39 protein-coding genes, 1 other RNA gene and 1 pseudogene (1 of these 41 running past the window's edge) are annotated in these 57,671 nt (G+C 73.0%); 20 read left to right on the top strand and 21 right to left on the bottom strand.

Annotation, left to right across the window (positions count from 1 at the left end; translation table 11 throughout):
- Positions 1 to 886: the 5' portion of a LysR family transcriptional regulator gene (locus ACIP64_RS39290; protein WP_401597029.1), read on the bottom strand. 104 nt of this gene lie to the left of the window's left edge; the window shows 886 of its 990 coding nt (coding positions 1-886); it begins with the start codon at positions 884 to 886; its stop codon lies beyond the left edge, outside the window.
- A 114-nt stretch (positions 887 to 1,000) separates the two neighbouring features.
- Here ACIP64_RS39290 and ACIP64_RS39285 point away from each other — a divergent pair, with 114 nt between their 5' ends.
- Positions 1,001 to 2,179, top strand: a complete 1,179-nt coding sequence (locus ACIP64_RS39285; protein ID WP_401597026.1) for an MFS transporter — start codon at positions 1,001 to 1,003, stop codon at positions 2,177 to 2,179.
- Positions 2,180 to 2,252: 73 nt separating this feature from the next.
- Here the strand turns inward: ACIP64_RS39285 and ssrA are convergent.
- From ssrA to ftsE, 5 genes are all read right to left on the bottom strand, one after another.
- Positions 2,253 to 2,639: a transfer-messenger RNA gene (gene ssrA / locus ACIP64_RS39280) on the bottom strand.
- A gap of 160 nt (positions 2,640 to 2,799) precedes the next feature.
- Entirely contained in the window at positions 2,800 to 3,282 is a 483-nt protein-coding gene (smpB, locus tag ACIP64_RS39275) for an SsrA-binding protein SmpB (protein WP_360915317.1), read from the bottom strand.
- Positions 3,283 to 3,355: 73 nt separating this feature from the next.
- A complete protein-coding gene (locus ACIP64_RS39270) occupies positions 3,356 to 4,522 on the bottom strand; it encodes a S41 family peptidase (RefSeq protein WP_401597024.1) in 1,167 nt (388 codons plus the stop codon).
- Positions 4,523 to 4,589: 67 nt separating this feature from the next.
- Positions 4,590 to 5,507 (bottom strand): permease-like cell division protein FtsX, encoded by a 918-nt coding sequence (gene ftsX / locus ACIP64_RS39265; protein ID WP_360915323.1) that lies wholly within the window; start codon positions 5,505 to 5,507, stop codon positions 4,590 to 4,592.
- Between the two features lie 39 nt (positions 5,508 to 5,546).
- Positions 5,547 to 6,236 (bottom strand): cell division ATP-binding protein FtsE, encoded by a 690-nt coding sequence (gene ftsE, locus ACIP64_RS39260; protein WP_319664533.1) that lies wholly within the window; start codon positions 6,234 to 6,236, stop codon positions 5,547 to 5,549.
- 274 nt (positions 6,237 to 6,510) lie between these two features.
- Here ftsE and ACIP64_RS39255 point away from each other — a divergent pair, with 274 nt between their 5' ends.
- Positions 6,511 to 6,702 (top strand): hypothetical protein, encoded by a 192-nt coding sequence (locus tag ACIP64_RS39255; protein ID WP_360915328.1) that lies wholly within the window; start codon positions 6,511 to 6,513, stop codon positions 6,700 to 6,702.
- Positions 6,703 to 6,905: 203 nt separating this feature from the next.
- On the opposite strand, the gene prfB is transcribed toward ACIP64_RS39255, so the two are convergent.
- Together prfB and ACIP64_RS39245 are read right to left on the bottom strand one after the other, a co-directional pair.
- A complete protein-coding gene (gene prfB / locus ACIP64_RS39250) occupies positions 6,906 to 8,024 on the bottom strand; it encodes a peptide chain release factor 2 (RefSeq protein WP_401597020.1) in 1,119 nt (372 codons plus the stop codon).
- Between the two features lie 110 nt (positions 8,025 to 8,134).
- Positions 8,135 to 11,236, bottom strand: coding sequence for an FtsK/SpoIIIE domain-containing protein (locus tag ACIP64_RS39245; RefSeq protein ID WP_401597018.1), 3,102 nt, complete (start codon positions 11,234 to 11,236; stop codon positions 8,135 to 8,137).
- A 348-nt stretch (positions 11,237 to 11,584) separates the two neighbouring features.
- Here ACIP64_RS39245 and ACIP64_RS39240 point away from each other — a divergent pair, with 348 nt between their 5' ends.
- From ACIP64_RS39240 to ACIP64_RS39200, 9 genes and pseudogenes are all read left to right on the top strand, one after another.
- Positions 11,585 to 13,363: a protein kinase gene (locus tag ACIP64_RS39240; protein WP_401597016.1), complete on the top strand. Its 1,779-nt coding sequence runs from the start codon at positions 11,585 to 11,587 to the stop codon at positions 13,361 to 13,363.
- A 175-nt stretch (positions 13,364 to 13,538) separates the two neighbouring features.
- Positions 13,539 to 14,903 carry a glycoside hydrolase family 16 protein gene (locus tag ACIP64_RS39235; protein ID WP_401597013.1) on the top strand — a complete coding sequence of 455 codons (1,365 nt, stop codon included), beginning with the start codon at positions 13,539 to 13,541 and terminating at the stop codon, positions 14,901 to 14,903.
- A gap of 147 nt (positions 14,904 to 15,050) precedes the next feature.
- Positions 15,051 to 16,313: pseudogene (locus tag ACIP64_RS39230) on the top strand (serine/threonine-protein kinase); the annotation flags it as partial.
- 1,095 nt (positions 16,314 to 17,408) lie between these two features.
- A complete protein-coding gene (locus ACIP64_RS39225; protein ID WP_401597011.1) occupies positions 17,409 to 18,809 on the top strand; it encodes an ABC transporter substrate-binding protein in 1,401 nt (466 codons plus the stop codon).
- A 10-nt stretch (positions 18,810 to 18,819) separates the two neighbouring features.
- Positions 18,820 to 20,169, top strand: a complete 1,350-nt coding sequence (locus ACIP64_RS39220) for a carbohydrate ABC transporter permease (RefSeq protein ID WP_401597008.1) — start codon at positions 18,820 to 18,822, stop codon at positions 20,167 to 20,169.
- Entirely contained in the window at positions 20,166 to 21,104 is a 939-nt protein-coding gene (locus tag ACIP64_RS39215; protein ID WP_401597006.1) for a carbohydrate ABC transporter permease, read from the top strand. Before ACIP64_RS39220 ends, ACIP64_RS39215 begins: the two co-directional genes overlap by 4 nt.
- 116 nt (positions 21,105 to 21,220) lie before the next feature.
- The gene (locus tag ACIP64_RS39210; RefSeq protein ID WP_401597003.1) at positions 21,221 to 23,488 is read left to right on the top strand and encodes a CDP-glycerol glycerophosphotransferase family protein; all 2,268 of its coding nucleotides are present in this window, start codon (positions 21,221 to 21,223) and stop codon (positions 23,486 to 23,488) included.
- A 452-nt stretch (positions 23,489 to 23,940) separates the two neighbouring features.
- Positions 23,941 to 27,543, top strand: a complete 3,603-nt coding sequence (locus ACIP64_RS39205; RefSeq protein WP_401597000.1) for a CDP-glycerol glycerophosphotransferase family protein — start codon at positions 23,941 to 23,943, stop codon at positions 27,541 to 27,543.
- Positions 27,544 to 27,755: 212 nt separating this feature from the next.
- On the top strand, positions 27,756 to 29,282 hold the full coding sequence (locus ACIP64_RS39200) for a hypothetical protein (RefSeq protein ID WP_401596997.1): 1,527 nt from the start codon (positions 27,756 to 27,758) through the stop codon (positions 29,280 to 29,282).
- 82 nt (positions 29,283 to 29,364) lie between these two features.
- Here the strand turns inward: ACIP64_RS39200 and ACIP64_RS39195 are convergent, their stop codons facing one another.
- Positions 29,365 to 34,350, bottom strand: a complete 4,986-nt coding sequence (locus tag ACIP64_RS39195; protein WP_401596994.1) for an NAD-glutamate dehydrogenase — start codon at positions 34,348 to 34,350, stop codon at positions 29,365 to 29,367.
- Between the two features lie 250 nt (positions 34,351 to 34,600).
- On the opposite strand from ACIP64_RS39195, the gene ACIP64_RS39190 reads away from it, so the two are divergent.
- The gene (locus ACIP64_RS39190) at positions 34,601 to 35,167 is read left to right on the top strand and encodes a DJ-1/PfpI family protein (RefSeq protein WP_360915364.1); all 567 of its coding nucleotides are present in this window, start codon (positions 34,601 to 34,603) and stop codon (positions 35,165 to 35,167) included.
- Between the two features lie 40 nt (positions 35,168 to 35,207).
- Here ACIP64_RS39190 and ACIP64_RS39185 read toward each other — a convergent pair whose 3' ends face one another.
- Both ACIP64_RS39185 and ACIP64_RS39180 read right to left on the bottom strand, forming a co-directional pair.
- Positions 35,208 to 35,861, bottom strand: a complete 654-nt coding sequence (locus ACIP64_RS39185; RefSeq protein WP_360915367.1) for an HAD family hydrolase — start codon at positions 35,859 to 35,861, stop codon at positions 35,208 to 35,210.
- Between the two features lie 115 nt (positions 35,862 to 35,976).
- Positions 35,977 to 36,483, bottom strand: coding sequence for a DUF6912 family protein (locus ACIP64_RS39180; RefSeq protein WP_360915370.1), 507 nt, complete (start codon positions 36,481 to 36,483; stop codon positions 35,977 to 35,979).
- A 137-nt stretch (positions 36,484 to 36,620) separates the two neighbouring features.
- Here ACIP64_RS39180 and ACIP64_RS39175 point away from each other — a divergent pair, with 137 nt between their 5' ends.
- Positions 36,621 to 37,022: an Rv3235 family protein gene (locus tag ACIP64_RS39175; RefSeq protein WP_401596990.1), complete on the top strand. Its 402-nt coding sequence runs from the start codon at positions 36,621 to 36,623 to the stop codon at positions 37,020 to 37,022.
- A 79-nt stretch (positions 37,023 to 37,101) separates the two neighbouring features.
- Here the strand turns inward: ACIP64_RS39175 and secA are convergent, their stop codons facing one another.
- Entirely contained in the window at positions 37,102 to 39,903 is a 2,802-nt protein-coding gene (secA, locus tag ACIP64_RS39170; protein ID WP_401596987.1) for a preprotein translocase subunit SecA, read from the bottom strand.
- Between the two features lie 219 nt (positions 39,904 to 40,122).
- Here secA and ACIP64_RS39165 point away from each other — a divergent pair, with 219 nt between their 5' ends.
- Together ACIP64_RS39165 and ACIP64_RS39160 are read left to right on the top strand one after the other, a co-directional pair.
- The gene (locus ACIP64_RS39165; RefSeq protein ID WP_401596984.1) at positions 40,123 to 40,713 is read left to right on the top strand and encodes a GNAT family N-acetyltransferase; all 591 of its coding nucleotides are present in this window, start codon (positions 40,123 to 40,125) and stop codon (positions 40,711 to 40,713) included.
- A gap of 106 nt (positions 40,714 to 40,819) precedes the next feature.
- Entirely contained in the window at positions 40,820 to 41,980 is a 1,161-nt protein-coding gene (locus ACIP64_RS39160; RefSeq protein WP_401596981.1) for a winged helix-turn-helix domain-containing protein, read from the top strand.
- Positions 41,981 to 42,014: 34 nt separating this feature from the next.
- Here ACIP64_RS39160 and ACIP64_RS39155 read toward each other — a convergent pair whose 3' ends face one another.
- The 8 genes from ACIP64_RS39155 to mtnA all read right to left on the bottom strand — a co-directional run bounded on the left by ACIP64_RS39155 (position 42,015) and on the right by mtnA (position 51,970).
- Positions 42,015 to 42,785, bottom strand: coding sequence for a response regulator (locus tag ACIP64_RS39155; RefSeq protein WP_401596978.1), 771 nt, complete (start codon positions 42,783 to 42,785; stop codon positions 42,015 to 42,017).
- A 183-nt stretch (positions 42,786 to 42,968) separates the two neighbouring features.
- The gene (hpf, locus tag ACIP64_RS39150; protein WP_401596975.1) at positions 42,969 to 43,652 is read right to left on the bottom strand and encodes a ribosome hibernation-promoting factor, HPF/YfiA family; all 684 of its coding nucleotides are present in this window, start codon (positions 43,650 to 43,652) and stop codon (positions 42,969 to 42,971) included.
- Positions 43,653 to 44,155: 503 nt separating this feature from the next.
- Entirely contained in the window at positions 44,156 to 44,881 is a 726-nt protein-coding gene (locus ACIP64_RS39145) for a ComF family protein (protein ID WP_401596972.1), read from the bottom strand.
- A 174-nt stretch (positions 44,882 to 45,055) separates the two neighbouring features.
- Positions 45,056 to 46,876 (bottom strand): LpqB family beta-propeller domain-containing protein, encoded by a 1,821-nt coding sequence (locus tag ACIP64_RS39140; protein WP_401596969.1) that lies wholly within the window; start codon positions 46,874 to 46,876, stop codon positions 45,056 to 45,058.
- A complete protein-coding gene (gene mtrB / locus ACIP64_RS39135; RefSeq protein ID WP_401596966.1) occupies positions 46,876 to 48,873 on the bottom strand; it encodes an MtrAB system histidine kinase MtrB in 1,998 nt (665 codons plus the stop codon). Before mtrB ends, ACIP64_RS39140 begins: the two co-directional genes overlap by 1 nt.
- A gap of 1 nt (position 48,874) precedes the next feature.
- The gene (gene mtrA / locus ACIP64_RS39130; protein WP_078620260.1) at positions 48,875 to 49,564 is read right to left on the bottom strand and encodes a two-component system response regulator MtrA; all 690 of its coding nucleotides are present in this window, start codon (positions 49,562 to 49,564) and stop codon (positions 48,875 to 48,877) included.
- A gap of 278 nt (positions 49,565 to 49,842) precedes the next feature.
- Positions 49,843 to 50,607 (bottom strand): SDR family NAD(P)-dependent oxidoreductase, encoded by a 765-nt coding sequence (locus ACIP64_RS39125; protein WP_401596963.1) that lies wholly within the window; start codon positions 50,605 to 50,607, stop codon positions 49,843 to 49,845.
- 214 nt (positions 50,608 to 50,821) lie between these two features.
- Positions 50,822 to 51,970 carry an S-methyl-5-thioribose-1-phosphate isomerase gene (gene mtnA / locus ACIP64_RS39120; protein ID WP_401596961.1) on the bottom strand — a complete coding sequence of 383 codons (1,149 nt, stop codon included), beginning with the start codon at positions 51,968 to 51,970 and terminating at the stop codon, positions 50,822 to 50,824.
- Between the two features lie 143 nt (positions 51,971 to 52,113).
- Between mtnA and ACIP64_RS39115 the strand changes: the two genes are divergently transcribed.
- The 4 genes from ACIP64_RS39115 to ACIP64_RS39100 are packed head-to-tail and all read left to right on the top strand — an operon-like array spanning position 52,114 to position 56,205.
- Positions 52,114 to 53,358: a glycerophosphoryl diester phosphodiesterase membrane domain-containing protein gene (locus ACIP64_RS39115; protein ID WP_401596958.1), complete on the top strand. Its 1,245-nt coding sequence runs from the start codon at positions 52,114 to 52,116 to the stop codon at positions 53,356 to 53,358.
- Between the two features lie 5 nt (positions 53,359 to 53,363).
- Positions 53,364 to 54,020, top strand: a complete 657-nt coding sequence (locus ACIP64_RS39110; RefSeq protein ID WP_401596955.1) for a DUF4129 domain-containing protein — start codon at positions 53,364 to 53,366, stop codon at positions 54,018 to 54,020.
- Positions 54,017 to 55,240 (top strand): DUF4350 domain-containing protein, encoded by a 1,224-nt coding sequence (locus ACIP64_RS39105; protein ID WP_401596952.1) that lies wholly within the window; start codon positions 54,017 to 54,019, stop codon positions 55,238 to 55,240. The genes ACIP64_RS39110 and ACIP64_RS39105 overlap by 4 nt, the downstream gene beginning before the upstream one ends.
- A complete protein-coding gene (locus tag ACIP64_RS39100) occupies positions 55,237 to 56,205 on the top strand; it encodes an AAA family ATPase (protein WP_401596949.1) in 969 nt (322 codons plus the stop codon). Before ACIP64_RS39105 ends, ACIP64_RS39100 begins: the two co-directional genes overlap by 4 nt.
- Positions 56,206 to 56,224: 19 nt before the next feature.
- Here ACIP64_RS39100 and ACIP64_RS39095 read toward each other — a convergent pair whose 3' ends face one another.
- Entirely contained in the window at positions 56,225 to 56,380 is a 156-nt protein-coding gene (locus tag ACIP64_RS39095) for a hypothetical protein (RefSeq protein WP_401596946.1), read from the bottom strand.
- Between the two features lie 60 nt (positions 56,381 to 56,440).
- Here ACIP64_RS39095 and ACIP64_RS39090 point away from each other — a divergent pair, with 60 nt between their 5' ends.
- On the top strand, positions 56,441 to 57,532 hold the full coding sequence (locus ACIP64_RS39090) for a DUF58 domain-containing protein (RefSeq protein WP_401596943.1): 1,092 nt from the start codon (positions 56,441 to 56,443) through the stop codon (positions 57,530 to 57,532).
- Positions 57,533 to 57,671: the final 139 nt, after the last annotated feature.

Here is a 57,671-nt window from a genome sequence, read left to right as displayed (position 1 = left end):
CGCCCAGCCGGCGCGCGGCGGCGTGCAGCGCGTCCAGGCCGGGGTGGCGGAGCCCGCGCCGCCAGGCCATGGAGACGGGGGCGAGCGGGACGGGGGCGGTGAGCGGCCGCAGGACGAAGCCGGGCAGGTCGATGAACTCGGTGCTGGCCAGCACCGGCCAGCGGTGCTTGGTGACCAGCCGCGCGAACTCGTCCTTGCCGTCGATCTCCGGGAACGGCGCCACGAGGCCGATGCCGCGCCCCGCGAAGAGCCGTTCGGCGAGATCGGTCCACTCCGCGGTGTGCGGGTTGCCCGCGGCCGCGTACAGCGCCTCGCCCGCGAGAGCGGCGAGCGGCACCTCCGGCAGGGCGGCGAGGCGGTGGTCGCCGGGGAGGAGCACGGCCATGCGCTCGTAGCGGACCGGGAGGTGGTCCAGGCCGGAGAGCGCGGCCGGGGCCAGGCCCGCGACCCGGCCGAACGAGACGTCCAGGCGCCCGGCGAGGATCTCCGCGGCGGCGCCGGTGAGGCCGCTGTGGAAGCGGGCGGTGAGCTCCAGCTCGGGGGCGGCGGCGCGGGCCTGGTCGAGGACGCGCAGCGCGGTGCCGACCGGGGCGCCGATGTCGACCAGCAGCGGGCGGCCGGCGGGTGCGAAGGCGGCGGCGAGTTCGTCGTGGGCGGCGAGCACGCGCCGGGCGTGCGCCAGCAGCCGTTCGCCGTCGGCGGTCAGCCGCACGCTGCGGGTCGTGCGCGCGAACAGCTGCGTGCCGAGCGCCGCCTCCAGGCGCCCGATGTCCCGGCTGAGCGCCTGCTGGGCGAGATGGAGGCGGGCGGCGGCCCGGGTGAAGTGCAGTTCCTCCGCGACGGCGGTGAAGGCCCGCAGCAGACGGGGGTCGAGGTCGTGCGGCATCCGCTCATTCAACACGCGGCGCGGGCCGCGCCGGCGGCACTGACAACAAAAGTGCGTGAAAGGGCGCTGATCAGGTGTTGGACCACCGCGGGGGCGCCCGGCGAGGGTGGTGGGGTGATCAGCCGCCTTGCGCCCTACCGCCGGATCCTCGCGCCGCCCGGAGCCCTCGCCTTCACCGCGGGCAACCTCATGGCCCGCCTTCCCGCGGGCATGTTCGGGGTCAGCGCGGTCGTCATGATCTCGGCGGCCTACGGCTCCTACGCGCTGGCCGGGGCGGTCACCGCCACCGGCCTGGCCGCGACGGCGCTCGTGGGCCCCTGGACCGCCCGCATGACCGACCGGCACGGGCAGGGCCGCGTCGCCGTACCGGCGGCGGCGGTCGCCGCGCTGGGGTCGCTGGCCCTGGTGCTGTGCGTCCGCCTGCACGCGGCGCCCTGGACGCTCTTCGCCGCCTACGCGGCGACCGCGACGACCCCGAACACCGGCGGCATGTCCCGGGCCCGCTGGGCGTACCTGTTCCGGGACGACGAACGGGCCCTCCACGTCGCCCGGTCCTTCGAGCAGGCGGCGGACGAGGTCTGCTTCATGCTCGGCCCGGTACTGGCGGCGTTCCTGTGCACCGCGCTCTTCCCGGAGGCGGGCACGGTGGCCGGGGCGGTGCTGCTGTTCTGCGGGATCGTGCTGTTCGCGGCGCAGCGCGGGACGGAGCCGCCCCCGGTGCCCCGTCAGGGGGCGGGGGCCGCGGGGCGGGCGGCGGTGCCCCCGGTGCTGTTCACGTTCCTGGCGACAGGGGCCGTCTTCGGCGCGATGGAGGTCACCACCGTCGCCTTCGCCGCCGCTCAGGGCCACCGCGGGGCCGCCGGGGCGGTCCTGGGGCTCCAGGCGGCCGGCTCCTGCGCGGCGGGGCTGCTGTACGGGCTGCGGCCGCCCCGCGACCGTTTCCGGGCGAGTGTCGCCGCGATGGCCGCGCTGATGCTCCTCCCGCTGGTCGCGGCGCGGCTCGGCGGCCTGTGGCTGCTCGCCCCGGCGCTGCTGGTCGCGGGTATGGCGACCGCGCCCACCATGATCAACGGAATGGCGCACATCCAGCGGACGGTGCCGCCGGGGCGGCTGAACGAGGGGATGGCGCTCGCCGTCACCGCCCTGCTGGGCGGCATCGCGGCCGGGTCCTTCGCCGCGGGCGCGGTGACGGACAGCCGGGGCCCGGCCACCGCGTACGCCGTGCCGGTGGTGGCCTCGGCGGCCGCCGCGCTGATCGCGGCGGTGACTCTGCGGGCGGCACCGGCGCGGTGACAGGGCATGCCGGGGAACGACGAAAGGCGTCGCCCGCCCGCGCAGTGCGCGGGCGGGCGACGCCTCCCGAGGGATGTGGAGATGGCGGGAATCGAACCCGCGTCCTGTGGTGCGGAACCAGGGCTTCTCCGAGCGCAGTCCGCTGTGCTTTTCTCGGCCCCGGCAGTCACGCGGACAAGCCGCCGACGGGCCCAGCCACTGTTTGATTTCCCACTGAGTCCCGTGGCCGGGCCCAGTGGTTTAGTTCCCTAGCTGATGCCAGGATCCGGGTCGGGAACAGCCCCGGGCTGACACTCCGCGGAGTCTTCGCTAGCTGCTAATTAGGCAGCGAGAGCGAAGGCGGAGGAATCGCGCTTAGAATTGGCGATTATTGTTTTCGGCATATGGTTTACGAGATCATTGCCGCTTTCTCGGCTCGCTTCCCCTGCTTCGACATCCCCAGTCGAAACCGATCATCCCCATGTTGATTTTTCAAGCTGCACACCGGACGTCACCGCCCGGTGGTGCTGCCGCCATCGTACGTGAACAACACGCACCGGGGCCAGCGCATTTCCGGCGGGCCGGACAGCGCGGCCGGACGGGGCGTCAGGCCGGTGCGCCGGCCCCGCCGGACGGCGGGGTCAGCCCTCGCGCTGGCGGCGGCGCGCCGAGGAGATCGCCCGGTCGGTCTCGCGGCGGTCCTGCTTCTCGCGCAGGGTCTGCCGCTTGTCGTACTCCTTCTTGCCGCGGGCGAGCGCGATCTCGACCTTGGCCCGGCCGTCCTTGAAGTACAAGGCGAGCGGCACGATGGTGTGCCCGGTCTCCTGCGACTTCTGGACGAGCTTGTCGATCTCCGCCCGGTGCAGCAGCATCTTGCGCTTGCGCCGCGCCGAGTGGTTGGTCCACGTCCCCTGCGTGTATTCGGGGATGTGGACGTTGTGCAGCCACGCCTCGCCGTCGTCGAGCTGGCCGAAGCCGTCGACCAGGGAGGCACGCCCCTGGCGCAGCGACTTCACCTCGGTGCCGGTCAGCACCAGGCCGGCCTCGTACGTGTCGAGGATGTGGTAGTCATGCCGCGCCTTCTTGTTCTGCGCGATCAGTTTGCGACCCGTTTCCTTTGCCATAGCGCCGCCATTCTCGCACTCCGGGGCCGTCCGGGGTACCGGATTCCGCGCCGGGCCGCCACGGTGTGCGAGGTCAGCGCGCCGAGGTGCCGAGGCCGTCCAGGATCTCCAGGGCCTTGGCACCGGCATCGGTGCCTCCGGAGATCCTCAGGTCCGGCTCGACGCCCTGCCCGTCGACACTGCGGCCCGCGGGCAGCCGGTAGTGGCCGACGGTGAGCTCGGCGACGGAGCCGTCCGACAGGCGGCTGGGCATCTGGATGGAGCCCTTGCCGAAGGTGCGCGAGCCGATCACGACGGCGCGGCCCCGGTCCTGCAGCGCACCGGCCAGCAGTTCGGCGGCGCTCATGGTGCCGCCGTCGACGAGGACGACCAGCGGCGTGTCGGTGTCGCCGCCGTCGTCGGCGTACAGCGCCTGCTGCCGCCCGTGGACGTCGTACGTGGCGACCAGGCCGCCGTCGAGGAAGGCGGAGGCGACGCCGACGGCCTCGGTGACCAGGCCGCCGGAGTTGCCGCGCAGGTCCAGGAGTATGCCCTCGTTCGCGGTGCGGGCGGCCAGCGCCCGGCGGACCTGGGCTGCCGCGCCCCGGGTGAAGGCGTCGACCTTGACGGCGGTGATGCGGTGGGGCAGGTGCCGTACCCGTACGGACTCGGTCGGCAGCAGGGCCCGCCGGGGCACGGCCTCCCAGGAGCGGGCGGCGCGTTGCAGCCCGAGGGCGACGGTGGTCCCGGCGTCGCCCGCGCCGCGCAACCGGGAGACGACCTCCGTGACGGGGCGGCCGGTGACATCGGTGCCGTCGATGGTGCGCAGCCGGTCGCCGGCGCGGATACCGGCCCGGGCGGCGGGGCTGCCGGACTGGACGCGGTCGATCTCGATGCGGCCGTTCTCGATGCGCCGCACCCAGAGCCCGACCCCCACGTACCGGCCGTCGAGGGACTGCTGGAAGCCCTCGTACTCCTGCGCGGTGTAGAACGAGGACCAGCGGTCGCCGCTGCGGCTGACCAGCGCCTGCGCGGCCTGCGGGCCGACCTTGCCGTCGGCGATGGCCTCGGCGATCTCGTCGGTGTCGGCCACCGCGCCGGCCGGGACGGGGACGGAGCCCCGTGCCTGCCGGTCGCCGGCGCGGACGTCGCCGAAGGAACCGGTGGCCGCACCGGTGGCCAGGACCGCGCCGAACACCAAGGTCAGGGCAGCCGCGCTGCCGATGCGGCGCGGCTTCCCGGACAGACAGTGGCTCAGCACGTCGGGCAGTCTAGGCGAGAAGCGGGCGCTGTACGGAAAGTTGGCCGTACGGCGCCCTTTGCGCGAATCAGACCTTGAGGTACTTGCGCAGCGCGATCAGGGCGGCCACCGCGGGCATCAGCATGCCCACGACCAGCACCAGCGGCAGCACCTGCGCGACCTCGCCCCAGCCGAGGAAGTTGATCAGCGGGACCTTGGTCTGCAGCGACAGGCCGTGGTCGATCAGGAAGTAGCGGCCCACGAGCAGCATCAGGCACGCCAGACCGCCGCCGACGAGGCCGGCGAAGGCGGCCTCCATGATGAACGGCATCTGGATGTAGAAGCTGGACGCGCCGACCAGGCGCATGATCCCGGTCTCGCGGCGCCGGCTGAACGCCGACACGCGCACCGTGTTGACGATCAGCATCATCGCCACCGCGAGCATGAACGCCAGCACCACCAGGGCGGCGAGCGTCATGCCGTTGAGGAGCCCGAAGAGGTTGTCCAGCAGTGCCTTCTGGTCCTGCACCTCCTGGACGCCGGGGCGGCCCTGGAACGCGCTGGCGACCACCTGGAACTTGGTCGGGTCCTTGAGCTTGACGCGGAACGACTCCTGCATCTGATCAGGCGTCAGGGAATCGGCCAGCGGCGAGTCGGAGAACTGCTCCTTGTAGTGCTTGTACGCGTCCTCCGCGCTCTCGTGGAAGTACTTCTCCACGAGCGGCAGCGCCTTGAGCTGCTTCTCGATGTCCTGCTTCTGCTCCTCGGTGACGGCGCCCTTGGTGCAGTTGGGGTCGGTCTTGGCGTCGTTCTTGTTGCAGAGGAAGATCGACACCTGGACCTTGTCGTACCAGTAGCCCTTCATCGAGTCGACCTGCTCGCGGGCGAGCCACGAGCCGCCGGCGAGCGCGAGGGAGAGGGCGACGGAGACGATGACCGCGAAGGTCATGGTCAGGTTCCGGCGGAGGCCGACGCCGATCTCCGAGAGCACGAACTGGGCGCGCATGATGTCCTTTCAGCGGGCTTGCGATGTCCAGGGCCGGGGTTAGTGCTGATAGCCGTAGACGCCGCGCGACTGGTCGCGCACCAGCCGCCCCTTCTCGAGCTCGATGACGCGCTTGCGCATCTGGTCGACGATGTTCTGGTCATGGGTGGCCATGACCACCGTGGTCCCGGTGCGGTTGATGCGGTCCAGAAGACGCATGATGCCGACCGAGGTCTGCGGGTCGAGGTTTCCGGTCGGCTCGTCCGCGATGAGGAGCATCGGGCGGTTGACGAACGCGCGGGCGATCGCGACACGCTGCTGCTCACCACCGGACAGCTCGCCCGGCATGCGGTCCTCCTTGCCGCCGAGGCCGACCAGGTCGAGCACCTCGGGGACCGTCTTGCGGATGGTGCCGCGCGGCTTGCCGATCACCTCGAGAGCGAACGCGACGTTCTCCGCGACCGTCTTGTTCGGCAGCAGGCGGAAGTCCTGGAAGACCGTGCCGAGCTGGCGGCGCATGTGGGGCACCTTCCAGTTCGACAGCCGGGCCAGGTCCTTGCCGAGGACGTGCACCGTGCCGGTGTCCGTGCGCTCCTCGCGCAGGAGCAGGCGCAGGAAGGTGGACTTCCCGGAGCCCGAGGAGCCCACCAGGAAGACGAACTCGCCCTTCTCGATTTCCAGCGAAACGTCCCGAAGTGCAGGACGGTTCTGCTTGGGGTAGGTCTTGGAGACGTTGTCGAATCGGATCACGGTCGCACTCCGGATACAGGGGATCGGAGGCGACCTTACGCGAACGCCGAGGGGCCGCGCAGTTCGCGGTCCGGGTTGGTGCGTTTATTCACCAGCCAAAGCAGACAAAGCGGGCATTGGCCACGCGGGTCACTCTTCGGAGTCGCAGGAATGACGCGGGACGCGCCTGACGCAGCGGAAACTGGCACAGTGGTGGAGGGACCGGGAACGGACCGTCCCCGACGCGCGTTGTTCATGGAGCGGCCGTGGGGCCGCAATGGGAGGAGGCGACCGCATGACAGTCGACCGACTGGTGTGCGCCAACTGCGCCGGCCCCGTCAGTGAAGGCCGCTGTGCGGTCTGCCGCGCTCACCGTGCACGCCTGCAGCAGGAGAACCCCTTCGCCGCCATCACGCCGGCGACCCTGATCGCCCTGCTCGTGGCGCTGCTCGCCGTGGCATGGGTGGTCCACGAGGCCACCGCGTAGCGGCACCGTTCGCAGCGGGAAGGGCCCGGGACGTCGATGACGTCCCGGGCCCTTCGCTGTACGTGAGTGCGCGGTGACGCCGCGTGCCGCCGGCGGGGGCTTCCCGATGACGGCACCGTCACCCTGAGTGACGAGGCCGCGGGCCACCGGACACACAGAACAACTGCCGCCCGAAGGACGGCAGTTGTGTCGACCGGCGTCCGTCAGACGGCCGCGGGGCGCTCCTGCTGCTTCCGCCAGCGGATGCCCGCCTCCAGGAAGCCGTCGATGTCGCCGTCCAGAACGCCCTGGGGGTTGCCGACCTCGAAGTCCGTCCGCAGGTCCTTGACCATCTGGTACGGGTGCAGCACGTAGGAACGCATCTGGTTGCCCCACGAGTTGCCGCCGTCGCCCTTGAGGGCGTCCATCTTGGCCTGCTCCTCCTGACGGCGCCGCTCCAGCAGCTTGGCCTGGAGCACGTTCATCGCGCTGGCCTTGTTCTGGATCTGGGAGCGCTCGTTCTGGCAGGAGACCACGATGCCGGTCGGGAGGTGGGTGATCCGCACCGCCGAGTCGGTCGTGTTGACGCCCTGGCCGCCGGGGCCGGAGGCGCGGTAGACGTCGATCCGCAGCTCGGTCTCGTCGATCTCGACGTGGTCGCTCTGCTCGACGACCGGCAGCACCTCGACGCCCGCGAAGGAGGTCTGGCGGCGGCCCTGGTTGTCGAAGGGCGAGATGCGCACCAGGCGGTGCGTGCCCTGCTCGACGGAGAGCGTGCCGTAGGCGTACGGCGCCTTCACCACGAAGGTCGTGGACTTGATGCCGGCCTCTTCCGCGAACGAGGTCTCGTAGATCTCGGTCGCGTAGCCGTGCCGCTCGGACCAGCGCAGATACATGCGCTGGAGCTGCTCCGCGAAGTCGGCGGCGTCGACACCGCCCGCCTCGGCACGGATGTTGACCAGCGCCTCACGCGCGTCGTACTCGCCGGACAGGAGGGTGCGGACCTCCATCTCGTCGAGCGCCTTGCGGACCGACTCCAGTTCGCTCTCGGCCTCGGCGCGGGTGTCCGCGTCGTCCTCGGCCTCGGCGAGCTCGAAGAGCACCGCAAGGTCGTCGATACGGCCGCGCAGCGCCTCGACCTTGCGGACCTCGGCCTGCAGGTGCGACAGCTTGCTGGTGATCTTCTGGGCCGCCTCCGGGTCGTCCCACAGCGACGGCGCCGCCGCCTGCTCCTCGAGCACGGCGATGTCGGCCCTCAGTTTGTCGAGGTCCAGAACGGCCTCGATCGACCCCATGGTGGAGGAGAGGGACTTGAGCTCTTCGGATACATCCAGGACTGCCACGTCCCCCAGCGTACCGGGTGGGCGGCGGAGCATCGGCGGACCCGCGTCCGCACCCCGTTCCCGCACCCGGCGGGCACGGTGGGGCGCGGACGCGGTGCCGGCGCTTCGGATCAGAGCAGCGGCGGCGCGGGATCCGCGGCGGCGGACTCCGCCGCCCGCTGCAACGCGCTGGCCAGAAGGGCCAGGTCGGTGGGGCCGTTGCCGAGCTCGCGGACCGGGCGGCGGGTCGGCGGGTCGCCCATGCGGTCCCACTCCAGGGGAACGACGGTGGGCCGCAGGGTCGCCGTCCGCGGGATGCGTCCGCTGACCCGGCCGGCCTGGAAGGCGGTCACGGCCCCGTCGGGGCGGCGCAGATAACCGCGGCCGGGCAGCGTGTCCTCCAGGGCCGCCGGTTCCTCGACGGCCACCAGCAGGGCCGCGGACTCCGGCTCCTCCGTGCGCAGCGCGATGCGCAGCCGGGCGGCGTCGTCCGCCTCGGTCCCGGCCGTGCGCTCCGGACGGCCGGTGGCGGCCACCAGGTGCACTCCGAGGCGCTCGCCGTCACGGGCCACGCTCTCCAGCGCCCGGACGACGGAACCGGCGGCGGGCCGGCCGGGGCTGCCCAGGGCGGGCGCGACAAGGGCGTCGAAGTCGTCGACCACGACGACGAGGCGGGGCAGCGGCTCCGCCGTGCGCGTCTGGACCCGGACCGCGCCCTGGGGCTGCGTCTCCCCCGCGGCGCCGGGCGTGCGGCCGGGTTCCGCCTGGCGCGGCACCACGGGCACGCGGTGGCGGTCGTGCCACTGCCGGAAGTCCAGCCCGTCCAGCAGCTCCTCGCGCCGCTTCAGCTCCGCGGCGAGGGCCTGCGCGAACTCGCGCATCCGCACCGGGTCGGACGCGCACAGGTACGTGGACACGTGCGGCAGGTCGGTGCAGACGCGCAGGCCCTCGCCGCGCTCGGTGCCCGCGCCGTCGACCAGGACCAGGGCCAGCCGGTCCGGGCGCTCCGCGGCGGCCAGGGCGGCGGCGACGGAGCGCAGCAGTTCGGTCTTGCCCGAGCCGGGCGCGCCGCCGACCAGCAGGTGGGGGCCCTCGGCCACCAGGTCCACCAGGACGCGGCCGCCGGGGCCGGCGCCGAGGACCGCAGCGGCGGCTCCGCCGGAGGGCGCGGGCGCGGCCCAGCGGGCGGCGATCTTGGCCGGGGTGGCGAGGGCGAGGTCCAGCTCGTCCAGGAGGCGGGCGGTGCGCGGCAGCGCGGAGCGGGTGAAGCGGGGCGCGGCGGCATCGCCCTCGCGCAGCGGTGCCAGGGCCCGGGCGAAGCGCTCGGCCCAGGCGGTGGAGACCGCCTCGACCGTCATCCGCTCCGGTCCGTGCGGCTCGATGCGCAAGGTGGTGGCCACGTCGCCCTCCAGGACGGCGACGGCGCCGCACTGGGCGGCCAGCCGTTCCTGGTTCTCGGCCAGGCACAACACGTGGACGCCGACGGACGGGCCGGTGGCGGCGATGCGGTCGACGGCCTCGCCCAGATAGGCCGAGCCGGGGTCGCCGTCCACCACGAGCAGGGTGTGCGGTCCCTCGCGGTCGGCGGCGGCCTCGGCGACCGCCTCGGGGGTCGCCGTCGCCCAGCCGGTCCCGAGCGGGCCCTCCTCGATGCGCCGGACCAGCTCGGCGACGCGCGCCTCGGCCTGCTCGCGGTCGGTCGCGGTGAGCAGGCGGCAGTCCTGGCCGCGGGCGGGCCGCAGATGCGGCAGCCAGTGCAGCCAGGCCCATTCCTCGGCGCGCTGTTCGGCGGGGCGGGAGCGGTCGGCGGCCAGGAGGGCGACCTCCAGCGCGCCGGGCGGGTGCAGGGCGCACAGCTGGGCGATCACGGCCCGGGCGAGCCCGGTGAGCCGGGGGCGGGGGCCGGCGAGGCCGAGCACCTGGGTGTGCGGGTCGCGCAGGTCGATTGTGAAGGGAACGGCGGGCAGGGTGCGGTAACCGTCCTCGGCGGGCAGGTCGGCGGTGCCCAGGCGGACCGTCAGGGTGTCCGGGTGACCGGGGGCACGCTCCCACAGCCGCGGGCCCGGCCCGAGGGCGGTCAGCAGCACCGCCGCGGGGTCCGGCCAGCGCTCGCGCAGCCCGGCCGCGTCGGTGACGGCGTGGCCCGGGCCCGCGCTTCCGTCCGGTCCCGTGCCGTCGGGAAGGTCGCGCCCCGTGGCCAGGCGCCTCGCCCAGCTTCCTATGGCACCGGCCATCCGGCTGCCGGCCTCGGCAGCACGCCCGGCGGACCGGCGGCCCTGTGCGGGCACGACCGCCCGCGCCTGCTCGGACAGTCCGCGCTGCGGGGTGTCGCGGCGGCCGCCCGCCCCGCCGGCGGGTGCCGGCGGCGCCTCGGGGGCCGCCGTCCCCGGGGCGCCGGGAGCCTCCGCCGGCCCGGTGTCGGCCGGGGCCTCGCCCGCGGTGGCGCCGGGCCCGTCGGAGCGGTCCGCGGGGCCCGACGGCCGGGCGGGGCGCCAGGTGGCCACGGCGTCGCCGTCGGGCCAGGAGGCGGGCGGGAGGGTGACGTGCAGATGGCCCTCGGCGTCCGGGACGGCGGGGATGGACGCCGGAGGGGGCGGGACCGTGGACCCGGGCGGGGTGGGTTCCAGCTGGAGGAGGGACTCGCCGATGCGCAGCAGCGCCCCGGGGTCGAACGGGACGCCGCGGGGCCCGACGGGCCGGCCGTCGAGCGTGGTGCCGTTGGTGGAGCCGAGGTCGTGGACGGTGACCCGGCCCGCGGCGTCCACGGTGATGGCGCAGTGCAGCCGGGAGACGTCGGGGTCGTCCAGCGGGACGTCCGCGTCGGCGGACCGCCCGACCCGGATCCGGCCGCCCTGCAGCAGATGGACCCCGCCGGCGTCGGGACCGCCTATGACGTGCAGCCGGGCGGCGGCGGAGGGGCGTTCCTCGTGGTGGCCGTCGGCGGGCGCGTGCAGGGAGAGCACGGCGCCGTCGAGCAGGGGCGGCACGCCGAGCACGGCGGTGGCCGGGTCCAGCCGTTCGGCGCCCGCGTACAGCGGTGGCAAAGACCGCAGGGACCCCAGGGACCCCAGCGACGCAGTGGAGCGCGCGGGCTGCCCGGAGCTGCCCGTGCCCGAGGTCAGGGCACCCGCCACGGCTCCCAGGAGAGTGCCCGCGGGCGCGGTGACGAGCACGTCGGAGGAGCGCGCCCCTCGGCCGCCGCGCGGCCCGAGAACGGTCAGCCGGATCTGCATCTCCGTCCACGGTCCCTTCTGCCCGGTCCGCCGGCGGGAAGGGGCCTTGCCCCGCCCGCCGTGCCCGGGCACATCGACACGTACAAGAGCGAACCGACCGGCTCCCGTTGCTCAGCGATCCGCGATCCGCGAGGGCATCCTCCCACTCGCCACTGACAGCCTGCCGCCGGTGCCCACCTTCACGATCTTGAATGATCAGCATTGGGCGAAAAAAGCAACCAAACGACCGTAGTCCGCGTCCTAATCCCACGCCCGCCGCGTGCGTGAACGAGCTCCGCTCCCATGTCGCGGCACTACAGTGGGCGCACACAGGCCACGGACCAGGCCAAGATCCAGGGAGTGCGAGACGTGCGGCCGGTAGGCAGCAAATACGAACTGGTGGAGCCGCTGGGACGCGGTGCCACGGGCACCGTGTGGCGCTCCCAGGTGCGGGACACCGGCGAGACCGTCGCGATCAAGGTGCTCAAGGAAGAGCTCGCGAGCGACCCCGATGTCGTCATGCGCTTCCTGCGGGAGCGCTCGGTGCTGCTGCGGCTGCGCCACCCGCACATCGTCCGGGTGCGCGACCTGGTCGTCGAGGGCGACCTGCTGGCCCTGGTGATGGACCTCATCGACGGCCCTGACCTGTACCGGCACCTGCGCGAGAACGGCCCCTTCTCCCCCGTGGGCGGCGCCCTGCTGACGGCCGCCGTCGCCGACGCGCTCGCCGCCAGCCACGCCGACGGCGTCGTGCACCGCGACCTGAAGCCCGCCAACGTACTGCTCGCCACCGTCACCGGCCCCGACGGCAGCCCCCAGATGCACCCGATGCTGACCGACTTCGGCATCGCGCGGCTGGCCGACTCGCCCGGCCTCACCCGGACCCACGAATTCGTGGGGACCCCCGCCTACATAGCGCCGGAATCCGCCCAGGGCCGGCCGCAGACCTCCGCGGTGGACATCTACGGCGCCGGCATCCTGCTGTACGAGCTCGTCACCGGCCGCCCGCCCTTCCACGGCGAGAGCGCCCTCGAAGTGCTGCAACGGCACCTGAGCGCGGAGCCGCGCCGCCCCACGACCGTCCCCGAGCCGCTGTGGACGGTCATCGAGCGCTGCCTGCGCAAGGAGCCCGCCGAGCGCCCCAGTGCCGAGAACCTGGCCCGTGCCCTGCGCGTGGTGGCCGCCGGCATCGGCGTCCACGCCTCCCCCGCGCAGGCCGAGGCCGCCATCGGCGTGGCCGCGCTGCTCGCGCCCGACCCGGCGCCCGCGACGGTCCCGGACACCCCGCTCGTCCCGCCGGGCACCGCCGACCCCACCCAGGTGCTGCCGAACCGCTCGCCGCTGGGCGGGTACGACCCGACGGCCGCCACCAGTGTGCTGCCCTCCTCCGCGGGACCCGAGGGCGGCGCCGACCGGACCCAGGTCATCCCCGGGGGTTCGCACCCCGCGGCCGGCGGCGACGGCACGCGGGTGATGCCCCCGGTGCCGGGCGGCCCGCCGAACGAGCCGCCGCAGGGCCCGCACCCGTGGGAGTCGCAGCTCAACCGGGCCCGGGCACGCGCCGAGCAGACCGAGATCCAGTACCTGGACCCGGAGCAGGACCCGCTGCGCCGCCGCCCGCGCCGCCAGCAGGGCCCGCAGCAGCCCCCGCAGTCCTACCAGCAGCAGCCCGGCGGCCAGGGGTACGCGCCACAGCAGCCGCCGCCCCATCACCAGCAGCAGCCCCCGCGTCCGCCGCAGCACCGCCAGCCGCAGCCGCAGCAGTACGCCCCGCCGCAGCCCCAGCCGCAGCAGTACGCGCCCCGGCCGCAGCACCAGCAGCCGGTACCGCCGCGCTACGAGCAGCCGCAGCCCCGGCGGTACGAGCCGCAGCGGGCGTCCGCGCCCGAGCCGCCCCCGGCCCGCGAACCACGCCGGGGCAGCGCCAACCCGATGCGCATCCCGGGCCTGGGCTGCCTCAAGGGCTGCTTCACGGTGATCGTCGTCCTGGTCGCCGTCTTCCTGCTGGCCTGGTACTTCGGGCCGTTGCAGGGCTGGTTCGACACCGGCAAGGGGCTGTGGGACACCGTCTCCACGTGGGCGAGCGACATCTGGAACGGGATCACGTCGCTGGGCGACTCCACCGGCGGCACGCCCTCCGCCCCGTAGGGGCCCGGGCGCGGCACCCTGTCGCGCCCGCGCGTTCAGAGGATGACGGCGGAGCATTTCTGAGAGCGTTTTCAAGCGCCACGTCTTGACGCTTCGTCAGCCCGGGCGGACAGTGAACTGCCCGGGCAACCCCCCTTCACGCGCTCCCCCGCCTCTCCCCACAGGAGGACTTGTCATGCGCGCGTCCAAATTGTTCGTCCGGGCCGGCGCGGCCGCACTGCTCGCGCTCGCCGCGGCCCTCCCCGGCCCGGCCTCGGCCAGCGTCCCCCCGCCCGGCACCGGATGGTCCCTGACCTGGAGCGACGACTTCACCGGCGGCGCCGGGTCGGCCCCCTCCAGCACGGACTGGATCACCGACACCGGCACCTCCTACCCCGGCGGCCCCGCCAACTGGGGCACCGGCGAGGTGCAGACGTACACCGCCAGCGGCACCAACCTCCAGCAGGACGGCAACGGCAACCTGCGCATCACCCCGGTCCGCGACGGCTCCGGCCGCTGGACCTCCGCCCGGATCGAGACCCGCCGCACCGACTTCCAGGCCGCCGCGGGTGGTCGGGCCCGCATCGAGGCGCGCATCCAGATGCCGAACGTGACCGGCGCCGCGGCGGCCGGCTACTGGCCCGCGTTCTGGACGCTCGGCGCCGACTACCGCGGCAACTACCAGAACTGGCCCGGCATCGGCGAGTTCGACATCATGGAGAATGTCAACGGGATCAACCAGGTCTGGGGCACGCTGCACTGCGGCGGCAACCCCGGCGGTCCCTGCAACGAGACCAACGGCCTGGGCGCCACCCACGTGTGCCCGGGCAGCGCCTGCCAGGGCGCGTTCCACACCTACACCTTCGAGTGGGACCGCAGCGTCAGCCCCGAGACGCTGCGCTGGTACGTGGACGGCGTGCAGTACCACTCCGTCAACGCCTCGCAGATGGACGCGACGACCTGGGCCAACGCCACCCACCACGGCCACTTCCTGCTGCTGAACGTGGCGATGGGCGGCGCCTTCCCCAACGGCGTGGCGGGCAGCGGCACTCCGACCGGTGCGACCGCCTCGGGCGTGCCGATGCTGGTCGACTACGTGGCCGTCTGGAACTCCGCCGGCAGCGGCGGGGGCGGCGGCGGAGGCGGAGGCACGGGCGCCTACGGCACCATCCAGGCCGAGTCGTACGCCGCCCAGTCCGGCACCGCCACCGAGACCACGACCGACACCGGGGGCGGCCAGGACGTCGGCTGGATCGCGGGCGGCGACTGGCTGCGCTACAACGCGGTCGCCTTCGGCTCCACCGCCGCCCACCAGTTCAAGGCCCGGGTCGCCTCCGGGGCCGCGGCCGGGGTGAGCGGGCTGGTCGAGGTGCGGCTGGACAGCCCCACCGCGACTCCCGTCGGCAGCTTCGCGGTAGGCAGCACCGGCGGCTGGCAGAACTGGACGACGGTCCCGGCCAACACCTCGGCGATCACCGGGACGCACGACGTCTATCTGACCTTCGCCAGCGGTCAGCCCGCCGACTTCGTCAACCTCAACTGGTTCACGTTCACCACCTGAGATTGCCCATGCTGGTGATTTGTCGACTTCTGGAGGGTGATTTCTTCCGCAGAAGCCGCACTCACCCCCGACGGGTTCCCCCAACCGGCTCGCATCCGCGTAGTTTTGTCGCCAACACGACGGCACGTCGGAGGAGTCGGAGCAGCCTTGGGACGCAAGATCGGCAGCCGGTACACCGCGCACCAGGTGCTGGGGCGCGGATCCGCCGGCACGGTGTGGCTGGGCGAGGGCCCCGAGGGCCCGGTCGCCATCAAGCTGCTGCGCGAGGACCTCGCCTCCGACCAGGACCTCGTCGGCCGCTTCGTCCAGGAGCGCACCGCCCTGCTCGCACTGCACCACCCGCACATCGTCGGCATCCGCGACCTGGTGGTCGACGGCTCCGACCTGGCACTGGTCATGGACCTGGTGCGCGGCACCGACCTGCGCTCCCGCCTGGAGCGGGAGCGCAGGCTCGCCCCGGAGGCCGCCGTCTCCGTCACCGCCGACGTCGCCGACGGCCTGGCCGCCGCGCACGCGGCGGGCGTCGTCCACCGCGACGTGAAGCCGGAGAACGTCCTGCTGGACTCCGCCGCGCCGCCCGGACCGGGCGGGGCGCCCCCGGCGCTGCTCACCGACTTCGGCATCGCCCGGCTGGTGGACTCGCCGCGCCGCACGCGGGCCACCCGCATCATCGGCACCCCGGACTACCTGGCCCCGGAGATCATCGAGGGCCTGCCGCCGCGGGCCTCCGTGGACATCTACGCGCTCGCCACCGTCCTGTACGAACTGCTGGCCGGCTTCACACCGTTCGGCGGCGGCCACCCCGGCGCGGTACTGCGCCGCCATGTCACCGAGTCGGTGGCGCCACTGCCCGATCTCCCGGACGAGCTGTGGCAGTTGCTCTCCCAGTGCCTGGCAAAGGCGCCCGCCTCGCGGCTGACGGCAGCCGAAGTGGGCGCGCGGCTGCGGGAGTTGCTGCCGGACCTGGCCGGGCTGCCGCCGCTGGAGGTGGACGCGCCCGGCGACCACCACCACGAGGACGCCGGCGGCTTCGGCGCGGAACCGGCGGGCGCCGGGGAGCCGTACGACCCGCCGGCCGGCCGCCGGCGCGGCGCGGTCCCGCTGGTCCGGGGCGCCGCGCCGGACTCCACCCGGGACACGCACACCAGCATCAAGCTGCCGACCGCCGAGGAGCTCGCCGCGGGCCGTACCGCGGGCGACGACCCGCGCTCCCGGACCCGCCACCGGCACCGCGCCGTCACGGAATCGCCGCAGCGCCGCCGGGCCAAGCTCGGGGCGGCCGCGGCGGCCGCCCTGGTGGCCGCCGGGCTCGGCGGCTGGGCCATCGCCGCCTCCGGCTCCGACGACGGCGGGTCCACCAGCCGGGAGGACCGGGAGCCGGGCGACTCCACGCCGCACGCGCCGACCCCCACCGCGCCCACCGGCGCCGCGGCCTCCCCGCAGGGCGCCGTCAGTTCCGCCGGCGCCGCCGAGGACGCCGCCGACGCGACCGGGGAGGCGTCGCTGCGCTGGACGGGGCTGACGGCGCTGCCGCCGCTCCCGGTGGCCGGCGTCGAGACCACCGGCCGCCCGCGGGCGGTCACGGGCGCCGGGGCGACGTATGTCTTCACCCGGGGCACCGACCGGAACCTGTGGTACCTGGTGGACGGCGGCTGGCACCGGCTCACCGGGATAAGCGTCGCCGACGACCCCTCCGCGGTCTCCTCGCGCGCCGGGCAGATCGACGTGTTCGCGCTCGGCACCGACCACAAGGTGTACCGGCGCACCCTGACCGACGGTGCGTGGGGCGGCTGGTACCAGGTCGACCAGCCCGCCACCTTCGACACCACCCCGGCCGCCGCGTCCTCCGCCCCCGGCCGGATCGACCTGGTCGCCCGCTCCAGCGGCGACCTGGTCACCTCCTCCTGGGTCGACGGCCGCTGGAACGCCTGGGCACTGGTGCCCACCGCCGGCCGCATCACCTCCGCGCCGGGCCTGGTCTCGCGCGCGCCCGGCACCCTGGACGCCTTCGTCGTGCGCAAGGCGGACGGGGCGGTGCTGCGCCTGCCGTACGTCAACGGCGCCTGGCGCCCGTCGGAAGCCGTCACGGGCCTGGAGGCGACCGGCCGCCCGGAGGCCGCCGTCTCCGGGGGGCGGCTGTACGTCGTGGCACCGTCCGGCGACAGCCGGCTGGCCGCCGCCGTGGGCGCCGGCGCCGACTGGGTGCCCGTCCCGGTGGGCACCACCAGCCGCACCGGCGCCGCGCTCACCGGATCCGCGAAAACCCTCACCCTCTACGTCCGCCGTCCCGACGGCTCCCTCGCGCGTACGACCGGCTCGCCGGTCACATGACGGTCACGATCCAACCGCCGCGTGCATGGGCGGTATTGCGGCGGTCATCCGAGCGGGCGTAACACTGAACGCGGAACAGCGGATGACGCGGGACGGTACGCCCGGCGCAGCTGCCCATGCCATCCGGCGGCTGCCACCGCGGCGCGGGTCCGCGCTGAGGGGATGGGCAGGCAGATGCGGACATCCAGCAGGCGCACGCGAGGTACGCGCAGGGCCGTCGTCGCCGCCGTGGCGGCGGCCGCCCTGGCACTGACGGCGGCCGGTTGCGGCGGCGGCAAGAGCGACGAGGGCGGCAACGGCGGTGCCTCGCCGAGCGGTTCGGGCGGCGGCAGCGGCGGCAGCGGCGGAGTGGCACTACCGGACCTCAAGGGGCAGAGCCTCGAGGTCGCGGCGGTGTGGACCGGCCCCGAGCAGAAGCACTTCCAGAAGGTCCTCGACGAGTTCGGCAAGCGCACCGGCGCCGAAGTGAAGTTCGTGCCGACCGGTGACAACGTCTCCACGTTCCTCGGCACCAAGATCGAGGGCGGGCAGCCGCCGGACGTGGCGTTCCTGCCGCAGGTCGGCGTGTTGCGGCAGTTCGCGCAGAAGGGCTGGCTGAAGCCGCTCGGCCCGGAGGCGCAGGCACAGCTGGACAAGAACTTCACGCAGGGCTGGAAGGATCTCGGCGCGTACGAGGGCACGCAGTACGGCGTCTACGCCAAGGCCGCCAACAAGTCGCTGGTCTGGTACAACACCACGGCCTTCGAGAACGCCGGCATCTCGCAACCCCCCACCACCTGGGACGACTTCCTCAAGACCGCGGAGACGGTCTTCGAGTCGGGCACGCCGCCGGTATCGGTGGGCGGCGGTGACGGCTGGACCCTCACCGACTGGTTCGAGAACATCTACCTCTCCCAGGCCGGGCCGGAGAAGTACGACCAGCTCGCCGCCCACAAGATCAAGTGGACCGATCCCTCGGTCAAGGAGGCCCTCACCACCCTCGGCGACCTCTTCGGCAAGAAGGACCTGATCGCCGGCGGCCAGAGCGGCGCCCTGCACACCGACTTCCCCACGTCGGTGACGCAGACCTTCACCGGCAACCCGCCGAAGGCCGCGATGGTCTACGAGGGCGACTTCGTCGGCGCGTTCATCGGCGACAACACCAAGGCGAAGGTCGGCGAGGACGCCAAGGTCTTCCCCTTCCCGGCGGTCGGCTCCGGCAAAGCGCCCGTGGTCAGCGGCGGTGACGTCGGCGTCGTGCTGAAGGACTCCAAGGGGGCGCAGGCGCTGGTGACCTTCCTCGCCTCCACGGACGCGGCCGGGGTGTGGGCGTCCTCCGGCGGCTTCGTGTCGCCGAACAAGTCCCTGGACCTGTCGGTCTACCCGGACGAGGTCTCGCGTTCCATCGCCCAGGGCCTGGTCGCGGCGGGCGACGACTTCCGCTTCGACATGTCCGACCAGGCCCCGGCGGCCTTCGGCGGCACCGCGGGCAAGGGCGAGTGGAAGGACCTCCAGGACTTCCTGAAGAACCCCTCCGACGTGGCGGGGGCGCAGGCGAAGCTGGAAGCGGACGCCGCCAAGGCGTACGCGGGCTGAGGCGGCCGCGATGGCGACGGCGGCGACCGCTCGGGGCCCGGCCGCGCCGGGCGGCGCTCCCCCGGTGCGGCGCAAGGGCGTGGCGGGCACGCGGCGCTGGGTGGCGGCGGTCTTCCTGCTGCCCGCGCTGGTGCTGCTGGGCGCGCTGGTGGTCTACCCGATCGGGTACACCGTCCGGCGCAGCCTCTTCGACAAAGCGGGTTCGGGCTTCGTCGGGCTGGCGAACTACGGCTCGGTCTTCAGTGACGACAGCACCCTGACCGCGCTGCGCAACACCGCGGTCTGGGTGGTCGTGGCGCCGGTCCTGGCCACGGCACTCGGCCTGGTCTTCGCGGTGCTGACCGAACGGGTCAGCTGGGGCACCGCGTTCAAGCTGGTCGTCTTCATGCCGATGGCGATCTCGATGCTGGCGGCGGGGATCATCTTCCGGCTGGTGTACGAGCAGGACCCGGCGCGCGGCGCGGCGAACGCGGTCGTCGTCGGCGTCCACGACACCTTCGCCGGCTCCTCCGCCTACCCCGGTGCCAGGCCCCGGCCCGGCGGGGACCTCGCGGCCTCGGGCGGCGGTTCGTACACCACGCGGCAGGCGGCGCGGGGCGGCACGGCGGTCGTGCTGCCGCTGATCGGCATCCCGGCGGCGAAACTCCCGGCGGGCACGCGCGACGCCCGGCAGGCGGCCCCCGGCCCGGGGGTGACCGGAACGGTGTGGCTGGACTTCACGCCGGGCGGCGGCGGCGCCGCGGGGACCGTCGACACCGGTGAGAAGGCGCTGAGGGGCGTGACCGTGGAGGCCGTCAAGGACGGCAGGGTGGTGGCCTCCGCGACCTCCGGCGCCGACGGCACCTTCGCGCTCCCCGCCTCGGCGGACGGCGCCCGACTGCGGCTGCCCGCCTCGAACTTCGCGCAGCCGTACAACGGGATCGACTGGCTGGGGCCTGCGTTGGTGACGCCCGCCATCATCGGCGCCTACCTGTGGATGTGGGCGGGCTTCGCGATGGTGCTGATCGCCGCGGGGCTCGCCGGGGTACCGCGGGAGCTGATGGAGGCGGCGCGGATCGACGGCGCCAACGAGTGGCAGGTGTTCCGCCGGATCACCGTGCCGCTGCTGGCGCCGGTGCTGGTCGTGGTGGTCGTCACGCTGATGATCAACGTGATGAAGATCTTCGACCTGGTGTACATCATCGCGCCCAGCACCTCGCAGGACGACGCCGACGTCCTGGCGCTGCAACTGTTCCTGTCGTCCTTCGGGGGCGGCAACAACCAGGGCGTCGGCAGCGCGATCGGCGTCATCCTGCTGCTCCTGGTCGTCCCGGTCATGGTGTTCAACATCCGCCGTCTGCGCAGGGAGGCCCGCCGATGACCACCGTCGCAGGCACAGCGGAGCCACCGGAGCCGGCAGGACCCGCTCGGCCCTCCCGCCCGGAGACCGCCGCCCGGGCCGCCAGGAGCCCGCTCGCCGCACGCCTGGCGGAACGGGCCGGCGGCGGCGTGCTGCGCGTGTTCCTCGTGCTGGTCGCGCTGTTCTGGCTGATGCCGACCGTGGGGCTGCTGATCTCCTCGTTCCGCGGCCCCGTCGACATCGCCGCCTCGGGCTGGTGGAAGGTGTTCACCGCGCCCTCGCAGCTGACCGCCGCCAACTACCGCGAGCTGCTGGGCAACGACGCCGTCACCTCCTCGCTGCTGAACACCGCGCTGATCACGGTCCCGGCGACGCTGCTGGTGGTGGTCATCGGGTCCCTGGCGGGCTACGCCTTCGCCTGGATGGAGTTCCCGGGCAGGGACTGGCTGTTCCTGCTCGTCGTGGGGCTGCTGGTGGTGCCGGTGCAGATCGCGCTGGTCCCGGTGGCGCAGCTGTTCGGGGACATCGGGATCTTCGGCGACATCATCGGCGTCGTCCTGTTCCACACCGGCTTCGGCCTGCCGTTCGCGATCTTCCTGCTGCGCAACTTCTTCGCGGAGATCCCGCGGGAGCTGCTGGAGGCCGCGCGGCTGGACGGGGCGGGCGAGCTGCGGCTGTTCGCACGGGTGATCATGCCGCTGGGCGGTCCCGCGATCGCCTCGCTCGGCATCTTCCAGTTCCTGTGGGTGTGGAACGACATGCTGGTGGCGCTGATCTTCTCCAACGCCGACTCGCAGCCCATCACCGTCGCACTGCAGCAGCAGGTCAGGCAGTTCGGCAACAACATCGACATCCTGGCGCCGGGCGCCTTCGTGTCGATGGTGGTCCCGCTGGTCGTCTTCTTCGCCTTCCAGCGGCAGTTCGTCTCCGGCGTCATGGCGGGCGCCGTGAAATAGGCGCGCGGGACCGGGGCCCGGCAACACTCCGTGGCCGGAACGGTCGCCGGACGCGGCACACCCGAAGGGATATAACGGGCACAAGCCGCGTACGTCGATCCTACGGATGTGCTGCCTTGCCCCGGTTCAGCGTCATCGTGCCCGTCCACCAGGTGCAGGCCTATCTGCACGAGTGCCTGGAGTCCGTGCTCGGCCAGAGCTTCACCGACGTCGAACTGATCGCCGTCGACGACCGCTCCCCCGACGGCTGCGGCGCGATCATCGACTCGTACGCGGCCCGCGACCACCGGGTCGTCGCCGTGCACCTGGCCGAGAACACCGGCGCCGGACGCGCCCGCAACGCCGGCACCGCCCACGCCACCGGCGACTACCTGCTCTTCCTCGACGGCGACGACACCCTCGCCCCCGGTGCGCTGCGGGCCGTCGCCGACCGGCTGGCCGAGACGGCGGGACCCGACGTGCTGGTCTTCGACCACGCCCGCACCTACTGGGACGGCCGCGTCGCCCGCGACCGCCGCTCCCACCTGCTCTCCCACGGCGGACCGCCGCCCGGCCCCCTCACCGACCGCCCCGAACTGCTGCGGCTGCCGCCGGTGGCCTGGAACAAGGCCTACCGGAGGGAGTTCGTCGAACGGCACGGCCTGTCCTTCCCGCCCGGCTGGTACGAGGACGTGCCGTGGACCTACCCGGCGCTGCTCGGCGCCGGCAGCGTCGCGGTGCTCGACCGGGTCTGCGTGCACCACCGGCAGCGGCGCCGCGGCAGCATCCGGCACACCACGAGCAGCCGCCACTTCGACGTCTTCGACCAGTACGAGCGGCTCTTCGACCACCTCGACCGCCATCCCGTGCACGACCGGTGGCGGCCCGCGCTCCACCGGCGGATGGCCGACCACCTGCTGCTGATCTACAACAGCCCCGGCCGGCTGCCCCGTTCGTCGCGCGCCGCGTACTTCGAGCGCTGCGGGCGGACCCTGCGCCGACTGCGCCCCCAGGAACCCGGCCGCGCCGGCGGGCCCCGGCGGCTGCTGGTGCGGCTCGGCGCCCGCCATGTCTTCGACGCCGTACGGGCCGCCGGGACCCTGCGCCGGCGGCTGCGCGCACTGGCGCGGACCGCCCGCCTCGCGGGGCGCGCGGCCGCCCTGCGAACGCACTACCGCCTCCAGCGGCACCGCCCCCTGGACCCGCGGCTCGCGGTCTTCGCCGCCGACCGGTACGGCGGCTACGCCTGCAACCCCGCCGCCGTGGAGACCGCCGTCCGCGGCCTCGCCCCGCACCTGCGCACCGCCTGGATCACCACGCCGGAGCACGCCGGCACGCTGCCGCCCGGGGTGCGCCGCGTCCAGCCGGACTCCCCCGCGTACTGGACGGCGCTGGCCCGTGCCACGTACCTGGTCAACAACGTCAACTTCCCGCACGCGTACGTCAAGCGCCCGGGCCAGGTGAACCTGCACACCCACCAGGGCACCCCGCTCGGCCACATGGGCCTGGACGTGCAGGACGACCCGGCCGCCTCGGCCGGCCGGGACTTCGCCCGCATGCTCGCCCACACCGACCGCTGGGACTACTGCCTGTCGGCCAACCCGCACTCCTCGGTGGTCTGGGAACGCGCCTACCCGGCCGGATACGCCACCCTGGAGTACGGCCAGCCCCGCAACGACGTGCTGCTCCAGGCGTCCGCGGAGGACGTACTGCGCCTGCGCGCCGCCCTCGGCCTGCCCGAGGGCGTCACCGCCCTGCTGTACGCCCCGGCCCACCGCGACCACCGGCACGGCTTCCGCCCGGCCGCCGACCCGGCGCGCCTCGGCCGGGAACTGGGCCCCGGATTCGCCGTCCTGTACCGCGGGTGGGCGGCCGGCCTCCCCGAGGGCCTGCCGGGCAACGTGCTCGACGTCTCCGCGCACCGCAGCGTGCAGGAACTGTGCCTGGCCTCCGACGGGCTGATCACCGACTACGCGTCCCTGATGTTCGACTACGCCGTCCTGGACCGGCCGGTCGTCGTGCACGCCGAGGACTGGACGGCCTGCCGGATCGCGCGCGGCGCCTACCTCGACATCACCGCCGAGCCGCCGGGACCGGTCGCCGGGTCCGCGGACGAACTCCTCGCCGTCCTCCGCACCGGCGCCTGGCGCGGCCCGGAGTCCACCCGGCTGCGGGCGGCCTTCCGGGCGCGCTACTGCCCGTGGGACGACGGGCACGCGGCCGAGCGCGTCGTCCGCCGGGTCTTCCTGGGCGAGCCCGGCGGGCTGCCACCGGTCGTACCCCCGGAGGCCCGCCGCCCGGCCCCCGCCCCGGACCTGGCCCGGGCGCAGGCCCACGAACACAGCCGCGCCCAGGACTTCGGCGGCGTGTACGACCAGACCCGCGACCCGGCACCCGGCGGCTGAGGCGCCCCTCAGGGCAACCGCCCCAGCGGAGGCAAGCGGCCCGGCCGGGCACGTCGTACGCCGGGTCCTCCCGGACCCAGGCCCACAAGCACGGCCACGCCCAGGACTTCGGCAACGTGTACGACCAGACCCGCGACCCCGCACCCGGCGCCTGAGGCCCCCAACCGGGCAACCGCCCCAGCGGAGGCAACCGACCCGGCCGGACGCGTCGTGCCGCCGGAGGCCCCCCACCCCGGACCTGGCCCGGACCCAGGCCCACGAACACAGCCGCGCCCACGAGTTCGACGGCGAGTACGACCAGACCCGCGACCCCGCACCCGGCGCCTGAAGCGCCCACCCGGGCACTCCGCGGTTCACCCGTTCGGCCCAGCGGAGGTGACCGACGCGGCCGGGGCGAGTTGAACCCCTCGTTCCCGCACGCCGCCCGTACCCGGAAAGGGTCACGTCAGCCGATGGCCTCGCGCACGCCCCGCCTCACCGTCGTCGTCCCGGTCCACAACGTCGAGGCGCACGTGGCGGAGTGCCTGCGCTCGGTGGCCGCGCAGACCCTCGACGCGCTCGACGTCGTGGTCGTGGACGACGGCTCCACCGATGCCGGCGCCGCCGTCGCGCGCTCCTTCGCCGACCGCGACCCCCGCTTCCGGCTGGTCCGCCAGGACGCCGCGGGACTCGGGCACGCCCGCAACACCGGTGTCCGGCACGCCGATCCGGGCAGCACCTACCTCGCGTTCCTCGACGGGGACGACGTCCTGCCGCCGCGCGCGTACGAGACGCTGGTGCGGATGCTGGACGCCTCCTGCTCGGACTTCGCCACCGGCAACGCGTGGCGGCTCACCGAGGACGGCCGCACCGAGGCCTGGCCGCGGCGCGAGCTGACGCGGAACGTGCCGCGCACCCACGTCACCCGGGACCCCGGCCTGCTCTCCGACCGGGCCGCCTGGAACAAGGTCTTCCGCCGCGACTTCTGGGACCGGCACCAACTCGCCTTCCCCGAGGGCGTGCTGTACCCGGACGCCCCCCTCACCCTGCCCGCGCACTTCCTCGCCGAGGCCGTAGACGTCCTGCACGACCACGTCTGCTACCGGCGGTCGGACGCCGGTGCGCTCACCCGGCGCCTCACCGATGTGCGGTCCGTGCGCGGCGCGGCTGACCGCGTCGCCGCCGTCGACGCGGTCAGCCGCTTCCTCGCCGACCCGGCGCACCCCGGCCGCGCCGCGCGCAAGCGCGCCTACGACCGCTCGGTGCTCACCGACGACCTCCAGGACCTCGTCGAGGCGCTGCCGACGGCGGGCCCGGAGTACCGGCGGGTGTTCATGGAGCGCACCCGGGACTTCCTCGGCAGTGTCGACCGCGGCGTCTTCCCCGAACTCCCCGTCGCGCAGCGGATCGTGTGGCACCTGGTCGCCAAGGACCGGATCGACGACCTCGTCGCGTTCCTGGACCACCAGCGCGCCAACCCCGCCGGTTTCTCCGTCGCCGGGCCGCCGTTGCGCAAGCGCGCGGTGGTCCCCGCCGCGGACGGCACCCCGATGGCGCTGCCCCCGTCCGTGGCACGGCTGCGCCGTACGGACCTGCCCGTACACGCCGAGGTCGCCGAAGTGGCGCGGGAGAACGGCCGGCTGGTGCTGCGCGGCCACGCCTACCTGCACAACATCGACGCCGGGCAGCCCGGCGACGCCCACATCACCGCCGTCGCCCTGAACGGCCGGCGCCGCCGGGTCAAGGCGCTGCTGCTGCCGGTGCGCATCCACCAGGAACCGGCCGCGACGACCGGCTCGCGCCAGGAGGAACACTGCTACGACTGGTCGGGCTTCGAGATCACCGTCGACCCGGCGCGGCTGCGGCCGGGCCGGTGGCGGATCGCGGTGGTCGTCGCGGCGAGAGGCGTCATCCGCACGGCGGGACTGCGCGCCGCGGAATCCGGCTCCGGTGCCTCCCCGCAGTCGTACCCGGCGGGCGACGGGACCCGCGTGGTGCCGTACCACCGGGCCGGGCGGCTGCACCTGTCGGTGGAGCCGGTGACCGGGGCGGTGACGGACCACCGGGCGGGCCCCGACGGGACGGTGGAGCTGGACGTCACCGGCGCGCCGGACGCGACCGCGCTGCGCCTGACGCTCGCCTCGACGCGGGTGCTCCGCACGTATCCGCTTCAGGACCCGGACCACGGCGTCCGCCCGGTCCGCGTGCCCCTCGCCGACCTCGCGGACGTCCGGCCCGCGCTGGAGCCGGGCCCCCGGCAGATCGCCCCGGAGACCACCGAGACCTGGGAGGCCGTCCTGATGCGGCCGGGCGGCACCGACCCGGTCCATCTCGACGGGGACCTGCCCGCCGGCCACTACCCGCTCGGCACGGACGCCCGGTTCGGCGGTGTCCGCCGCGAACTGCTGGTCGAGGCCGACACCGCGGGCCGGCTGGTGCTGCGCGACCGCACACCCCAGCCGGTCGTGGACGCCGTCGGCTGGACCGCCGAGGGCGCCCTCGTCCTCACGGGGCGGCTCTCTCCGGACACCGCCGCCGGACGGGCCGAACTGGTGCTGCGCCACGGCACGTTCAGCGTCGAGCACACCTTCCCGGTACGGCTGGACGGCACCGCCGCGCCCCTGGACCCGGCGGGCCGGCCCCCGCACCGCGAGGGCCGCCGCTTCACCGCGACCGCGCGTCCCGGCCGGATCGAGACGCTCGCCGGGACCGTGCCGCTGGCCGAGGGCCGCTGGGACCTGTGGCTGCGCGCCGGCGGGCACGACGCGCCCGTGCGGGTGGCCCCCGGCGTGTTCGACGCGCTGCCGATGGCGGCGGGCTCCGGCGGCAAGGCGTTCACCGTGGACCGGCGCCTGCACGACCGGCTGTTCGTGGCGGCCGGCCCGACCGTGCCGGAGCCGCAGCGCGGCCCGTACCGGCAGCGCGTGCTGCGCGAGACGCACTACCCGCGCACCCGGGGCCTGCCGCGCCGCGAGACCGTGCTGTACAGCTCCTTCGGCGGCCGCTCCTGCGGCGACTCCCCGCGCGCCGTCCACGAGGAACTGCTGCGCCGCCCCGAGGCCGACGGCCTGGAGCACCTGTGGGTGGTGCGGGACGGCCAGGCGGTACCGCCGGGGACAGCGCGGCCGGTGGTCCTGCACAGCGCGGCCTGGTACGAGGCGCTGGCGCGCAGCCGCTACGTGGTGACCAACACGCATCTGCCGCAGTGGTTCGTCCGCCGCCCCGACCAGCGGGTGCTCCAGACCTGGCACGGCACACCGGTCAAGCGCACCGGCCGCGACCTGGCCGGCACCCTGTGCGCGGACCTGCCCCACCTGCCGCGCCCGCCCCACGACACGGGCCGCCAGTGGAGCGTGCTGCTGTCGCCGAACACGGCCGGCACGGGCGCGCTGCGCACGGCGCTCGCCTTCGACGGCGAGGTCGCCGAGACCGGACTGCCGCGCACCGACGTGCTGTTCGCCGACGACCGCGACAAGATCGCCGCCGCGCTGCGGGACCGGCTGGGCATCCCGCGGGGCCGCACCGTCGTGCTGTACGCCCCGACCCGGCGCGACGACCTCGCGTACGACGCCGGCCACTACCGCCGCTCCCCGCACCTGGACCTGGCGGAGGCCGAGGCCGCCCTCGGCCGGGACCACGTGCTGCTGTACCGCTCGCACCCGCTGGTCGCCGACCGGCTGCGGCCCGGACGGTCCGGCTTCGCCCGCGACGTGTCCGCGCACCCGGACGCGGCCGAACTGCTGCTGCTCGCCGACGTGCTGGTCACCGACTACGCCTCGCTCGCCGCGGACTTCGCCAACACCGGCCGCCCGATGCTCTTCCTCGTCCCCGACCTGGAGCACGTCCGCGACACCCTGCGCGGCTTCTACCCAGACTTCGAGGCCCAGGCGCCCGGTCCGCTGCTGCACTCCACCGCCGAGGTCGCCGGCGCGCTGCGCGACCTGGACACCGTGGCACGGCACAGCGCCGACGCGTACGCCCACTTCCGCGCGACGTTCTGCCACCTCGACGACGGCCGGGCCGCCGCCCGCGCCACCGACCGCCTCCTCGGCCTGCCGGACACCGCACGCGACTGAGCCGGACCCCGTGCCCCGCTCCACGCCCGCCGTCCCGGCCGACGGCCCCTCAGAAGGGCGCGGCCCAGGGGCGGCCAGTCGGCCGCAGCCCCCTCCCACGAACGAGTGGCGGGACGCGGGGACACGTCCCCGTACGGACCCGTCGGGGATGCAGCACCGCATGTCACGGCCGAACATCGTGATGACGAGCTGACGACGGCCGGGAGGGCTGCGTGACCGGCGTTCTGACGACCCAGCGGGACTGGCGTATCCAGACCTACGAGCTGCGCCGGGTGCGGCGCCCCTCGCCGTACCTGATTCTGGGCACCCTGTTCTGGCTGGTGGTGGCCCTGCGGACGTGGGACGCCGTGCCCGCCGCCGACTTCGGGCAGCACGCCGCCGCGATCGAGCGGATCGCGGCGGACTGGCGGCACCCGTCCAACCCGCTGCTCGACATGCCCGGCGCCGGCAGCCCCTACTTCACTCCGTACACGGTGCTGCTGGGGCTGCTGAGCAAGCTCACCGGGGTGCCGGGCTGGCAGCTGCTGAAGGGCTGCGGCCCGCTCAACCTCGCCCTGGTCGTCAGCGGCATCGGCGCCTTCACCCGCACCCTCAGCACGCGGCGCTGGGCGCCGGTGCTGGCGCTGGCGGCGTTCGTGCTGCTGTGGGGGCCGGAGCACAAGGAGTGGAGCGGCTTCCTCGGGCTCCAGTCGATGACCCTCGGGCTGACCTACCCGAGCGCGTTCGCGATCGGCCTGACGTTCTGGACGTGGGCGATCACCGCCCGCACCGCGCGGCGCGGCGTCGGCGGCCCGTGGCTGCACACCGGGCTCGGCCTGCTGCTGGGCGTCATCCTGCTCGTCCACCCGTTCACGGCGATGGGCGCGGTCATCGGCGTGGCCGCCCTGGTGCTCGGCCTCCAGCAGACCCCGATCGTCGCCGGGATCCTGGGCCGCTGGGCGCTGACGGCCGCCGTCGCCTTCGCGGTCGCCGGCTGGTGGCCGTACTTCAGCCTCTCCGCGCTGCTGGGCGACCCCACGGTCGACGGGATCCACCGGCAGCTCTACGGCGACCTGTGGCAGTGGTACGGGCTCGCCCTGGCCGGTCTGCCGGCGCTGCTGTACCGGCTGCGGCTGAACCCGCTGGACCCGCTGGTGCTGATGTTCACCGGGGACTGCGCGGTCGCCGCGTACGGCTGGTTCAGCGGCGAGTACTCCTACGGGCGGATCTTCGGGCTGCTGCTGGTGCCGCTGCAGTTCGCGCTGGCCGTCGAACTCGCCGAGGCCCCGCCGTGGACGCTGCTGCGCACGGTGCTGGCGCCGCTGGCCGCCGTGGCCGCGTGCGTGGGCCTGGTGGCGCAGGCCGGCGCGATCGTCCCGAAGCGCTTCGTGCCCCCGGCGGTGCACCTGCAGCGGCTGAGCCAGTGGCCGAGCTACCAGTGGGCGCAGCGGCACGTGGCGCCCGGCGACGTCCTCCTGACCGACGCCTACGGGCCCGCCCATGTGATGCCGGCCTACGGCGCGTTCCTGGTCGCCCCCACCTGGCCCGACCCGTCGACCACGGCGGCGGAACGGGGGCGCCGCGCCGCCGACGTCCGCACCTTCCTGGCCCCGACGACCGCACCGGACCAGCGGCAGGCCATCGCCCGCCGCTACCACGTCCGCTGGATCATGACGGCGCCCAGGGCCCCCGTCCCGCCCGGCGCCTCGCTGGTCGCCACCGGCCCGCACACGCGCGAACGCCTCTACCGGATCGGGTGACAAGAGAACGCGGGCCGACGGCGAAGGGGCCGGGGGAAGACCCCCGGCCCCTTCGCCGTGCGGCGGCCCGCGGCGGGGACCGTCAGCGGTGCGTGCGCAGCAGCGTGCGGAAGGTCCGCATCGCCACCGACAGGTTCGCCAGGTCGAACGCCTCCGACCCCCGGATCTCGTCCAGGGTGGTGCGGGCCCGGGCGACCAGGGCACCCCTGGCCTCCTCCCACGTCTTGAAGCGCTGCTCCGGCGTGGAGGAGCCGTTGCCCACCGAGAGCACGTCCGCCGTCAGCGCGGCGTGCGCGGCGAACAGGTCCTCGCGGATGGAGGCACGGGCCATGGACTGCCACCGGTCGGCGCGCGGCAGCTCGATGATCCGGTCCAGCAGCTGCGTGATCTGCAGGCGGTCGGCCAGGTCGTAGTAGACCTCGGCCACCGCCAGCGCGTCCTTGCCGCTGCGGTCGGCGACGTCCACGATGTCCAGCGCCGGGAAGGCGGAGGAGAACCCGGCCACCTTGGTGGCCAGTTCCTCCGGCACGCCCGCGCCGGTGAGCTCGTCGTGGATCGACTGGTACCACTCCAGGTCCGCGCCGCGCAGCAGCTTGGGCAGCTCGGCCCAGACCCGGGTGACCCCGTCATGGAAGAACTCGATGGTCTCCGCGATCCGCAGCGGCTGCGGGCGGTTGTTGAGCAGCCAGCGCGAGGCCCGCTCCACCAGCCGCCGCGAGTGCAGCCGGACGCGGGTCTGGACATCGGCCGGCACGACGTTGTCGAGGGCCTCGACGTCGTCCCAGATCCGGTTCAGCCCGAAGATCGCGCGGGCCGCGGTGTGCGCCCGCACGATCTCCTCGCTGGTGGCCCCGGTCTCCTCCTTGAAGCGGTGGAGGAAGGTGCTGCCGCCGGTGTTGACGGTGTCGTTGACCAGCACCGTCGTGATGATCTCGCGGCGCAGCGCGTGACCGTCGATCTGCGCGGCGAAGCGCTCGCCGAGCGCCGTCGGGAAGTACGCGTCCAGCAGCCGCCGCAGGTACGGGTCGTCCGGCAGGCCGGTGGCGAGCAGCTCCTCCGCCGCGGTGATCTTGGTGTAGGCCAGCAGGACGGCCAGCTCCGGCTGGGTCAGGCCCTGGCCGGCGGCCAGCCGCTCGCGGATCTGCCGGTCGGTCGGCAGGAACTCCAGCGCCCGGTCCAGCTTGCCGTCGCGCACCAGCCTGCGGATGAAGCGCTGCTGGGCGTGGAGCAGACTGGCCGACTGGGCCATGCTGTTGGCCAGCGCCACGTTCTGCGCGTAGTTGTTGCGCAGCACCAGGGAGCCGACCTCGTCGGTCATCTCGGCCAGCAGGGTGTTGCGCTGCTTGACCGTCATGTCGCCCTCGGCGACGACCGCGTTGAGCAGGATCTTGATGTTGACCTCGTGGTCGGAGGCGTCCACACCGGCGCTGTTGTCGATGGCGTCGGTGTTGACCCGGCCCCCGGCCAGGGCGAACTCGATGCGGCCGAGCTGGGTCAGGCCCAGGTTGCCGCCCTCGCCGATGACCTTGGCGCGGACCTCCGCGCCGTCCACGCGGATGGCGTCGTTGGCCTTGTCGCCGACGTCCAGGTGCGACTCGGTGGACGACTTGACGTAGGTGCCGATGCCGCCGTTCCACAGCAGGTCCACCGGGGCCTTGAGGATCGCCTTCATCAGGTCGGCCGGGGTCATCTTCGCCGCCGGCTGCTCGATGCCGAGCGCCTTGCGGATCTGCGGGGTGAGCGTGATCGCCTTCGCGCTGCGCGGGAAGACCCCCCCGCCCGCCGAGATCAGCTTGGCGTCGTAGTCCGCCCACGAGGACCGCGGCAGCTCGAACATCCGGCGGCGCTCGGCGAAGGACACCGCCGCGTCCGGCGTCGGGTCGAGGAAGATGTGCCGGTGGTCGAAGGCCGCGACCAGCCGGATGTGCTCGCTGAGCAGCATGCCGTTGCCGAAGACGTCACCGGACATGTCGCCGACGCCGACGACGGTGAAGTCCTCGTTCTGGGTGTCGTGGCCCATCTCGCGGAAGTGCCGCTCGACGGACTCCCACGCGCCGCGGGCCGTGATGCCCATCTTCTTGTGGTCGTAGCCGACCGAGCCGCCGGAGGCGAACGCGTCGCCGAGCCAGAAACCGTAGGAGTTCGCGACCTCGTTGGCGATGTCGGAGAACGACGCGGTGCCCTTGTCGGCCGCGACCACCAGGTAGGTGTCGTCGCCGTCGTGGCGGACCACGTCGGCCGGCGGCACGACCTGGCCGCCCACCAGGTTGTCGGTGATGTCGAGGAGACCGGAAATGAAGGTCTTGTACGAGGCGATGCCCTCGGCCAGCCACGCGTCGCGGTCGGCCGCCGGGTCGGGCAGCCGCTTGCCGACGAAGCCGCCCTTCGCGCCGACCGGCACGATGACGGTGTTCTTCACCATCTGCGCCTTGACCAGGCCCAGCACCTCGGTACGGAAGTCCTCGCGCCGGTCGGACCAGCGCAGACCGCCGCGGGCGACCTTGCCGAAGCGCAGGTGCACGCCCTCCACCCGCGGGGAGTACACCCAGATCTCGTACTCCGGGCGCGGCGCGGGCAGGTCCGGGATCGCCTGCGGGTCGAACTTCATCGACAGGTAGGCGTGCGGCTTGCCGCCGTCCGCGCGCTGGAAGTAGTTGGTGCGCAGCGTCGCCTTGATCAGCGTGAGGAAGGAGCGCAGGATGCGGTCCTCGTCCAGGCTCGCGACCTGGTCCAGGGCGGCGTCCACCTCCTCCAGCAGGGCGTCGGTCAGCTCGCTGCCGGCCCGCTGGTGGTCCGGGGACAGGCGCGCCTGGAAGAGGTTGACCAGCAGCCGGGTGGTGTGGACGTTGTTGCGGAGGGTGTCCTCCATGTAGTCCTGCGAGAAGGCCGTGCCGGCCTGCCGCAGGTACTTGGCGTAGGCGCGCAGCACCATCGCCTGGCGCCAGGTCAGACCGGCGCTCAGCACCAGCGAGTTGAAGCCGTCGTTCTCGGCCTGACCGGTCCAGGTCGCGGTGAAGGCGTCCTGGAAGCGCTCGCGTGCGTCGTCCCCGAGGTCGCCGAGCGAGGGGTCGATGCGCAGCCCGAAGTCGTAGATCCAGGCGCGGCCCGCGTGCTCCTCGCCGTCCTGCGACGAGGAGGGCGTGCGGCGCAGCTCGTAGGGGCGCTCGTCGGTGACCTCGACGCCCAGGCGCTGGAGCGCCGGCAGCACCGCGGACAGCGACACCGGCGCACCGGTGCGGTAGATCTTGAAACGGCGCTCGCCGGGGGCGGCGCCGACCGGCTCGTACAGGCTGAGGCAGAAGTCCTCGCCGTTGAGCCGCTCCAGGTGCTGCAGGTCGGCGACGGCGGCACGCGGGCTGAAGTCGGCGCGGTAGCCGTCGGGGAAGGCCTGCGCGTAGCGGCGGTTCATCTCGGCGGCGCGCTCCTCGCCGCACTCGGCGTTCAGCGCCTCGGCGAAGCCGTCGGACCAGGAGCGCACGGCCTCGGTCAGCCGGCCCTCGATACGGTCGACATCGCCCTCGCTGAGCTGCGGCAGACGGGTGCCGGGGGCGACCCGAACCACGAAGTGCAGCCGGGAGAGCACCGACTCGGTGCTCCAGGCGGTGAAGTCGACGGTGACGCCGTTGAGTTCCTCCTTGAGGATGTCCGTCAGCCGCAACCGGGACGCCGTGGTGAAACGGTCGCGCGGCATGTAGACCAGCGCGGACAGGTAGCGCCCGTACTCGTCCTGCCGCAGGAACAGCCGCAGCCGGCGGCGCTCCTGGAGGTACAGCACGCTGGTGACGGTCTGCCGCAGCTCGTCCGGCGAGGTCTGGAACAGCTCGTCGCGCGGGTAGGTCTCCAGGATCTGCAGCAGGTCGCGGCCGTCGTGGCTGTCCGGCGAGACCCCGGCGCCCTCCAGCACCTCGGCGACCTTGCGCCGGATGACCGGCACCCGGCGCACCGACTCGGTGTACGCGGCCGAGGAGAACAGGCCGAGGAAGCGGCGCTCGCCGATGACGTTGCCGTCGGCGTCGAACTTCTTGACGCCGATGTAGTCCAGGTACGACGGCCGGTGCACGGTGGCCCGGCTGTTCGCCTTGGTGATGATCAGCAGCCGCTGCTCGCGGGCCTTCTTGCGGGCGTCGACGGGCAGCCGGTTGAACGACGGCGACACCGGGTGCGCGTTGTGGCGGCCCTCGTCGTCGTGGTGGTGCGGGTCGGAGCGCAGGATGCCGAGCCCGGTGCCGGGCACCGCGGTGAGCACGTCCTCCTCGCCCTCGGGGGTGCTCTCCGTGGTGAGCGCGTACTCCCGGTAGCCGATGAAGGTGAAGTGGTCGTCCGACAGCCAGCGCAGCAGCTCCCAGGCCTCACCGACCTCCTGCTCGGGCAGCGGCGGCGGGGTCGCGGCGAGCTCGTCGGCGATGCGCAGCGCGCCGTCGCGCATCTTCTGCCAGTCCTCGACGGCCTCGCGGACGTCGGACAGCACGCGCCGCAGGTCGGCGCCGATCTGCTTGAGGTCCTCGCGGTCGGTCTCGCGGTCGATCTCGACGTGGATCCAGGACTCGGTCAGCACGTCGTGCGGCAGGTGGGCGCCGTCGCCGGGGACGGCCTCCAGCACCTCCAGCAGGTTGCCGGTCAGGTCGCGGCGCACGAGCATCTGCGGATGGACGACCACGTGGATCGCGCGGTCCTGCCGGGACAGCTCATTGGTGACGGAGTCGACGAGGAACGGCATGTCGTCGGTGACCACCTCGACGACCGTGTGGCTGCAGGTCCACCCGTTCTCCTCGACCGAGGGCGTGTGCACGCGCACGTTCGCGGTGCCCTGCGGGCGCACCTCGGCGAGGCGGTAGTGGGACAGCGCCGCGCCGTAGACGTCCACCGGGTCGCGGTGGACGAGGTCCTCGGGCGCGCTGTGCAGGTAGTAGCGCTGGAGGAAGGAGTCCAGCGCCTCCTTCACCGGGCCCGCACTGCCGTCCGCCCCTGCTTGGCCGGGAGCCGGCGTTCCCCCCGCCGAAGGTCCGGGGCCCACGCGGGCCGCCCGTTCCAGCAGCTCGGCCTTGGCTTCGTCCAGCTTGGTCTGCATGTCCTCATGCTCCCTGTCGCGCGCCGTTGCGTGACGTAGGTCGTGGTGATCGATGGATCAGCGCTGATCACGCTGTAAGGCTATCGCTACGGCCGGGGGGGCTGTCAGGGCCTCTTTGTGTACAAAAGCACGAACCAATCTTTGACGAACTGGACAGTCCGGCCGCGCGGGTGCAGGTTGAGGAGGTGACCGTACGGAGGTCGTAACGAGACGTTCACCCACGCCACGGGAAGGGACGGGAAACCCGGTCATGGCCACCAAGATCCTGATCGTCACCGGCGACGCGGCCGAGTCGCTCGAAGTCATGTACCCGTACCAGCGGCTCCTCGAAGAGGGATACGAGGTGCACATCGCGGCGCCCAGCCGCAAGAAGCTCCGGTTCGTCGTGCACGACTTCGAGGAGGGCTTCGACACCTACACCGAGAAGCCGGGCTACACCTGGCAGGCGGACCTGTCCTTCGCGGACGTCGACCCCGGCGCGTACGCGGCCGTCGTCGTCCCCGGCGGGCGCGCCCCCGAGTACCTGCGCAACGACCCCGAACTGCGCAAGGTGCTCAAGGCCTTCTTCGACGCCGACAAGCCCGTCGCCCAGATCTGCCACGGGCCGCTGCTGACGGCCGCGGTGGGCGCCCTCAGCGGGCGCCGCGTCACCGCCTACCCGGCACTGGAGATGGACATGGAGGCGGCGGGCGCCGGCTTCCAGGACACCGCCGTCGTCGTGGACGGCATGGTGGTCTCCTCCCGCGCCTGGCCGGACCACCCCTCGTGGATGCGGGAGTTCCTGACCGTGCTGCGGGCCAAGGCGCCGGTGACCTGAGGCGGGCGCCGCTCCGGGCGGCCGGGGCCCCGCGCCTGCCTCAGGCGACCAGGGCCTCGGCCGTCTCCACGGCCTCCAGCAGGGTGTCCACGACCGGGACGCCCGCCTTCTCCAGGCTGGCCCGGCTGTGCGAACCGCCCGTGTACAGCACCGCGAGGGCGCCCACGTGCCGGGCCGCCACCGCGTCGTCGACCGCGTCGCCGATGACCACGACCCGGCCCGCCGCTATGCCGTCCATCGCCGCCAGGTGCCGCGCCATCTGCTCGGACTTGCCGGTGTGGCTGCCCTCGGTGCGGCCGTCCACGCGCACGAAGTGGTTCTCGATGCCGTGCGTGCGCAGGATCGGTATCAGCTGCTCGTGCGGGGCCAGCGAGCACAGCGACTGGGTGAGCCCCTCGTACCGCCGGCGGGCCAGGATCTCCGCGGCGCCCTCCGCGAGGCAGCAGGTGCCGGCGAGGGCCCAGTAGTGGCGATGGAAGATCTCGTCCATCACCTCCCACTCGTCCTCGGTGGGCAGGCGTCCCATGAGCCGCTCGTAGAACTTCGGCACGGGCACGCAGTACAGCTCGCGGTAGCGCTCCAGCGTGATCCGCGGGAGGCCGATCTCGGCGAAGGAGGCGTTGGTCGCCTCGATCACCGCGTCGATGTCGTGGAGCAGCGTGCCGTTCCAGTCCCACACCAGATGCGCGTTCACATCCGGAACCGTACCCAGACCCTCCCGGCCCAAGGCAAGTGCCGAGGTCACATACGAAGCCGCATCGTAGACACCGGCGCCCGCCGGGGCCGCCTCCGGGCGGTCCGCGGGGCGGTCACGCGATCAGCGTGGGGATCTCCTGCGTGGCGTACCAGAGCAGTTCGTGGTCCTCCGCGCCGTCGACCGTGAAGCGCGCGTCGTCGTCCCCGGCGTCGGCCGCGCCCAGGGCCCCCGCGGCCGCGGCGATGTCCGCCTCGGCCTCGTCGGCGTCCGCGTGCACCGCCGCGGCCCGCGCCATCGGCACAGGCGCGGACAGCCGGACCGCGCCGAGGGCGGACGGGTCCAGGGCGCGGTCGGGGTCGAAGGAGACGGCGGCGTCGGCGACGTCCACGGCGAGCACGACACGGCGGCGCGGCGCGTCCGGGGTGAGCGCCAGCTGCCGCAGCGAGCTCTGGGCGGCCCGGGTCAGGGCCGCGTACTCCAGTTCCTCGATGTCGTCGGAGACGTACCACTCGCGCAGGCTCGGGGTGACCGCGAAGGCGTCCAGCGGGGCGGGGCCCAGCTCGCCGGCCTTGTGCGCCTCGGCCAGGCCGGGAAGGGTCGTGGGGATGTAGACGCGCATGGCGTCAGCATACGTGCGCGGCACTCCGGATAGGTGAATCCCGGCCCACCTCCCGTGCCGCCCCCGCTCGGCTTCCGCACCGTGCGGCACCCCGCGTACAACCCGGTTACCAATCGGTAGACCACGGGGGTCCTCACATGCCTGTCACCACTTCGTCACCCAGCGCGACCGTCCGCGCGCACACCGTCACCGCACTGCCGCCCCATGTCTGGTTCGCCGGGCGGCTGCTGGACGTCCTCACCGGACGCCGGCCGGTCGCCGGCCTCGCGGGACGCGTGCGCCCCGAGGCCTACGACCGCCTGTGGGACCTGGTGAACGCCCGCGCCGACTGGGGCTACGTCGCCCGCGGGCACACGCCCCGGCTGCTCGGCAGGCCGCGGGTGTCGCCCTCCCCCGACGGCACGGCCCTCGAGGTCGCCGCCACCGTCGCCCTCGCCCCCGGCATCGTGCGCGCGCTCGCCTTCCGCCTGGAGCGCGACGCCGCCCCGCCGGGCGGCGGCCCCGGCCACTGGCGCTGCACCGCCGTGGAGGCCCGCTGAGACGCCGCCGGGGCCGGCCCCCGCAGGAGTCCGGCCCCGGCCGCCCGCGTCACCGCGGAAGTGCCCTTCGACGCCGCCGCTACTTCTTGCGGCGCCGGCCGCCCTTGGCGGCGCGACGGCGCTCCGCCCGGGTCAGGCCGTCCGACTCGGGGATGTCGCTGTCGGCGTCGCCGTTGTCGAACTCGCCCTGCACGACACCGCCCTCGCCGTCCACCGTCGGGGCGGAGAAGTGCAGCCGGTCCGCCCGCTTCGGGGCCTCCAGGCCCTTGGCGCGGATCTCCGGACGGGCGTCCTGCTTGATCAGGGTCGGCACCATGTCCTCGGCACCGGCGTCCACCGGCACCTCCTCGACCTGCTGCTCGACCTGGACCTCCAGGTTGAACAGGTAGCCGACGGACTCCTCCTTGATGCCGTCCATCATGGCCTTGAACATGTCGTAGCCCTCGCGCTGGTACTCCACCAGCGGGTCGCGCTGCGCCATCGCCCGCAGGCCGATGCCCTCCTGCAGGTAGTCCATCTCGTACAGGTGCTCACGCCACTTGCGGTCCAGCACCGACAGCACCACGCGCCGCTCCAGCTCGCGCATGATCTCCTCGCCGAGCTGCTTCTCCCGCGCGTCGTACTGCTCGTGGATGTCGTCCTTGGCCATCTCGCCGATGAACTCGGCGGTGATGCCCGCCCGGTCGCCGGCGGCCTCCTCCAGGTCGTCCACCGTCACCGTGATCGGGTAGAGCTGCTTGAAGGCGCTCCACAGCCGGTCCAGGTCCCAGTCCTCGGCGAAGCCCTCGGCCGTCTCGATCGCGATGTAGTCGTCGATCGTGTCGTCCATGAAGTGACGCACCTGCTCGTGCAGGTCCTCGCCCTCCAGGACGCGGCGGCGCTCGCCGTAGATGACCTCGCGCTGCCGGTTGAGCACCTCGTCGTACTTCAGGACGTTCTTGCGGATCTCGAAGTTCTGCTGCTCGACCTGCGACTGGGCGGAGGCGATGGCACGGGTGACCATCTTGTTCTCGATCGGCACGTCGTCCGGCACGTTCGCCATCGCCATGACGCGCTCCACCATCTGCGCCTTGAACAGGCGCATCAGGTCGTCACCGAGGGAGAGGTAGAAGCGGGACTCGCCCGGGTCGCCCTGACGGCCGGAGCGGCCGCGCAGCTGGTTGTCGATACGCCGCGACTCGTGGCGCTCGGTGCCCAGCACGTACAGCCCGCCGAGCTCCTTGACCTCCTCGAACTCGGCCTTGACCGCCGCCTCGGCGCGCTCCAGCGCCTCCGGCAGGGCCTGCGCCCACTCCTCGACGTGCTCCACCGGGTCCAGGCCGCGCTGGCGCAGCTCCGCCTCGGCGAGGTCGTCCGGGTTGCCGCCGAGCTTGATGTCCGTACCGCGGCCGGCCATGTTGGTGGCCACCGTGACGGCGCCCTTGCGGCCCGCCTGCGCGACGATCGACGCCTCACGCTCGTGCTGCTTGGCGTTGAGCACCTCGTGCGGCACACCGCGCTTGTTCAGCTGCTGCGACAGGTACTCGGACTTCTCCACCGAGGTCGTGCCGACCAGGACCGGCTGGCCCTTCTCGTGCTTCTCGACGATGTCCTCGACGACCGCCGCGAACTTCGCCTCCTCCGTGCGGTAGATCAGGTCCGCGCGGTCCTGACGGCTCACGGGGCGGTTCGTCGGGATCGGGACCACGCCGAGCTTGTAGATCTGGTGGAACTCGGCGGCCTCGGTCATCGCCGTACCGGTCATGCCGGAGAGCTTGTCGTAGAGGCGGAAGAAGTTCTGGAGGGTGATCGTGGCGAGCGTCTGGTTCTCGTCCTTGATCTCCACCCCCTCCTTCGCCTCGATCGCCTGGTGCATGCCCTCGTTGTAGCGGCGGCCGGCGAGGATACGGCCGGTGTGCTCGTCGACGATCATGACTTCGCCGTCCATGACGACGTAGTCCTTGTCCTTCTTGTAGAGCTCCTTGGCCTTGATGGCGTTGTTCAGGTAGCCCACCAGCGGGGTGTTCACCGACTCGTAGAGGTTGTCGATGCCCAGCCAGTCCTCGACCTTCGAGACGCCGACCTCGTGGATCGCGACGGTGCGCTTCTTCTCGTCGAAGTCGTAGTCGCCGGTCTCCGCCTTGCCCATGCCGCCGGCCTCGCCCGGCTTCAGGCGGGTCACCAGGCGCGCGAAGTCCGAGTACCACTTGGTGGCCTGGTCCGCCGGACCCGAGATGATCAGCGGGGTACGGGCCTCGTCGATGAGGATCGAGTCCACCTCGTCCACCACCGCGAAGTTGTGACCGCGTTGCACCAGTTCTTCCTTCGACCACGCCATGTTGTCGCGCAGGTAGTCGAAGCCGAACTCGTTGTTGGTGCCGTACGTGATGTCGCAGGCGTACTGCTCCCGGCGCTCCCCCGGGTTCATGTTCGCCAGGATGCAGCCGACCTTCAGGCCCAGGAAGCGGTGCACCCGGCCCATCCACTCCGAGTCGCGCTCGGCGAGGTAGTCGTTGGTGGTGATCAGGTGCACGCCCTTGCCGGACAGCGCGTTCAGATACGTCGGCAGCGTGCCGACCAGGGTCTTTCCTTCGCCGGTGCGCATCTCGGCGACGTAACCGAGGTGCAGGGCGGCGCCGCCCATCAGCTGGACGTCGTAGTGGCGCTGCCCCAGGACGCGCTTGGCGGCCTCGCGGACGGTGGCGAACGCCTCGGGAAGCAGGTCGTCCAGGCTCTCGCCATCGGCGTAACGCTGCTTGTACTCGTCCGTGAGGGCCCGCAGCTCGGCGTCCGTCAGGTTGACGAAGTCCTCTTCAATGGAATTGACCTGGTCCGCGATGCGGTGCAGCTTGCGCAGGATCTTGCCTTCGCCTGCACGCAGGATCTTGTTGAGGACGGACACGTAGGCTGGCTCCTTGCCGGTCGGGCCTGGCACGGGTTCTCGCGCTGGGCACAGCGGGTCACACCCCGCTGCAACGGCCATCGTAAGCGAGGACCCCAGCAGGCCGGGAGGTCCGTCGCCAAGCCGGGCGGTTCTCACCCGCGAACCGCCACCCCCAGGTGGCGACATCCGGTCGTGGCGGGGCACCCGTTCCTGGATACTCCCGCACATGGAGGCCGCATGGAACCGATAACCCTCACCACCGCGCACCTGCTGCTCCGCCCCTTCGGCCCGTCCGACGCCGACGCCGTCCACACCGCCTGCCAGGACCCCGAGATCCCGCGCTGGACCTCGGTACCGTCCCCCTACACCCGCCAGCACGCCGAGGACTTCGTCGGCCGCATCTGCCCCGATGGCTGGCGCGACGACCTGGTCTACAACTTCGCGGTGGTCACCCGCGACGAGGGACACCTCGTGGGAGCCATGGGACTGGTGAGACTGGAGCGCCTGCACACCGCGGAACGCCAGGCCGAGCTCGGCTACTGGACCGCCAAGGAGCACCGCGGCCGCGGCCTGACCGCCGAGGCCGCCGGGGCCGTCGTCCGCTGGGCCCTCCACGACCTGGGCGTCGAACGGCTCGAGTGGTACGCCGAGGCCGGCAACCACGGCTCCCGAGCGGTCGCCCTCAAGGCGGGCTTCCGCATGGAGGGCACCCTGCGCGCCCGGATCGTGCACCAGGGGACCCGGCGGGACGCCTGGAGCGGCTCACTGCTGCCCTCCGACATCGGCATGGACGGCGGAGCGGCGTACCTGCCTTACCCGGGCGAGTGACCCGGCGGGCCGGGAACCGGTTGCCGACCGGACCCGGCCCGCCGCACCGGGGACCGGCCGGGACCGGCCGGACCGGCTGTCGGACCCTGCTTCTACGCTGGGGCGCATGACCAAGCCCGCTCCGCTCTCCGCCGACGAAGCCCGCCGCACGGCACTGCGCGCCCAGGGGTTCCTCGGCGCCCCCGACCGCCGCGGCGGCGTGCGCGGCATACTGCGGCGGCTCGGCGCGGTGCAGCTCGACACGATCTCCGTCCTCGCCCGCTCCCACGAACTCATCCCTTACGCACGGCTCGGCGCGGTCGGCAGGACCGCGGTCGAGACGGCGTACTGGACCGAGAACCACGCCTTCGAGTACTGGTCGCACGCCGCGTGCATCCTGCCCGTCGAGGAATGGCCGCACTTCGCCTTCCGCCGCAGGGCCCGCCGCGCCCGCGGCCACCGCTGGCACGTGCTCCAGGACGCCGAACGCTCCATCGCCGCGGTGCTGGACCGGCTCAGGACCGACGGGCCGCTCACCTCCACCGAACTCGGCGGCGCCAAGAACGGCGGCCCCTGGTGGGACTGGTCCGAGACGAAGATCGCGGTGGAATGGCTGCTCGACACCGGTGACGTGGTCTGCACGCAGCGCCGCGGCTGGAAGCGCGTCTACGACCTCGCCGAACGCGCCGTCCCCGACGCCCTGTTCCACGACGACATCGACGACGACGAATGCCTGCGCCGCCTGGTCGCCCAGGCCGGCGCGGCCCTGGGCGTCGCCACCCGTGCCGACCTCGCCGACTACCACCGCGTCAAGGGCGAGCAGGTGGACGCCGTCATCGACGGCACCGGCCTGGTCCCGGTCGAGGTCGAGGGCTGGGGCAGACCCGCGTGGGCCGATCCCGCCGCCCTCGCCGAGCTCTCGCGCGGCGGGCGGCACCGGACCACCCTGCTCTCCCCCTTCGACTCCCTGATCTGGGACCGGCCGCGCACCGAGCGCATCTTCGGCTTCACGCACCGCCTGGAGGCGTACGTCCCCAAACCCCGGCGCATCCACGGCTACTTCGCGATGCCGCTGCTGGCCGGCGGCCGGCTCGTCGGACGTGCCGACCCGGCCCGCGAGGGCAGCACCCTGATCGCCCGTCAGGTCACCCTCGACTCCGCACGCGCCGTGCAACCCATGGCCGAGGCGCTGCGCGAGGCCGCGGAATGGGTCGGCTGCGACAGCGTGCGCGTCGAGCGGCTGGACGACCCCGCGCTGGCGACGGCGCTCCGGGCCGCGGTGGCGTGACACCGGACCCGGCCGGTCGGCCGACCGGGCACCGCTAGCGGATCTCCAGGATCTTCTCCCGCATCGCGTACACCACGGCCTCCATGCGCGAGTGCAGTTGGAGCTTCTCCAGGATGTTGCGCACATGGTTCTTCACGGTGTTCTCACTGATGAAGAGCTCCTTCGCGATGTCCCGGTTGTTCATCCCGGTCGCGACGAGCTTCAGCACCTCCAGCTCACGGTCGGTCAACCGCGGTGCCGGGACGAGCCGTCGCTCGTCCGTGCGCTGGATCATCGACTTGAACTCGGTGAGCAGCTTGGACGCCATCGACGGGCTGATCTGCGACTGCCCGTCGGCGACCGCGCGGATCGCGGTGGCGACCTCGTCCGTGGAGATCTCCTTGAGGAGATAGCCGGTGGCGCCGGCCTTGATCGCCTCGTAGAGGTCGGCCTCCTCGTCGCTCATCGTCAGCATGATGATCTTCGCGCTCGGCGCCACCTCCTTGATGGAGGTACAGGCCTCGATCCCGCCCCGCCTCGGCATCCGCACATCCATCAGCACGATGTCCGGGAGCAGGTCGGCGGCCTTCTCCGTCGCCTCCGCACCGTCCCCGGCCTCACCGATGACCTGGATGTCCTCCTCCTGCGCGAGCACGATCTCCAGTCCCCGCCGGAACAACGCGTGATCGTCCACCACGAGAACCCTGATCGGCTCCTTGCGCGGCACACCGGCCGTGCCGTGCGCGCCGTTCGCGCCCGCGTCCTGCGCGGCCCCGTCACCGGGTTCCGCCGCACCGGACGGCGCGGGCTCGAAGCTGTCGGCCATCGGTTCCTCCCCCTCGGGCCGGCCGCCCGTGGTCGTTGCACGCTTCTGTGCACCTTCGTGCCAGGCCGATCGGGCAGTGCGGCCCGACAGTCGGCTGCCCGGCCATGATTCCATGCCGGGACACGGCAACGCCCCCGGACGGAGGTCGTTTCCCGCCCGGGGGCGCCGCCCGTTACCGTCACATCACCGGCGCAGCGCTCCTCCCGCACCGGACGGCGCCACCATGACGGAGGGGTCCGCCTTCAGGTGGATGACGCCGTAGTCGTAGCCGTGCCGCCGGTAGACGACACTCGGTTGTTCCGTGTCGGAGTCGATGAACAGATAGAAATCGTGCCCGATCAGTTCCATCTCGTAGAGCGCCTGATCGAGCGTCATCGGTGCTGCCGCGTGCGTCTTCTCGCGCACCACCAGCGGGCCTTCGCCCTGGACCTCCAGGGAACCCATCTTGGTGGTGGGCACGCCGGCGGCGGAGTCGTCCGCGGGCCGGGTGCCGTTGGACTCCTCGGCGGCCAGCACGGCCGTCGCCTCCGCCACGCTGAGGGGCGCACGGCTCCCGCCGCGGTGGTGCACCCTGCGTTTGTCGGCGGCCTTGCGCAGTCGCGCCTCGAGCTTGCTCACCGCGAGGTCGAGCGCCGCGTACGGATCCGTAGCGGCGGCCTCGGCCCGGATCACCGGTCCACGCGAGAGCAAGGTGATCTCCACCCGGTCGGAGCGGTCCGCCTGCCGGGGGTTGGGCTCCTTCGACACCTCGACCTCGAGGCTGATCACCTTGCCGTCGAGCTTCTGGATCTTGTCCAGCTTCTCGGTCACGTGCTTCCGGAACCGCTCGGGCACCTCGGTCTTGCGGCCCTTGACGACGATGTCCACGCAGAACTCCGTTCCCGGATCGCCCCGTTCGCACAGGACGAATCCCTTGCGCTGAGGCCGGCGGGTACCAGGTCCCGCCCGGCGTCGACGTTCGTAGCCACTCCGCACACCTCCGGAGGCCTCCGGGGCGGCGAAGCCGCAACTCTCACCTCCTCCTCCCCCGGGAGAAAGATCAACATCCACTGAACGGTGGGTGAACCACAACCCGCGGTCCGCGGAACGGCGGGCCACCTCCGGCGGCCGCGTCCCTCACAACCGAACATAGACCCGGAGTACCACGGTCGGCACCCCCAGCGGGGCGATACCTCCGTTCGGGTGAAACGGCGGTTGCACGACCTGCAACATCACCGGTGCCCGAGGGGTTCCGCTTACCGGCGCGCGGAGGCGACCACCCGCGCACGAGGGGCTGCGGACCCGCTTCCGGGCACCGGCGCGCGCCGTTTCCGGCACCCGTGGCCGTGCCGCACTCCGTGACGCGCCTTGCTCACGGACGGGCGGCCCCGCTACTCCGTTCGGCGGCGCAGCGGAGCCGGGCCGCCGATCACCGCGGCGGCAAGGACTCGGCCGCCGGCCGCCTCGACGGCCCGGGCGGCGGCCACCAGGGAGGCACCCGTGGTCATCAGGTCGTCCACGAGGACCGCCCCGGTGCGCCTGAGCAGTCCGGCGGCGCCCGGTACGGCCTCCAGGGCCCCGGAGAGGTTGGCGAGCCGGTCCGGTGCGGCGAGGCCCGCCTGGTCGGCGACGGGGCGGCGCTGCCGCAGGACCCTGGCGGCCCGCACGGGGAGCCCGTCCCGGCGGAGGTCCGCGGCGGCGGCCCGCGCCATGCGGCGGGTGGCGTCGTGGCCGCGGGCGGCGACGGCGCGGCGGGAGGAGGGGACGGGGACGAGGAGCAGCGGCCCAGTCTCGGGGGCCCCTCCCCCACCCCCTCCCCTCACCGCCGCGTAGACGGCGCCCGCCAGCGCCGCGCCCAGCGGCCGCGCCAGCCCGAGGGCGCCGCGCTCCTTGTGCGCGAGCAGCACGGCGCGCGGCTGGTCGGCGTAGACGGCCGCCGCCCACACCTCCGGGAGCCCGGCGGGCGGCGGGTCGGGCCATACGCGCCGCGCCCCCGGCTCGTACAGCGTCGCCCCGCACTCCTCGCACAGTCCGGTGCGCGGCGCGCCGCACCCCGCGCACTCCCCCGGCAGCACCAGACCCGCGATTTCGCGCCACCATTCCCGTAGGCCTCGCATGACTCAACGATGCCGGGTGGGGGAGACATCCGCCAGGGTCGTCCACAGGGCTGTGGATAACTCCTGTGGGTAAAGCTTCGCGGGAGGCCGAGCACGACAGAAAAGACCCGCTTTGTCACGTTTCTACGGTGCCTCGCCTGTGTGTTGTCCACGCAACCGACGCCCGGCCGCCGCTCAGCCCGGATAGACCGGCGCGGTGCCCTTGGGGGTGACTTCCTTCCAGTTCGCGTCCGGGGGCAGCCGGAAGATGCCGCCGTCCAGTTCCGCGAGCAGCGGCTTGTCCTGGTTCTCGGAGGCGGCCACCGACTTGACGCCGCTGATGCCGGGCAGGCTCGGGGTGAAGGACGCCGAGCCGTCCGCGTTGATGTACTGGATCTGGGGGACGCCCCCGGTCTCCCGGCCCACCACCACGAGGCGGCTCACCCCCGCCCAGGAGGCCGCTATGACGTCCTCCAGCTGCGGGGTCACGCGGCGCAGGTCGGCGACGGCGATCTGCGGGTCGTCGGAGGGCCCGGTGCGTTCGATGCGGCCGAGCCGCAGCGTGGTGTGCTTGCCCTCGCTCACCAGCAGGGCGATGCGGACACCGTCGGCGGCCACCCGCAGCGACTCGATCCGGCCGTCGCCGAGCTCCGGCACCGCGACGTCGACGGGTGTGCCGGCACCGTCGCGGAACATGAGCAGCCGGGGCCGGTTGGGGTCGCGGTCGGCGACCCACAGGCCGCCGTAGCCGTCCCAGCTGGGCGCGCTGAGCCGGTTCTTCCGGTCGGCGGCCTCACTCTGCGCGACGACCGGCCCGAGCTCCCCGCCCGCGTTCAGCGAGGAGACGTAGAGGTCGGCGCCGTCGTCGGTGACCCCGGCCGCGGACTGCTCGTCGCGGCGCACCGCGACGGTGCCCAGCTTGAGCGGCCCCGACCCGAAGGGCCCGGGCACCGTGATGGGCTGGGTGCCCTCGCCGCTGAGGCTGACGAGGTGGTGCTCGGCGTCGATGAAGTACTGCTCGTTGCCCTGACCGGCCAGCCCCTCCGGTGCGTAGGCACTGGCGGCCTGCTCCCGCGACAGGGAGCAGGCGACGCGGCCGGCCGGGCCCTGCACCTCCACGGACGGCAGGGGGCTGGAGGACATGCCCTGCACGGTCTGGATGAGCTGGGCGGCCATCCGCTCGCAGCGAGGGCCGTCGCCGGGCGCGCGGTTGAGCCGGACGGTGAGGCGCTGGGTGTCGTCCAGGGAGACCTTGGTGGCGCGGATGCCGCTGGAGAAGGCCGATTCGACGACGGGCTGGAGCCAGTCGGTCGGTCCGGTCAGCAGCGCGTCGACGGTCGCGGCCAGCGGGTTGATGCGCTTGCGCAGGTACAGGGGGTCGGCGACCAGGGAATCGCGATGCCCGGTGAGGGCGTCCGCGCCCAGGGAGGCGAAGTAGTACGTGTCCACCGAGCGGTAGAAGCGGGTGAAGTCGGCCTCGCTCAGCACGAGCCCGTCGGCGACGCCGGCGATGCGCCATTCGCCGTTCTCCTTGGTCAGCCGGATCCCGGTGCTGAAGGTGCCCTCGTCCGCGCGGTACGCGTGCCTGGCGTCGACCGCGGCGACCTTCTCACCGGTGAGGCTGATTTGGGTGCCGTCGTCGCCCTTGCCGTCACCCGTGGCGTCCGGCTCCTGCACCTGGGTGGGGCCGTCGGCGAGGATGGTGATCCCGGAGTCCGGCTTCCACAGCTGGGCCTGCTCCTTGGTCATGTAGAGCTTGGCGGTGTCGTACTTCGCCTCGTCGCTGGTGGTCGCCTCCAGGAAACCGCTGACGATCTCCCGCGGCGTCTCGCCCTTCTGCGGTTTCACGCCGTAGACGCGTACCTGGGGGTCGGTGTCCGCGTGCTGCTCGCCGCCGACGCGGTGCACCTCGCCGCTGTCGGGCATGGAGGCGCAGCCCGTGAGCAGGACGAGGAGACAGCCCAGGAGCATGCCCGCCTTGACCGGCCGCGGTCGGCCGCCCCCCATCGCGCGCATCAGCTCTCGTCCTCCCGCGCCTGGTCCGTGGTGGTGGTGTGGGTGGCCGTGCCGCTGCCGGCCCGGTGGCCGACGACGCGGGCGCCGTTGCCGGGCAGTGCGGCGGGGTCCGCGGCTGGGGGCCGGGGAGCGCTGAGCGGCATGTTGGGGATGGCGGGCGCGGCGAACCGCGACACCGGCACCCCGTGCAGGGCCGGGGTGTGCGCCGGGACGGCCGCGCCTTCGAGGGCCGCGCCGAGCGCGATGGCGCCGGCGGGCATGGCGCGGGGGCCGGCGTTCAGCTCGCGGTTGCGGCGCGAGTCCTCGGGTTCCAGGGCGATCGGGGAGCCGCGCAGGCTGTCGGCGCCGGTGCGGGGCAGGGTCAGCCGGAACTGCGAGCCGCCGCCCGGTTCGCCCCAGGCCTGCAGCCAGCCGCCGTGCAGCCGGGCGTCCTCGAGCGCGATGGACAGGCCGAGGCCGGTGCCGCCGGTGGTGCGGGCGCGCGCGGGGTCGGCGCGCCAGAAGCGGTTGAAGACGCGGGTGGCCTCGCCGGGCTTGAGGCCGACGCCGTAGTCGCGGACGGCCACGGCGACGGCCCCGCCGGCCGAGGCCATGCGGACGTGGACGTCGCGGCCCTCGCCGTGCTCGACGGCGTTGACGACGAGGTTGCGCAGGACCCGCTCGACGCGCCGGGCGTCGGCCTCGACGGTCACGGGCTGCTCGTCGCCGTGGACGATGATGCGGCTGCCCTTGCGCTCCGCCAGCGGCTCGGCGCCGTCGACGACCCGGCGCACGACGTCGCGCAGGTCTATCGGCTCGGCCTCCAGGGCCGCGGCACCGGCGTCGAACCGGCTGATCTCCAGCAGGTCGGAGAGCATCGACTCGAACCGGTCCAGTTGGTTCTGGAGCAGTTCGGCGGAGCGGGACGTCGCCGGGTCGAAGTCCTCGCGGGCCTCGTGGATAACGTCGGCGGCCATGCGGACCGTGGTCAGCGGGGTGCGCAGTTCGTGGGAGACGTCGGAGACGAACCGGCGCTGCATCCGGGACAGGTCCTCCAGCTGCTGGATCTTGACCTGGAGGGTCTGGGCCATCTTGTTGAAGGACTCGCCGAGCCGGGCGATGTCGTCCTCGCCGGTGACCTTCATGCGTTCCTGCAGGTGTCCGGCGGCCAGCCGTTCGGAGATCTGGGCGGCCATGCGGACGGGGGTGACGACCTGCCGCACGACGAGCCAGGCGATGGCGCCGAGCAGCACGACGACGAAGATGCCGGCGGTGGCGAGGGTGCCCTTGACCAGGCCGAGGGTCTTCTCCTCCTGGTCGAAGGGGAAGAGGTAGTACAGCTGGTAGGGCTTGCCGTTGGGGTCGTTGAGGCGCTGTCCGACGATGAGGGCGGGTTCCCCCTGGGGGACGCTGTCGCTCTTCATCGAGGTGTAGCGCTCGTAGACCTCCAGCGTGCCGTCGAGGGACTGCCGCAGGTCGGCCGGCACGCTCTCCTCGGGCCACACCCCGCCGGAGCCGCGGGGACCGTGGGTGCCGGGGCTGTCGGCCTGGGTGCTGTACGTCATCTGCTGCTCGGCGTTGGAGCTGAGGGCGACGACGGAGTAGACGCCCTGGCCGCCGCTGGCGAGCTGTTCGACGAGGTTGTTGAGCCAGGTCGCGGTGTCGGTCTGGCTGCGCGCGTCGGTGCCGGAGTCGCCGCTGTCGGTGACGTTGCGGGCCTTCTCCTTGGCCACGGCGAAGCCGCCGACGGCCTGGCTCTGCGCGGTCTGCCGCTTGGCGTCGAGCAGTCCGTTCTTGACCTGGCCGATCACGACCACGCCGAGGAGCAGCACGACGCCCAGCGACATCAGCAGTGTGGTGGCGACGACGCGCAGCTGGATGTTGCGCCGCCACAGCCGGGTGGCGGGCTGGAGGGGCCGCCTGGCCCAGCGGACGCACGAGCGGAGCACCGGCAGCAGGCCCGTGAGGGGGTCCGCGTGCCGGCTCTCCTGCCGCTCACGCTCGTACGGGGTCCCCATGTCAGCCCGGTCCGGCCTTGTAGCCGACGCCGCGGACGGTCACCACGATCTCGGGGCGCTCGGGGTCGCGTTCGACCTTGGAGCGCAGCCGTTGGACGTGGACGTTGACCAGGCGGGTGTCGGCCGCGTGCCGGTAGCCCCAGACCTGCTCGAGGAGCACCTCGCGGGTGAAGACCTGCCACGGTTTGCGGGCGAGCGCGACCAGCAGGTCGAACTCGAGCGGGGTCAGCGCGATGGGCTGCCCGTCCCGCTTGACCGAGTGGCCGGCGACGTCGATGACGAGGTCGCCGATGGTGAGCTGCTCGGGTGTCGGCTCCTCCGCCCTGCGCAGCCGGGCCCGCACGCGGGCCACCAGCTCCTTGGGCTTGAAGGGCTTGATCACGTAGTCGTCGGCGCCGGACTCCAGGCCCACCACCACGTCGACCGTGTCGCTCTTCGCGGTGAGCATGACGATGGGTACCCCGGACTCGGCCCGGATCTGGCGGCACACGTCGATGCCGTCCCGTCCGGGGAGCATGAGGTCGAGGAGGACCAGATCCGGTTTGGTCTCACGGAAAGCGGCGAGGGCCTTGTCACCGTCGGCCACGAACGACGGCTCAAAACCCTCGCCGCGCAGCACGATGCCAAGCATCTCCGCCAGTGCGGTGTCGTCGTCGACGACCAGGACGCGTCCCTTCATAGCGACCATCATCCCATTTTCGCATCGATAGCTTTGACCATGGTGTTCGTCGTCACCCCGCCGTGCTCTCCGTCGACTGGCATCTGCCGTTGACCTGGGATGTTCGGAGCCGTGGCGTCACTCACGCATACGGTCTCCGGACACCTGGTTCCGGACAGTGAACACCCTGCCAGGTCCATGGCGAGCTGCGCGACGGGTCGTAGGGCCTTGTTCTCCGACGAAGGTCACTTCGCGACGGTTCCGGCAGGCCGGAGGGGCGGCCCGGCCGGGTCGGGTCGGGTCGGGTCGGGTCACAGGCTCTGGCCGCCGGAGATCTCGATGCGCTGGGCGGTGACCCACCGGTTCGCGTCCGAGAGCAGCGCGGCGAGCGCCGCGCCGATGTCGTCGGGCTCGCCCGTGCGGCCGAGGGCGACCTGAGAGCTGATCCGGGTCCGCACGTGCTCGTTGTGGATCATGCCACCGCCGCCGAAGTCGGTCGCCGTCGCGCCGGGGGCGATGGCGTTGACGCGGATACCGCGGGCGCCGAGCTCCTTGGCCTGGTAGCGGGTGAGGACCTCGACCGCGCCCTTGACGGCGCCGTAAGCGGCGTGGCCGGGGGCGGTGATGCGCGTCAGGCCGGTGGAGACGTTGACGACGGCGCCGCCGTCGGCGAGCTGCGGCAGCAGGGACTGGGTGAGGAAGAAGGCGCCCTTGAGGTGGACGGAGACCATGTCGTCGAAGTCCTTCTCGGTGGTCTCCGCGAAGGACGCCGTCAGGTCGTGACCGGCATTGTTGACCAGGTAGTCGAAGGTGGTCCTGTCCCAGCGGGACTTCAGCTCGCCGGCCAGTTGCGCGGCGAAGCCGGCGAAGGAGCTCACGGCGCCGGTGTCCAGCCGCAGGGCGACCGCGGTCCGGCCCAGAGCCTCGACGGCCGCCACGACGTCCTCCGCCTCGGCCCGGTTGTTCCGGTACGTGATCACGACGTCCACCCCGTCCGCGGCCAGCCGCAGGGCGCCGGCGCGGCCCAGGCCTCGGTTGGCCCCGGTGATGAGGGCGATCTTCCGGTCGGTGCTCACAGCGACTCCTTCGCGGGTGCTCGACGGTGGGGATCGCTCCGGTTGGTCGGCGACCTCACCCACTCCAGTGGAGGCGGCGGAGCCCGGCGCAGCCAGTGCATCCGTCTTCCACGGACTGCCGGTACCAGGAAGCGCCGGGAGCCCGGCCGCGAGGAGGGCATGCCACGGCCCCTGGCCCGCATCACAGCGCGGGCCAGAGGGCCGTCGCCGTGCCTCAGCCAGGGATCACCCCGGTGCCGGATCGCGAACCCGGGACACGGGGAGCGCACAGTGCCGCCAGCGCATCCGCCGTGACCGGCGAGACCACGCCGGTCTCCGTCACTATCGCCGTGATCAGGCTCGGCGGCGTGATGTCGAACGCGGGGTTGTACGCCTGGGTGCCGAGCGGAGCCACGGCGCGCCCTGACACGTCCGTGACCTCGTGACCGGAACGCTGCTCGATCTCCACGGCCGCCCCGTCCGGTGTGTCCAGGTCGACGGTGGTGGTCGGGGCCACCACGACGAAGGGCACGTTGTGGTAGCGGGCGAGGACGGCGAGCGGGTAGCTGCCGACCTTGTTGGCGACGGAGCCGTCGGCGGCGATGCGGTCGGCGCCCACGAGGACGGCGTGCACCTCCCCGGCGGCGAAGAGCGAACCGGCGGCGCTGTCGGTGAGCAGCGTGTACGCCATGCCGGTGCGGGCGGCCTCGTAGGCGGTGAGCCGGGCGCCCTGGAGCAGCGGCCGGGTCTCGTCGACCCACAGCCGGCGCAGCTGGCCGCGCCGGTGGGCGGCGAGGGCGACGGCGAAGGCGGTGCCCTCGCCGCCGGAGACGAGCGCACCGGTGTTGCAGTGCGTCAGGATCTGGTAGCCGCCGCCGGGCAGGAGCTCGGAGAGCAGATGGAGGCCGTTGCTGCCCATGGCGGTGCTGGCCGCGGCGTCCTCGGCGTGGAGACTGCGGGCCTCGGCGAGGGCGGCGGCCGCCGCGCGGTCGGGGTCGCCCTGGGCGTCCCCGCTCAGCGCGGCGCGGTAGGCGGCCACGGCGCGCTTGACGCCGTAGGCCAGGTTGACGGCGGTGGGCCGGGCATGCGCGAGGGATTCGGCGGCCTCGTCGACGTCGTAGCCGCGCACGGCGGCGAGCGCCACACCGTAGGCGCCCGCGACACCGAGCACCGGCGCCCCGCGCACGACGAGGGTGCGGATCGCCTCGACGAGTGCGGGCACATCGGTGCAGACCAGTTCCACTTCCTCCGCGGGAAGACGGGTCTGGTCGAGCAGGACGAGGACGGGCCCTTCCGGCGGCTCCTCCCAGCGGAGCGTCGGGAGCGGTTCGTCGGGGTTCCCCTTGGTTTCGTTGGCCAGAGATACCACGTACTGATCACCCATCTGCCCAGTCTGCCGTGAACGGCAGCACGTTTTGAACGGTTGCGGCGTACCGCATCCCCGGGTACAAGCCCACTTACCCCATGGCACGATTGCCACCGTCCCGGCGTTGAACGATCGGGTAGCGCAGTAACGAAGGAGCGATGATGAACGACTCTCCGGGCTGGGCCTCGCCCGGATCCTCCCCCTCCGACGAGCCGGGCCACCCGAACGGGCCCGACACGCCGCAGGATTCTGCGCCCCCGAACTGGACTCAGCAGCAGCCTCCGGCCGGCCAGTGGCAGGCCTCCGGAAGCGGAGGATGGGGCAGCCCGCCCCCGCCGCCCGCGTGGGGCGGCACCGGACAGCGCGGCTGGCAGCAGCCGCAGTGGGGTCTTCCGCCCTCCCCCAAGCCCGGCGTCATCCCGCTGCGGCCGCTGGGAGTGGGCGAGATCCTGGACGGGGCGGTCTCCACCATGCGCGCGCACTGGCGGACGGTCCTGGGCATCGCCCTGGTGGTCTCCCTGGTCACCCAGGGCGCCTCGGTGCTCCTGCAGGGGCTGGCGCTCAGCGACAACAGCAGCATCAACGCCCTGGAGAACAACCCCGAGCCCAGCCTCAGCGATGTCGCGGACGCCGTCGGCGGCAGCCTCGCGGGCGCCGGGGTCACCATGGTCATCACGCTGCTCGGCGTGGTGATCGCCACCGCGATGCTCACCATGGTGATCAGCAGGGCCGTGCTGGGCCGGCAGGTCACCACGGGCGAGGCCTGGTCCGACGCCCGGCCCCAGTTGGGCCGGCTGCTCGGTCTGACCCTCCTGATCGCCCTCATAGGGGTGGGCATCGTGGCCGTCGGCATCGGCCCCGGGGTGGCACTGGCCGTCGGCGGCTCCGTCGGTGCCGGGCTCAGTCTCGCGTTGTTCGGTGGTCTGGCGGCTTTCGTCGTCGTCGTGTGGCTGATGATCCGGTTCAGCCTCGCCTCTCCCGCGCTGATGCTGGAGAAGCAGGGCGTGGTCAAGTCGATGGCGCGGTCGTCCAAGTTGGTGCGCGGCTCGTGGTGGCGCGTGCTGGGTATCCAGTTGCTCTCCTCGCTGCTCGTCTACCTCATCACCTCGATCATCCAGATCCCCTTCCTGATCGTGGGCCTGGCGATCAGCGGCGACGGCCTGTCCGCCTTCACCTCGCCCAACTCCGGCGGGCTCGGCTGGTCCTACCTGATCGTCGTCGGCATCGGCGCCGTCATCGGATCCACCATCACCTTCCCCATCAGTGCGGGCGTGACCGCCCTGCTCTACATGGACCAGCGCATCCGCCGCGAGGCCCTGGACATCGACCTCGCCCGCGCCGCCGGCGTCAGCGGGTACGGGGAGCCGACGGGCGCACCCGGCGCGAGTCCGGCCACCGGGGCCTGACGCCGGTGTCGGGGGGCGTACCGGTCACGATCCCGCGCGTCCCGGCGCGCGAGGCGGCCGAGGACGAACTGTCCAAGGCCGTCTACCACCAGAACGATCCCGGCCTCCTCCAGCGCGCCATCGCGTGGCTGTGGCGGAAGTTCGCCGACCTGATGGACAGTGCCTCCGGGGCCGCCCCCGGAGGCGCTGTCGGCCTGGTGACGGTGATCGTGCTCGTCGTTGTACTGGTCGTCGCCCTGCGCCTGCGGCTCGGCAAGCTGCGGGCTCAGCCCACCGTGGCCGGCGGCCTGTTCGCCGAGACGCCGCGCACCGCCGCGGAACACCGGGCGGCGGCCGAGGAGCATGCCCGCAACGGCGCCTGGACCGAGGCCGTCCAGGAGCGGATGCGGGCGATCGTGCGCTCCTTGGAGGAACGCGCCGTGATCGACCCACGTCCCGGCCGCACCGCCGACGAGGCCGTGGCCGACGCCGGCCGCCACCTCCCCGACCACGCCGCGGCGCTCCGCGACGCCGCCCGCACCTTCGACGACGTCACCTACGGCAACCGCCCCGGCAGTCCCGAGGCCTATGCGGCCCTGCGCGACCTGGACACCCAAGTGGAGCGCGCCAAGCCCCGATTCGCCGCAACGGCCGCTGGACCGTCCGGGGGCGCCCGCCCGTGACCACGGCCCAGGCCACGACACCGGCCCCTGCCTCAACCTCCGCGTCCCCCACGGCACATCAGCTCTGGAGCCGCTGGCGTGCCGTACTGGCGGCGGGCCTCGCCCTCGTCCTGTTCGGCGTCGCCTACGCCGTCCTGCAGTCCGGTGAGAACCACCATGCCCTGGACCCCCGTTCTCCCGACCCGGCGGGAAGCCGGGCCCTGGCACAACTCCTCGGCCACCGCGGTGTGACGACCACGGTCGTCACCACCACCGACGACGCCGCTTCCTCCGCCGGCCCCGACACCACCCTTCTCGTCACCGTCCCCGATCTCTTGACGGATCGTCAGCAGTCGCGTCTACGCAAAGCCATGACGCAGTCCGGCGGTGGTCGGACCGTGCTGCTGGACCCGAGCGACGCGTCCGTCGGCGTGCTGGCCCCTGGGGTCCACTACGCCGGACCGGCCTCCGTCCGGACCCGGCGGGCCGGATGCGACCTGCCCGCGGCGGTCCGCGCGGGCGACGCCGATCTCGGCGGCACCGCCTACACGACCACCGCCGAGGGGGCCGACCGGTGCTACCGAACCGCCGCCGGCAACCCCACCCTGCTGCGTCTCCCAGCAGCGGACGGCGGTGACATCGTGGTCCTCGGCACCCACACACTCCTGCAGAACGAGAACCTCCGCGACCAGGGAAACGCCTCCCTCGCCCTTCAGGTCCTCGGCGCACACCCGCACCTCGTCTGGTACCTCCCCTCTCTCGATGACGCGGCCGCGTTCGACGGCGGCCGGCAGAGCTTCCTCGACCTCATCCCCGACGGCTGGAGCTGGGCCTTCCTCCAACTCCTCGTCGCCGCCGCATTCGCCGCACTCTGGCGGGCGCGCCGACTGGGCCCGATCGTCGCCGAACGGCTGCCCGCGACCGTGCGCGCCGCGGAGGCCACCGAAGGACGGGCCCGCCTCTACCGCCGGGGCAACGCCCGCGCTCGCGCCGCCGAAGCACTGCGGACCGCGACCCGGGACCGGCTGGCCCCCCTTCTCGGCATCCCTCCATCCCAGGCCCACGACCCGGGCGTCCTCGCCTCCGCCGTCGCCGCACGCCTTGACGATCCCGCGGCACAACCGCATGTCACGCTGCACGGCCCTCCCCCGGCCGACGACGCCGCCCTGCTGCGCCTCGCCGACGACCTCGACGCACTCGAACGCCGCATCCTGCGCAACGAGAGGAAAGCAACCCCGTGAGCGCCGCTCCCACCGCCGACAGTGCCCGCGCCTCCCTGGAGGCACTGCGCACCGAAATCGCCAAGGCCGTCGTCGGCCAGGACCCGGCAGTCACAGGCCTGGTGGTGGCCCTCCTCTGCCGAGGGCACGTCCTGCTCGAAGGCGTGCCCGGTGTCGCCAAGACACTGCTGGTGCGCGCCCTGGCAGCGTCGCTCCGACTGGAGACCAAGCGCGTCCAGTTCACGCCCGACCTGATGCCCGGCGACATCACCGGATCCCTCATCTACGACGCCCGCACCGCCGAGTTCTCCTTCCAGGCCGGTCCCGTCTTCACCAACCTCCTTCTCGCCGACGAAATCAACCGCACACCTCCCAAGACCCAGGCCTCACTCCTGGAGGCAATGGAGGAGCGCCAGGTCACCGTCGACGGCCTCCCTCGCCCGCTGCCGGAACCGTTCCTGGTCGCGGCGACGCAGAACCCGGTCGAGTACGAGGGCACCTATCCCCTCCCGGAGGCCCAGCTGGACCGCTTCCTGCTCAAGCTGGTGCTGCCCCTGCCCTCCCGCGAGACCGAGATCGACGTCCTCACCCGGCACGCCGACGGCTTCAACCCCCGCGACCTGGACTCCGCCGGCATCCGCCCCGTCGCCGGTCCCGCCGACCTCGACGCCGCACGTGCTGCGGTCGCCAAGACGTCGGTCTCCCCCGACATCACCGCCTACATCGTCGATATCTGCCGTGCCACCCGTGACTCCCCCTCACTCGCTCTCGGTGTCTCCCCTCGCGGAGCCACCGCCCTCCTTGCCACCGCCAGGGCCTGGGCCTGGCTGACCGGACGCGACTACGTCACGCCCGACGACGTGAAGGCCTTGGCTCTGCCCACACTCCGGCACCGGATCCAGTTGCGGCCCGAAGCCGAGATGGAAGGCACGACCGCCGACTCGGTCATCACCTCGGTCCTCGCCCACGTCCCCGTGCCCCGCTGAGACGACGGGCCGACCGATGTCACTGACCGGACGAACCGCCCTCCTCGCCGCGATCGGCGCCCTCGTCGTCGGGCTGCTCCTCCCTGACTGGAACGGCATCCTGATCGTCGAAGGCGTCCTTCTTCTCGGAATTCTGTGCGACCTCGCCCTCGCCGCGCCAGTACGAAAGCTCCATTTCACCCGAACCGGTGATACATCAGTTCGACTCGGCGAGAGTGCGGAGGTCACGCTCACCGTGACGAACCCGAGTCGCCGAGCTCTTCGTGCCGCCCTGCGCGACGCCTGGCCGCCCAGCAGCTGGCACCCCGGCACCGAGGTCACGTCCTCACGCCACAGGCTGTCCGTCCCGGCAGGCGAGCGCCGCCGCCTCAGCACCGTCCTCCGGCCCACCCGCCGCGGTGACCGCCGGGCGGAGCGTGTCACCGTCCGCTCCTTCGGCCCCCTCGGCCTGGCCGCCCGCCAGGGGTCGCACCGGGTGCCCTGGACCGTTCGCGTGCTGCCGCCCTTCCACAGCCGCAAGCACCTCCCCTCCCGCCTCGCGCGTCTGCGGGAACTCGACGGCCGTACCTCCGTCCTCATCCGCGGACAGGGAACCGAGTTCGACTCGCTGCGCGAGTACATCCCCGGCGACGACACCCGCTCCATCGACTGGCGGGCCACCGCCCGCCGCTCCGCCGTCGCCGTCCGGACCTGGCGCCCCGAACGCGACCGGCACATCCTCGTCGTCCTGGACACCGGACGCACCTCGGCGGGACGCGTGGGCGACGCACCACGCCTGGACGCCGCCATGGACGCGGCTCTGCTCCTCACGGTGCTCGCCGCCCGCGCAGGCGACCGTGTGGACCTCCTCGCCTACGACCGCCGGGTACGGGCCGCGGTGCAGGGCCGCTCCGCCCGCGACATGCTTCCCGCCTTCGTCGACGCCATGACCCCGCTGGACGCCGAACTCGTCGAAACCGATGCACGAGGGCTGGTCGCGACGGTCCTCCAACGGGCCTCCCACCGCTCTTTGGTGGTACTGCTCACGGGCCTGGACGCCGCTCCCATGGAAGAAGGCCTCCTGCCGGTCCTCCCCCAGCTCACGCACCGCCACGAGGTCCTCGTCGCCTCCGTCGCCGATCCTCGCCTCGAAGACATGGCCACGGGCCGCAGCAGCATCGACGCGGTCTACGCGGCCGCCGCGGCAGAACAAGCCCGCGCAGAACGGCGTCGGGTCGCCGAGCGCCTTTCCCGCCACGGCATCACCGTCGTCGACGCCCCGCCGGCCGATATCGCCCCCGCCCTGGCAGACGCCTACCTCGCACTCAAGGCCGCCGGCCGCCTGTAAAGGCGGTTGCCATCACAACGCAAAAAAGCCTCAACCCCCGAGCGTGAGCTCGGGGGTTGAGGCTGAAGAATTGTTCGGCGGCGTCCTACTCTCCCACAGGGTCCCCCCTGCAGTACCATCGGCGCTGAAAGGCTTAGCT

It is taken from the genome of Streptomyces sp. NPDC088733, from assembly GCF_044751185.1.
Lineage (GTDB): Bacteria > Actinomycetota > Actinomycetes > Streptomycetales > Streptomycetaceae > Actinacidiphila.
The sequence above is the reverse complement of the archived record's forward strand: the minus strand, read 5'-3'. Positions and strand labels throughout refer to the sequence as shown.

What these genes read in the sequence shown, in the direction of transcription:
- smpB (WP_360915317.1), bottom strand. Translation starts at nt 3,282, where the DNA reads ATGGCAAAGGAAACGGGTCGCAAACTGATCGCGCAGAACAAGAAGGCG.
- ftsX (WP_360915323.1), bottom strand. Translation starts at nt 5,507, where the DNA reads ATGCGCGCCCAGTTCGTGCTCTCGGAGATCGGCGTCGGCCTCCGCCGG.
- ACIP64_RS39255 (WP_360915328.1), top strand. Translation starts at nt 6,511, where the DNA reads ATGACAGTCGACCGACTGGTGTGCGCCAACTGCGCCGGCCCCGTCAGT.
- ACIP64_RS39245 (WP_401597018.1), bottom strand. Translation starts at nt 11,236, where the DNA reads ATGCAGATCCGGCTGACCGTTCTCGGGCCGCGCGGCGGCCGAGGGGCG.
- ACIP64_RS39235 (WP_401597013.1), top strand. Translation starts at nt 13,539, where the DNA reads ATGCGCGCGTCCAAATTGTTCGTCCGGGCCGGCGCGGCCGCACTGCTC.
- ACIP64_RS39225 (WP_401597011.1), top strand. Translation starts at nt 17,409, where the DNA reads ATGCGGACATCCAGCAGGCGCACGCGAGGTACGCGCAGGGCCGTCGTC.
- ACIP64_RS39220 (WP_401597008.1), top strand. Translation starts at nt 18,820, where the DNA reads ATGGCGACGGCGGCGACCGCTCGGGGCCCGGCCGCGCCGGGCGGCGCT.
- ACIP64_RS39215 (WP_401597006.1), top strand. Translation starts at nt 20,166, where the DNA reads ATGACCACCGTCGCAGGCACAGCGGAGCCACCGGAGCCGGCAGGACCC.
- ACIP64_RS39205 (WP_401597000.1), top strand. Translation starts at nt 23,941, where the DNA reads ATGGCCTCGCGCACGCCCCGCCTCACCGTCGTCGTCCCGGTCCACAAC.
- ACIP64_RS39195 (WP_401596994.1), bottom strand. Translation starts at nt 34,350, where the DNA reads ATGCAGACCAAGCTGGACGAAGCCAAGGCCGAGCTGCTGGAACGGGCG.
- ACIP64_RS39190 (WP_360915364.1), top strand. Translation starts at nt 34,601, where the DNA reads ATGGCCACCAAGATCCTGATCGTCACCGGCGACGCGGCCGAGTCGCTC.
- ACIP64_RS39180 (WP_360915370.1), bottom strand. Translation starts at nt 36,483, where the DNA reads ATGCGCGTCTACATCCCCACGACCCTTCCCGGCCTGGCCGAGGCGCAC.
- ACIP64_RS39175 (WP_401596990.1), top strand. Translation starts at nt 36,621, where the DNA reads ATGCCTGTCACCACTTCGTCACCCAGCGCGACCGTCCGCGCGCACACC.
- ACIP64_RS39165 (WP_401596984.1), top strand. Translation starts at nt 40,123, where the DNA reads ATGGAACCGATAACCCTCACCACCGCGCACCTGCTGCTCCGCCCCTTC.
- ACIP64_RS39160 (WP_401596981.1), top strand. Translation starts at nt 40,820, where the DNA reads ATGACCAAGCCCGCTCCGCTCTCCGCCGACGAAGCCCGCCGCACGGCA.
- ACIP64_RS39155 (WP_401596978.1), bottom strand. Translation starts at nt 42,785, where the DNA reads ATGGCCGACAGCTTCGAGCCCGCGCCGTCCGGTGCGGCGGAACCCGGT.
- ACIP64_RS39145 (WP_401596972.1), bottom strand. Translation starts at nt 44,881, where the DNA reads ATGCGAGGCCTACGGGAATGGTGGCGCGAAATCGCGGGTCTGGTGCTG.
- ACIP64_RS39140 (WP_401596969.1), bottom strand. Translation starts at nt 46,876, where the DNA reads ATGCGCGCGATGGGGGGCGGCCGACCGCGGCCGGTCAAGGCGGGCATG.
- mtrB (WP_401596966.1), bottom strand. Translation starts at nt 48,873, where the DNA reads ATGGGGACCCCGTACGAGCGTGAGCGGCAGGAGAGCCGGCACGCGGAC.
- mtrA (WP_078620260.1), bottom strand. Translation starts at nt 49,564, where the DNA reads ATGATGGTCGCTATGAAGGGACGCGTCCTGGTCGTCGACGACGACACC.
- mtnA (WP_401596961.1), bottom strand. Translation starts at nt 51,970, where the DNA reads ATGGGTGATCAGTACGTGGTATCTCTGGCCAACGAAACCAAGGGGAAC.
- ACIP64_RS39115 (WP_401596958.1), top strand. Translation starts at nt 52,114, where the DNA reads ATGAACGACTCTCCGGGCTGGGCCTCGCCCGGATCCTCCCCCTCCGAC.
- ACIP64_RS39095 (WP_401596946.1), bottom strand. Translation starts at nt 56,380, where the DNA reads ATGGAGCTTTCGTACTGGCGCGGCGAGGGCGAGGTCGCACAGAATTCC.